The organism is Ruegeria sp. BF10, from assembly GCF_056538725.1.
This window is the reverse complement of record NZ_JBQFTR010000001.1, coordinates 388,486-444,044: the sequence shown is the minus strand read 5'-3', so window position 1 is coordinate 444,044 and position 55,559 is coordinate 388,486. Positions and strand designations below refer to the sequence as shown.

Here is a 55,559-nt window from a genome sequence, read left to right as displayed (position 1 = left end):
CGTTGATGTCGAGGGCACCCGCAAGGTGGTGAACGCAGCCCTTGCCAACGGGGTGCGCCGGTTGGTCGTCACATCCTCGGGTGCGGCCTACGGCTATCACGCGGACAACCCCGTGCCCCTGCGCGAGGATGATCCGCTGCGCGGCAACCCCGAGTTCCCGTATTCCGATCACAAAAGGCAGGTCGAAGAGATGCTGGCCGAGGTTCGCAGAGCCGCCCCCGATCTGGAACAGGTCGTGCTGCGCGTGGGTACGGTTCTGGGGGCCCGGTCCGAAAACCAGATCACCGCCCTGTTTCACAAACCCCGCCTGCTGGCCGTGGTCGGCAGCGAAAGCCCGTTTGTGTTCATTTGGACGCATGATCTGGCACGCATCCTTCAGCGCGCGGCAACCGACGGGCCGGTTGGCGTTTACAATGTCGCCGGGGACGGCGCGATGGGTGTGACCGATCTGGCCCGCGCCATGAGGAAACCGGTTCTGCGCCTGCCCGCTTGGGCGCTGAAATCGGCTTTGGCCGCTGCGCGTCCGCTGGGTCTGTCCCGTTATGGGCCGGAACAGGTGCGATTTCTGCAATATCGACCGGTTCTGGACAACACTGCCCTGAAATCCGACTTCGGTTACACACCCGAAAAAACCAGCGCCCAGGTATTCGCGCTCTGGCAAAAGCAGGCGGGGCTATGAAGACGGCTGTCATATCAGGCGGGGCGGGCGGTTTGGGGCAGGCCCTCAGCCGGGCTCTGCAAAGTCGCGGGTGGCGGGTGGTGCTGCTGGATCTCGATGTTTCAGGTCTGGACGCCGGGTCGAACCAGCTTCCAATAGCGTGTGATCTGACGGACCCCGCGCAGCTTGCCAGCGCGTGCCAAAGGGCGATCACGACCTGCGACAGTATAGATCTGGTCATCTACAACGCCGGTGTCACGCAAATCCGGGGCTTTGAAAAGTCAGACGCGGCCAGTCACCGAACACTGTTTGACATCAACTATTTTGCGGCCGTTGAAATGGCCCGCGCGTTTTTGCACCCGGTTCGGGCGTCAAAGGGGACACATCTGGCCATCTCATCGGTGGCCGGGTTTGCTCCGCTTTACCATCGGACGGCCTATGCTGCCTCGAAACACGCGTTGGAAGGGTTCTTCAAATCGCTGCGCTCGGAAGAAGCCCCTCATGGCGTTCAGGTCCAGATCGCTGCGCCGTCCTTTGTGGCAACCAACCCCGGCAATGCGCAAGAGCAAGCGGATGGCACAGCCCGGCCCGGATCGGCGAAGGACGGGATGGACGAGATGAGCCCCGAGGCCGCCGCTGAAACGATCCTGCGCGGGCTGGAAAAATCGCTGCCCATGATCCCGGTTGGCCGCGTGGCGCGCCTGTCCTGGTGGCTCAACCGCCTTTCGCCACGCCTGTATCAGCGCATGATGGAGCGCAACATGCGCGGCGCGGGGCACTAAAAAACTGCCCCAGGCCCTTGACCTTCCCGTCACTGGAACCCCCATCTGGTGAGCAAGGAAATTTCAGGGGCGAGTCGCATGGCGCAAAAAGCACTGACAGAGCTGAAAATCACGGGCATGGGATGCGCATCCTGTGTGGGCCGCGTTGAAGAGGCGCTGCGTGATGTGCCCGGGGTTGAAACGGCCTCGGTCAACTTTGCAACCAAGTCCGCACAGGTGGCTTTTGACGGGCCGGTTTCGGCGCTGACCAAAGCATTGGACGCGGCAGGGTATCCGGCCGAGACCAGCCGGGTGGATCTGAGCATTGAAGGCATGAACTGCGCCTCGTGCGTGGCCAAGATCGAGCGCGCGCTGACGGCCAGCCCCGGTGTGATCGAAGCACAGGTCAATCTGGCGACTCAAACTGCCGCGGTGACTTACGCTGCCGGGGCAACAACGCCAGAGGCACTGGCACAGGTGGTCACCGGCACCGGATACCCGGCGCGGCTACAAGGCGCTTCGAAACCTGAAAACCGCGAAGATGCCGAAATTCAAAGGTTGACCCGGACCACTATATTGGCCGCCGTACTCGCCTTGCCTGTGTTCGTTCTTGAGATGGGCGGGCACATGATTCCCGCTTTCCATCACTGGGTTCACGCCACCTTCGGCGCGCAGAACAGCCAGTTGATTCAGTTCGCTCTGACATCGGCCCTGCTGCTGGGGCCCGGTCGCGTGTTCTATCGCAAGGGCATCCCGTCGTTGCTGCGGGGCACGCCGGATATGAACGCGCTGGTCGCGCTGGGAACCGGGGCGGCCTATCTGTATTCGGTTGTGGCCACATTCGCCCCCGGTGCATTGCCGATCGGAACTGCCAACGTCTACTACGAGGCGGCGGCCGTGATTGTCGTTCTGATCCTTCTGGGCCGGCTGATGGAGGCGCGCGCCAAGGGCAAAACCGGGGCCGCGATCCGTAAACTGGCGGGCCTTCAGCCCAAAAGCGCGCGGATCGAAGTCGATGGCCGGATGGAAGACCGTCCTATCGCCGAGATTGCGGTGGGCGACATCCTGCACATCCGCCCGGGCGAACGTGTACCGGTGGATGCCGAAGTGCTCGAGGGCACCTCGTACGTGGATGAAAGCATGATCACGGGCGAACCGATACCGGTCGGCAAATCAGCCGGTGCAGCGGTTGTCGGGGGAACCGTGAATGGCACCGGCGCCTTGCGGGTTCGTGCGACGCGCGTCGGGGGTGACACCATGCTGGCGCAGGTCATCCGCATGGTACAGCAGGCGCAGGGGGCAAAGCTGCCGATCCAGGGCCTGGTCGATCGGATTACATATCGCTTTGTCCCGGCGGTCATCCTGGTCGCCATGATCACCGTCGCAGCCTGGCTGATTTTCGGCCCAAGACCGGCCCTGCCGCTGGCGCTTGTCGCTGGTGTTTCGGTGCTGATCATAGCCTGCCCTTGTGCCATGGGGCTGGCCACGCCGACCTCGATCATGGTCGGCACCGGGCGAGCGGCCGAACTGGGGGTTCTGTTCCGCAAGGGCGATGCCCTGCAACAGCTTCAGCAGGCACGCGTCATCGCGCTGGACAAGACCGGGACCCTGACTCTGGGCCGTCCGGAACTGGTCAGTGTTTTGACGGCGAACGGATTTGACAGGGATGAGGTTGTGCGGCTGGCCGCCGCCTTCGAGGCGCGGTCGGAACACCCGATAGCTTCGGCGATCACCCGGGCCGGGCCTGCGACGCTGCCAGAGGCGACGGACGTCCTGTCGATTACCGGGCTTGGCATGCAGGGGCTGGTTGAAGGCCGGAACGTGTTGATCGGGTCGCACCGGCTTATGCAACAACGCGGGATCGACCTTGGACCCCTGGCAAGCGAGGCAGAGGCCCGCGCCGCCGAAGGGGCAACACCATTGTTCGTCGCATTGGATGGACAGGCCGCAGCCACGTTGTCGGTGTCCGACCCGGTCAAACCCGGCACCGAAGAAGCGCTGGAGCGGCTCCACCAAATGGGTCTGACCGTGGCCATGGTCACCGGAGACAACGCGCGCACCGCGCAGGCCTTGGCTGATCGGCTGGGGATCGATCACGTCACCGCCGAAGTGCTGCCCGACGGCAAGGTGGATGCGGTCACCGCCTTGCGGGACCAGTTCGGAACGCTGGCTTTCGTCGGCGACGGCATAAACGACGCCCCGGCGCTGGCAACGGCTGATATCGGCATCGCCATCGGGACGGGCACGGATGTAGCCATAGAAACGGCCGATGTCGTCCTGATGTCCGGTGATCTGCGCGGGGTTGCAAATGCGACCGAGATCAGCCGCCGGACAATGCGGAACATTCGCCAGAACCTGGGATGGGCGTTTGGTTACAACGTCCTGCTGATCCCCGTCGCTGCTGGCGCCCTCTACCCGTTCGGCGGCCATCTGTTGTCTCCGGCACTGGCGGCTGGCGCGATGGCGCTGTCCAGTGTCTTTGTCGTCTCGAACGCGCTGCGCCTGCGTCGCGTCCGAGCCAGCGTACCGGAAACCCCGATCCCGCCCGCCAAGGAGGTGCATGCATGAATATCGGAGATGTGTCCGCCCGCACCGGCCTGCCTGCCAAGACAATCCGGTATTATGAAGATATCAACCTCATCAAACCGCTGCGCGATGACAACGGCTATCGCCGGTTTCGCGATCAGGACGTGCACAAGCTGAACTTTCTGGGCCGCGCCCGGGCGCTTGGGTTCACCATCGAGGATTGCCGGACATTGCTGGCGCTTTACGAGGATGAAACCCGCGCCAGCGCAGATGTGAAACAGGTCGCGCGGGATCATCTGGCGCAGATCGAAGCCAAGATCGCCGACCTGAACGCGATGCGCGAGACGCTGAGCCACCTGATCGACGCCTGCGCCGGGGATGACCGGCCTGATTGCCCGATCCTGCGGGATCTGGGCGGGAAAGGCTGACTTGGGGTTGCCCTTTGGGCGCAGCTTTGCTTTGTCTTCGCCAAACATTTCGGCCAGGCATCCACCGCTGAAGCCGACCGAACAGCGGAGAGGATCACAAAATGGCAAAAGTCGCGTTCCTTGGTCTGGGCGTCATGGGCTATCCCATGGCTGGGCATCTTCAGGCCGCGGGTCATGACGTCACCGTCTACAACCGCACGGCCGCCAAGGCCGAAGCCTGGGTAAAGCAGCATGGCGGGTCGATGGCGGCCACCCCGAAAGACGCGGCTGAAGGTGCCGAGTTCGTGATGGCCTGCGTCGGCAATGACGACGATCTGCGCATGGTTTGCACCGGCGGCGACGGCGCATTTCACGGCATGTCCAGCGGGGCTGTTTTCGTCGACCACACGACGGTGTCAGCAAAGGTCACGCGGGAATTGTACGCTGCCGGCCAATCACGGGGTATAGCCTTTGTGGACGCGCCGATCTCGGGCGGTCAGGCAGGCGCTGAAAACGGTGTTCTGTCAATCATGTGCGGCGGAGATCAGGCGGCCTATGATGCGGCTGAACCGGTGATGCAGGTCTATGCAAAGATCTGCCGCCGGATCGGGGACAGCGGCGCGGGCCAGATGACCAAGATGTGCAACCAGATCGCCATCGCTGGGTTGGTTCAGGGTCTCAGCGAAGCGTTGCACTTTGCCGAAAAGGCAGGGCTGGACGGACGCGCGGTGGTCGAGGTGATCAGCCAGGGAGCGGCGGGGAGCTGGCAGATGGCAAACCGGTATGAGACCATGCTGGATGATCAGTTTGAACATGGCTTTGCCGTCGACTGGATGCGCAAGGATCTGGGTATCTGTCTGGATACCGCCGATGAAACCGGCGCGTCCCTGCCCGTCACCGCTCTGGTCGATCAGTTTTACAAGGATGTACAGAAACTGGGTGGTGGCCGCTGGGACACCTCGTCGTTGATCAAGCGCCTGCGGGCCATGGGGTAAGGCGGGGGGCTGTCTGCCCCCCATCGCGCCAAGGCGCGATTCCCCCCGAGGATATTTTGGCCAGATGAAGAGGGCTCCGGCGCGATCGGGGCGGAGACGGGATGGACGATTTGAATGCTTTTTGGACGGCCGCGCTGCGGCAGCTCTGGGGGCTGGACGCCCGTTTGACGCGGTTGGATGGTGAATATGACCTGAACTTTCTGGTGCAGGCCACCAATGGTCAGGATTATGTGCTGAAAGCCATGCGGGCCGGATGCGATGCCGATCTGGTTGATCTTCAGATCAAGGCGCTGGCGCATATCTCTTCAGAGGCACCGGGGTTGCCGTTTCCCAAGGTGTTCCCCGATTTGGCCGGCGCAACGCTGCCCGAGATCGCCGATTCTGAAGGGCAGCGCAGGCTGGTTTGGCTGTTGGAGTGCCTTCCGGGGCAATGTTACGCGAAGGCCGCCCCAAAATCCGAAGAGCTGATCCTGAAACTGGGGCGCGTATTGGGGGCGACCGACCGGGCCCTGGAAGGGTTTGAGCATGCGGGACTGCACCGGGCCGGTTTCAAATGGGATCTGATGCAGGCGGGCTGGATTGCTGACAAGTTAAACGCGATCCCTGACCCCGCGCGACGGGCACTGCTGACGGAAATCTGTGAGGGGTTCGCTGCAATCGCGGATGTCCTTGCGGACCTGCCGAAACAGGCCATCCACAATGACGCCAATGACTACAACATTCTGGTCGAAGGGGAACTGAGCGAGCGGCGGCGTATCTCGGGCCTGATCGATCTGGGTGACATGTGCGCCGCGCCGCGCATCTGCGATCTGGCGATTGCCGGCGCGTATGTCGTGCTGGATCACCCCAAGCCGGAACGGGCACTGGCTGCTCTGGTAAAGGGCTATCACGCGGCCAACCGGCTGCGGGCGGATGAGGTTGACCTGATCTGGCCGTTGCTGAGGATGCGGCTTGCCGTGTCGGTCGTCAACTCGACCCTGATGGCGGCCGAGAACCCGGATGATCCCTATGTGACGATCTCTCAGGCGCCTGCCTGGCGGTTCCTTGAGAACACATCCGTCAATGGCGGGCTGATGTCGGCGCGGTTGCGGGCAGCTTGCGGCTTGCCGGTTGTCGATGGGGCTGAACACATCCACGCCTATCTTCAGGAACACCGTGGACATTTTGCCGACATGTTCGGCCAGGATCTGAGCGATGTGCCCATGGGCTCGCTTTCGGTCGAAAACTGCGTCTGGCCCCAAGACCCGTTCCACATGCCTTTGGCCGAGGCTGCGCGGGTTGGCGAGGAATATGGTGAGGGGTTGTGGCTGGGTTACTATAACGAGCCCCGCCTGATCTATGCCGAGCCGGGGTTCCGCAAGGGCCCCTGGAAAGCCTCGGACAGGCGGACGGTGCATTTGGCGGTGGATGTGTTTGCGCGTGCCGGGACGGTTCTGCATGCACCGATGAGCGGGCGGGTCGAAGTGGTCGAGAACCGCGACCAGCACCTTGATTACGGCGGCGTGATCATCCTGCATCACGAAACGCCCGAAGGCGACCCGTTCTATACGCTCTATGGCCATCTGGACCCGGAATGCTGCGACCGGCTGAAACCTGGGGACCCGGTGGCACAGGGGGCCGCGTTTGCCAGGTTGGGAGATGCCAGCCAGAATGGTGGATGGGCTCCGCATGTGCATTTCCAACTGGCGCTCACCACTGATGGCATGAAAGCGGACTGGCCCGGCGTCGGCGATCCGGACGAGATGGAGCTGTGGCACGCGGTCTGCCCGAACCCGGCGGCGTTGCTGAACCTGCCGGATGACAAGGTGTTCTATCACCCTACGGACAAAGCGGAAATCCTGAACAAACGGCGGGTGCATTTCGGGGGCAACCTGTCCCTGACCTATGACGATCCGGTCATGCTGGTGCGCGGCTGGAAGCATCACCTGTTCGACGAATGGGGACGCCCCTATCTGGACGCCTACAACAACGTCCCGCATGTGGGGCACGCGCATCCGCGCATTCGGGCCGTGGCTGCGGATCAGCTAAGGCGCATGAACTCGAACACCCGCTATCTGCATCCGGCACAGGTGGAATTTGCCGACAAGATTCTGTCGAAGCTGCCGGATCACCTACAGGTCTGCTTTTTCGTTAACTCGGGAACCGAGGCCAACGAACTGGCCCTGCGGCTGGCCCGCGCCCATACCGGCGCGAAGGGGATCGTGACGCCGGATCACGGCTATCACGGCAACACGAACGCTGCGGTGGCGATCTCGGCCTACAAGTTCAACAAACCGGGCGGCATCGGGAAAGCCAACTGGGTTGAACTGGTCGAGGTTGCCGATGACTATCGCGGGTCATTCAAGCGTGATGATGCGGACCGGGCGCAAAGATTTGCTGATCTTGTCGATCCGGCGATTGCGGCCCTTCGGGACCGGGGACAGGGCGTGGCCGGTTTCATCGCGGAAACCTTCCCGTCTGTCGGCGGACAGATCATTCCGCCCAAGGGCTATCTGCCTGCGGTTTACGAAAAAATCCGTGCTGCCGGCGGCGTTTGCATCGCCGATGAGGTGCAGACAGGTCTGGGACGACTGGGCGAATACTATTTTGGCTTCGAGCACCAGGGCGCGGTTCCGGATATCGTGGTGATGGGCAAGCCAATCGGCAACGGGCACCCACTGGGCGTGCTGGTGACGACCACAGAGATCGCGGACAGCTTCAACAACGGGATCGAGTTCTTTTCGACCTTTGGCGGCTCGACCCTGTCCTGCCGGATCGGCAAAGAGGTGCTGGATATCGTTGACGACGAAGGCTTGCAGGACAATGCCCGCCGGATGGGCGAGCGCCTGATGGCGGGGCTGCGCCAGATCGAAACCGACTTTGGTTGCGTTGGCGACGTGCGGGGTATGGGGCTGTTTCTCGGCGTGGAACTGATCAACCCCGACGGAAGCGAAGGCACCGAGATTTGCAGCTATGTCAAAAACCGGATGCGCGATCATCGCATCCTGATCGGCAGCGAGGGACCCAAGGACAACATCCTGAAGATCCGCCCGCCCCTGACCATCGAAGCCGAGGATGTTGACATGATCCTGTGGGCGCTGCGGGATGTGTTGTCCGAAGTGGGTGACTTCACCCCTGCCCTTGTGTGCGATCATGACCATCACCATGCCGGATGCGGGTGCTGCTGAACGAAAAAACCCCGGCGCATCGCCGAGGTTTGGCCGTTCAACACTCAGGGTCAGTGGAGCATGGCCGAGGGGGTCTGGTGGCCGGTGATCGGCATTTCGAAACCAGCCGTCATACGTCTGAGAGTCAGTCCCAGTTCTTCCGACAGGGATGCCAAGGCGGGGGCAAAATCCGGACGCACGATCAAGGACGCCAGCATCATCGCGTCTTCACGCGCCCCTTCGGACGCTGCCGCGATCATCTGGGCAAAGCAATTCTCATCCGCGCCAAGGCATGCACATCCAAGACCATGCCGGATCAAAGGACGGCGGCCATGGGTGGCGCATAGCGAACACAAGCGATCCAGGGTCAGCATTGCCGCACGCCCGCATTCCGCGCCCAGCGCGACTTGGAAATCGCTGGCAGCGTCGGCGCGCCCGCCCTCACCGTCGCTCCACATCCGCAGATACATCACGGCGCCCGCTTCGATGGGATCGAGATCGGCAAGGCGGCCCACTGCTGCGCCGCCGCGCTTGAAAGGCGCGCTCATTTCGTCAGGATCAGTTTGCCTGCGCGGGTGATGCGCAGGGTATAGAGCTGATCGCCCAGTTCTATGTGGGCCAGGTTTCCGCCCTTGGTCAGATCCTCGGCCTTGTGCGCGGGAAGCATCGAGACAGCGTAACCTTGGGTTGGGGTCGGGTTCTGTACGTTCATCGGGACATCTCCAGAGCGTTTCGGCATGGTGCCATATCTATCGCGTTTCAATTGATTTGGCTGACCCCGAAAGGGCTGGCTTTCTGTTCCTGCTGCTTAATCTGATTATTTTAGTAAGGATTGTCAAGCATCGTTTTGAAACAGGCGATTGCCCCCCGGAACAGGGCGGGTTAGGTCTTGGGTCGGGCGATGAAGGGCAAGCAAACATGACCGCAGCAGTTGTATTCGATCTGGACGGAACGCTGGTGGACAGCCTGGGCGATCTGGCGGCGGCGGCCAACCGCACGCTGAACGACGTTGGGCATGATCCTCTGCCGACGGACATCATCAAAGGATTCGTCGGCAACGGTTTGCCCAAACTGGTTGAACGCGTGATCCTGCATTGCGGCCTGCCGCTGGACCGCCATGCGGAACTGACGCAACTGACCCTGAAGCATTACAATGCCGCTGCAAGCGAAACGACTGTTCCTTACCCAGGCATCCCCGAAGCGCTGGTTGCCTTGCGACAGATGGGGTGCGCTTTGGGTGTCTGCACCAACAAACCAGAAGCGCCCGCACGGCATGTGCTTGAGGCGCTGAACCTGTCGCAATTCTTCGACGTTGTTATTGGTGGCGACAGCCTTTCGACGCGAAAACCGGACCCCAACCATCTGTTCGCAAGCTTCGATGCGCTTCAGGCTTCTGGCCCACGTTTGTTCGTCGGCGACAGCGAAGTTGACGCGGAAACGGCCGCTCGGGCGAAAATCCCGTTTTTGCTGTTTACCGAAGGGTATCGGAAGACGCCGGTCGCGGAGATTCCACACACCGTGGCCTATTGCGCATCGCAAGACTTGCCCGCGCTCGTCGCCGAGTTGATCAAAAGCTGACACCGCTCGGGAAGATCATCACACCCTTCGACATTGGCAACGATCCGCATTGCCACTGACCCCAAAAGTTAAGAGGGGCCGGCCGAGGGGGTGTGACCAGCCCCTCATCGGGGAAAGTTAATACCGTGTGTGTGTGTGGTAAGTACGGTAGGTCATGTTTACCCCTGTTTGTCGCGGCGCGAAATTGGGGGTTTCCCGTAGTTCTCCAAAAAACGTGAAAAATAAGGGAAAATTGGCGATTTCCCGGCTCTCTTCATCTGCAATTTTTCGCATGCAAAAACGGGCTTCTGGCCCGCAGTTTCGGAGGGTTGATCTGCACATCGATTGCAGATCAAGGGTAACCCTAGGAAAACCCGTCAGAAATCATGCAACCCCGAATTTACCTGAACAGAAAGGTGCTCAGCCAATGGACCGTCCGAACCCGCCGGTTCAGATCTTTAACGGCCTGACAAACACGTGTGTTTGACACTCAAAACCGAACGATCTGCACCAATCGCGGCTGAATTCCGCGCCTCAACGCGAAATTCCTTGCCGATTCCGACTGCGCTGTCCGAATCTTCCCTACGGCTGACAAGCGACGCCCATTCGGTTTTGGCCGCCTTCTGCGCGGCAGATGCTTGCGGGGGTGCGCTCAGGAAATCAGGCAATCGGGTACCAACACCCTTCTCATCAGAACCCGACGTATCTGTCGGCCGTTTTCACAGCACCCCGCCGCGCCGGAAAACCGGTTATTGGTAATTCTTAGCCTTGGACATTTTGCCGATACCCGGATTGAACGAGTTGGTCGGGTCACAGCATTTGTAATGTGCCGCCAGGTCGGGCTTGGCCTTGTAAAGGTGCCCCACGTTATGTTCAGCAGGGTATTCCGCGCCGCGTTCGTCAAACAGTTTCAACATTGCGGCCTTGAGCGCTTTTGGGTCGGCCCCTTTTTTGACTATGTAATCCTGATGCATCACGTGGCACATGAAGTGCCCGTAATAGAGTTTGTGAACCAACTGGTCTTCGATCTCAGGCGGCAGCTTCTCCAGCCAGTCCTGATCGTTGCGGCGCAGTGCGACGTCCAGTGCGATGATGTCTGCGACGTCGTCCGAATGGATCGCCATGTAACGCACCGCCGCGCCCGCCGCCGCAAAACGATGGAGGCCTGCAATCTTGGCCTCGCGCGGATCACATTCGAAAAATCCGCCATCGCGGTCCCTCAGAAATCGCGGCAGCCACTCGGCGGCCTCGGACACACCTTCATCCTTCATTTTCAGGATAAGGTGATGCTCGTACTTGTCGCGAAAATCCATCATCCGTTTAGGCAGGACACGTGGCCACAAAGCTATTGCTGCCTGCATGAAACGATCAGTGAAATTTCGCAAAAACGGAATGCGCCGCAGGCGGGCATCCACGGCGCCTTTCATCGCAAAGAACATCGGCAGACGGTCCGTGCCAAGCTTGTCGATCATCACGACCGTGTCCTTGCCATAGCGTGCTGCAATGTCGAACGCTTCGCGCTGCATGTATTCGGCCGAAACCGGCAGCGATTTGAACTCTGACAAAATGTGGCGCCGCAGGTCTGCCAGATCGTCGGGATTGTTGGTGCCCACATAGAACACCTTCTCGACTTCGTTCTTGGGAAAGGTGTCAAGGCGTACGGCAAAAACGGCCAGCTTCCCGGCCGAGCCCGAAGATTCGAAAAGCCTGGCCTTGTCCGCATTGAACCGCGCAGGCGTTTCCGCATTCACGTCCCGCACGATCTGTGCGTAGTCGCTGGCCGATGCGCGTTTGTTGGTTGCCCCGGGATTGCGTTCAAATTTCCCTGCATCGAGGTTGGCAAGGATCTCTTCCGGCGTGTTGCCCAGATCGATGCCGAGGTGGTTGACCAGTTCCAATTCACCCTGTTCGGTGATTTGCGCATAGACGGAAAGTTCCGTGTAAACCGGACCGCGCTCTACCAGAGAACCGCCGGAATTGTTGCATACCCCACCCACAATCGACGCGCCGATGCAGGACGAACCAATCACCGAATGCGGCTCGCGCCCCAAAGGGGCCAACAGTTTTTCCAGCGCAAAAAGCGTGGCGCCCGGAAAGCTGACGACCTGCTCTGCGTCGTTCAAGGGCACCAGAGTATCCATCCGGCGCGTGTTGATCAGAACCACGTCACGGTCATAGGTGCCGGACGGCGTAGACCCTTCGGTCAGGCCAGTATTAGCCGCTTGCATGATGACAATCTTGTCGGCTGCGACGCAGGCTTGCAGGATTTTCCATTGCTCCAGCAGGGTCCCCGGCTGAACGACGCACAGCGCCTCGCCCTCGCCCGAGCGGAAACCGCGCCGAAAACGCTCTGTCGCGCGCGCTCCGACCAGCACGTGACGCGCACCGACGATGGAGCGGAAATGTTTGATCAACGCGTCATTGGTCATATCGGCCCCTGTTTGGGTTAGGGATTACGGAAACGAATATTCTCGCGGCTGAGCTGGCCAACACTGGTGACACCCATCAGTTTCATGTCGCGCTCGATCTCGGCACGCATCAACCCAAGCGCCCGTTCGACACCCGCCTGCCCCGCGGCAGCCAAAGGATAAAGGTAGTGCCGCCCGACACCCACGGCTTTGGCCCCGATCGAAAGCGCCTTGAGCACATGGGTGCCACGCTGAATGCCGCTGTCCATCATCACGTCCAGCTTGTCGCCGACGGCATCGACAATCTCGGCCAGTTGGTCAAACGGTGTGCGCGAGCCATCCAGTTGGCGGCCACCGTGGTTCGACAGAATGATGCCGGTACACCCGATCTCTGCCGCGCGTTTCGCGTCACCGACGGTCATGATCCCCTTCAGGCAGAACTGACCATCCCAGTCGCGCACCATCTGCGCCACGTCATCCCAGTTCATCGACGGATCGAGCATATCGGTGAAATACCCGCCGATCGAGCTGGCCCCACCGCCCATATCCACATGTTCTTCCAGCTGAGGCAGCCGGAACTTTTCATGGGTGACATAGTTGATGCCCCACATCGGCTTGATCGCAAATTGGATCATGCCGCCCAGCGTCAACCGGAACGGGATCGAGAACCCCGTGCGCAGGTCACGCTCGCGGTTGCCACCGGTGATGCTGTCGACGGTCAGCATCATGACCTCGACACCCGCCTCTTTGGCGCGCTGCATCATCGCGGCATTCAATCCGCGATCCTTGTGGAAGTAGAATTGATAGACCTGTGGGTTCTTGTGTTTCTGGCGCAGTTCCTCCAGCGAGACAGTACCCAGAGAGGAAACTCCGAACATGGTGCCGTATTTCTCGGCCGCCGCTGCAACGGCGCGTTCACCCTGATGGTGGAACAGGCGCTGCAACGCGGTGGGCGAGCAATAGACCGGCATGTCCAGTTTCTGCCCCATCACCGTGACGGACATGTCCACGTCCGAAACCCCGCGCAGGACCGAAGGCAACAGATCGCATCGGTCGAACGCCTTGGTGTTTTCCCGATACGTCACCTCATCATCCGCGCCACCGTCGATATAGTTGAAGATCGGCCCCGGCAGCCGCTGCTTGGCCAGCCGCCGGAAGTCGTGGAAATTATGACATTGGCTCAGACGCATGGCGATAAGCTCCTTAGTAGGCGACCGAGGGCAACCAGGTGGCGAGGGTCGGCCACAGGAAGACCAGCGCCAATCCGGTCAATTGCAGCAGGACAAATGGGATGATGCCCTTGTAGATGTGGGTCAGCTTGATCTCTGGCGGGCAAACGCCTTTGAGATAGAACAAGGCAAAGCCAACGGGCGGCGTCAGAAAGCTGGTTTGCAGTGTCACAGCGACAAGGATCACGAACCAAACCAGTGCCGGTTCATCAAGAACGCCGAAGCCGGGGATGTCGATGCCCAGACCGTTCACGATGGGGCGCATCAGCGGAAGCACGATCAACGTGATCTCGATCCAGTCCAGCACAAATCCCAGCAGGAAAACGATGAACAGGATGAAAAGGATGGTGCCGTTCGCTCCAAAGCCGGTGGATTGCACCACATGTTCGATCAACTCATCCCCGCCCAGTTCCCGCAGGACATAAGAGAACACGGTCGCGCCGAGGAAGATCGCAAAGATGTAGGCGGTGGTGTTGAAGGTCGAAACCAGCACGTTCCACAGCTTGGCAAAGGTCAGCTTGCGATAAGCCAGTGCCAGCAGGGTCGCACCCAAGGCGCCGATGCCGGACGCTTCGGTCGGCGTAGTCAGACCCGCGAAGATCGAGCCCAGTACCGCAAGGATCAGCATCAGCGTCGGGATGACGGCGATAAGAACGTCCTTGACGGCGGCCCAATCGGGGGCTTTCGCGCCTTCGGGCACGGGGGCCGCGTCGCGTTTCACCAGCGCGAGGATGAAGATGTAGGTCAGGTACAGGGCGCCTATGATCACGCCCGGGAAAACGGCAGCCATGAACAGGTCACCGACAGACAGGGCCATCTGGTCGGCCATGATCACCAGCATGATCGAGGGCGGGATCAGAATGCCCAGCGTCCCCGAAGCCGAAACCACGCCCGCCGCCAGCGTCGGCTGGTATTTCTGCTGCATCATCGACGGCAACGACAGCACGCCCAGCAGAACAACCGAGGCACCGATGATGCCGGTCGAGGCCGCCAGAATGATCCCGATCAGGGTCACGGTGATGGCCAGACCTCCGCGCACCGTCCCGAACAGGCGCTGCATCGAGGACATCAGACGCTCTGCCACACCGGATTCGTCCAGCATCAGACCCATGAAGATGAACATCGGCAGGGCAACCAGAACCGCGTTGGACATGGTCGCGTAGACCCGGTTCACCACCGCCCCAAGGGTCAGGTAATCAAGCCCGGTAAATGTGCTTTCCAGACCTGTCCACAGCATCAGATCGTTGTCGAACAGATAGGCCAGACCGCAATAGGCGACACCGACACCGGCCAGAACCCAAGCCACCGGATAGCCAGTAAACAGCAGCGCGATGAAGGTCAGGAACATCGCGATGACCAGCTTTTCCTCGGTCGTTTCGACCAGGAAGGTCAGGCCCACACAGACGGCAGCAAAGACCGCGAGCACCAGCAGGATACGGCGCAGCGGTGCGCCCTCGCGCTCCGAGGCCGGTCCGTACATCAACGCGTGCCCGTCATGGATCAACCGTGCCAACGCGGCCAGCGCCAGCAGGACAAAGCTGATCGGAATGACCGCCTTGAAGGCCCAACGCGCAGGCAGGCCCGTGGGGCTGTCCGAGCGTTCGTTGACGCGGAAGCTTTCGTAGAAATAGTCATAGCCCTGATCGACCATCAGATAGATGAACGGGGTCAGCAGGGTCAGGATGCCGATCACCTCGATGATCCGCTGCGCGCGGCGCGAAAGCTGCATATGCAGGACATCCACACGCACATGGCTGTCGGTGATCAAGGCATACGAGATGCCGATCATCGTGACGATTCCATAAAAATGCCACTGGATCTCATCCAGTTTCGGGTAGTTCTGGCTGAACAGGTAACGCAACGAGACCTGTGCGAAGATCGCGCCCATCAGCAGGACATTGGCCCACATGACGACATGACCCACAGCCTTGACCCCGGCGTCGATCGCGACGGCGATTTTCTGGCGGTCGGATTCGGGGTGTTCCAGGATGCCTTCATAGGCTTCGACCGGATCGTTGGGGTTGTTTTGGGTGGTCATGGTCATTCCTCGCTCAGCAACCCGGAATACGGGTAGTGAAAGGTTAGAAAGTCCGAAGATCGAAAAGCAGGGGCCGGAGCGGCGGATCGGGCCGCCCCGGCAACGTCAGTGAGGGAGAGATTACTGACGTGGGAGGAAGGCGTTTGTCTTCCAGAGGTTATAGCCGTCACGGAATTCGTTCATGTCGGCCAGAACCTGTGCAAAGAAGGCATCATTGGCGGCCTCTTCAGCGGCAACCTCTTCCCAGGTTGCGCGGAAGGTATCCAGCATCTCGGGCGACCACTGCTTGATGGTAACGCCGTTGTTTTCAACGTTGTCGATCAAGGCCGCGTGCTGGATGGCTTCGCCTTCGGCAAAGCTGTCTGCCATCGAAGCCTTGCAGGCGTTTTCGATGATTGCCTTGTGCTGATCGCTGGCTTCGTTCCAGACGTCCTTGTTGATCAGCAGTTCAAATACGGTCGCCTGCTGATGCCAGCCGGGGAAATAGTTGAATTTGACCAGCTTGTGGAAGCCCAGGCGCGCGTCGATCGCAGGCATCGAAAACTCGGTCGCATCAATCGCACCTTTTTCCAATGCGGGGAAGATCTCACCACCTGGCAGCAGCGAGGTCGCCACACCCAGTTTCTGCATCACCTTGCCGCCCAGACCGAAGAAACGCATCTTCAGCCCGTTCAGGTCTTCGGGCGAGTTGATCTCGGAGGCGAACCAGCCCGAGGTTTCCGGCGCGATGATGGCGCAAGGCAGAACTTTGACGTTGAAACCGGCCTGATCATACATCTCCTGATACAGGGTCATGCCGTTGCCATAATACAGCCAAGCCATGTATTCGCCCGCCTCGGGGCCGAAGGGCACAGCCGAGAACAGCGGCGCGGCCGGGATTTTCCCGGCCCAGTAACCAGCCGTGGTGTAGCCCGAGTTGATCTTGCCGGTGGACACGGCGTCCAGAATTTCGAAGGGCGGAACCAGTTTTCCCGGCTCGTACACCTTCATCTTCAGCGTGCCGCCGGACATCAGTTCCAGCTGATCAGCCACACGTGGAATAGGCGAACCCAGGCCCGGCAGTTCGGTCGAAAAGGCAATCGGTGTTTTCAGCAGCAGCTTGTCCGCCGCAACCGCGGGTGCCGCCAGCAGGCTGGCGGCCACGGCCAGGCTCGTCAGGGTCTTCTTCATGAAATCTCCTCCAGGGTTGGTCGGGTTTGTCTCCGATCAGTGGCGCAGGCTCTTCCAGCGCCGCTCCGGTGGTAAACTAACTTTACCAGATTAAACCAGTCAATAACTTTATTTACCTCTGGCAATGAGCAGAAATGGGAAACCTGCATCCGACAAACCCGGAAAAACCCTGATGCGACCACATGAAAATCCTATACTTTCCTAAAAAACCCTTCGCAAACAAACATGTAATCCACGTCCGGAAAGAACATCCGCGCGCTTGAATTTAGAACGGATATGGTTATCTTTATTTACCAGTTATTCTGGTTATTTTAGCATCACACGGGGCAGCATCTCATGAACACCACGGCGATTTTTGAACCGGTCGGACACGAATCGCTGGCTGATGCGGTGGTTTCACAAATCGAGGACCTGATCGCGTCGGGCATCCTGAAACAGGGCCGGAAACTGCCGTCCGAGCGCGATCTGGCCGAGATGCTGCGCGTGTCGCGACCAAAGCTGCGCGAGGCCCTTCAGGTGCTGGAAGAACGCGGGCTGGTCACAACGCAACACGGTGAAGGGACATTCGTCGCGGCCCTGACCGGACAAGCCATGATGCCCGCGCTTCTTGCTTTGTACGAACGCCATGAGCCGGCTTTTTTCGACTATCTGGAGTATCGCCGCGAACAGGAAGGTTTCGCGGCCCGGCTTGCCGCCCGTCGTGCGACCAAGGCAGACAAGGAACGGATTTCAGAGATCCTTGATGAAAACGAGCGCGCCTGGCAGGAGCAGGACGCCAAGGCTTCGCAAGAGGCGGACTTTGCGCTGCATTCAGCGATTGTTGATGCCAGCCAGAACGCGACCCTGATCCACATGATGGCGTCGATCTACGAACTCACCCGCAAGGGCGTTTTCTACAATCGCGACTTCCTGCGCACGATCGATGGGACCGGCGAAAAGCTGTTGCAGCAACATCTCGAACTCGGCCGCGCAGTGATCGAAGGTGATGAGGAGCGGGCCGAAAAAGCGGCAACGGATCACATCGACTTTGTCGAAGAGTCCTTCAAACTCGGGATTGAACAGCGGCGACGCGAAGCCATGGCCGAAAAGCGCCGGATACTGTCGCGCTGACGGCTTTGTCACCCATTTGCCCTTCTGATTGCGGGGCCCAGTCCCCGTGGTGATCGTGAAACTCTCCTGTTTGGCGGTTTTCGACCGGTTTCAAAACTTACCCGAGCCGGCTGTCAGATATCCTCTCCGGGCGGTTCCAGAAGGCCGCCGGGTTCCAACAACGCCCGCTCGGACAGCCACGGGTTGAGTTCCAGCGCTTCGGACAGTGCTGTGCGCGCGTCTTCAAGACGTTTCAAACCCAGTAAAGACAACGCGCGTCCGCTGAGCGCGCCGATGTGGTTTGGCGACATTTCGATCGTGACATTCAGATCGCGCAGCGCCGCTTCAAAATCCTGCCTCAGGTAGTTTACGAAAGCCCGCTGATTGTAGCCTTCGGCGTAATCCGGGCAATATTCGACAAGCTGGTTGAAATCGTCCAACGCGCCCGACAAGTCCCAAGCCTCTCGTCGCGCCATTCCCCGGTCCAGCAGAGTCTGCGACCGGGCATCCGGCGCGTCCGTCCAGAGTTCCCACATTTGATTCGAGATGACCCGGGCGTCGCCTTGCGATTCCGCCTTTTGGACCTGCTTGATCAGCGCATTCACCCCTTCGGAATGATCCGGAGCCGTGGGGCATGTCTCGGCCATGGCCGAGCATGAAAACGCGATCATAAAAAACGTTGCAGCACAGGTTCGCATCACGCAACAAGGGTGGGCCAAAATTCCGCCGGGTCAAGACTGATGTTCAAAACCGCCCAGCATACCGGTTTCCTTCACGGCCTCCATCGCAACAAAAGTTGAGGTATTGGCGACATGCGGCAGAGACGAGATCTTCTCGGCCAATACACGGCGGTATTCCGACATGGTGGCGGTGCGCACTTTCAGAAGATAGTCAAAATTGGACGCGATCATATGCGCCTGCTCGACCTCGGCGGTTTTGCGGACGGCTGCGTTGAACTCGGCCAGAGCCTTTTCGCGGGTATCGGTCAAACGCACCTCGACAAACGCGACGTGATCCAGGCCCAACCGGATCGGATCCAGCATCGCCCGATACCCCTGGATTACTCCGCTTGCCTCAAGCCGTTTGAGCCGCGCTTGCGTCGGAGATTTCGACAGCCCGATCTCGCGCGCAAGATCAGCCACCGAGATACGACCATCCTCGGCCAGAATTTTTAGAATCGACCGGTCGAACCGATCCAGATCAGGAAAGCTCATTTGCGCTGTCTTTTGCCGAATCTTCAGAACACAGGCCTTCCAATAGCCAATATTCGGGCCGTTGTCCTGAATTTTCCGCATTATATTATCAAAAAGACCGGAGGACATATGTCACACAGCCTGCGAACCCTCATCGATAGCTCAACCTACGCCGATCAGTCGGCAGTTCTTGATACACTGATCTCTCAGGCGAACCTGACAGACACGGATCGCAGCGCCATCGGCACCGCCGCTGCGCAGCTTGTGCGCGACATCCGGTCCAGCACTTCTCCGGGGTTGATGGAGGTGTTTCTGGCCGAATATGGCCTGTCCACCGACGAAGGTATCGCCCTGATGTGTCTGGCCGAGGCGTTGTTGCGCGTGCCGGATGCCGACACAATCGATGCGCTGATCGAAGACAAGATCGCACCATCCGATTGGGGCAAGCATCTGGGGCAATCCTCGTCCTCGCTGGTGAACGCCTCGACCTGGGCGCTGATGCTGACGGGAAAGGTACTGGACGAAGGCAAGGCGTCTCCGGTCGGGGCGCTGCGCGGTGCAATCAAGCGGCTGGGCGAGCCGGTGATCCGCACGGCTGTCGCGCGCGCGATGAAAGAGATGGGGCGACAGTTCGTTCTGGGGGAAACCATTCAGTCCGCCATGGAGCGCGCGCGCGGGATGGAGGAAAAAGGCTATACCTATTCCTACGACATGCTGGGCGAAGCGGCCCGGACCGAAGCGGACGCGGCGCGCTATCACCTGTCCTATTCCCGCGCCATCTCGGCCATTGCCGAGGCCTGCACCCATGACGATATCCGCGCCAACCCGGGCATTTCGGTAAAACTGTCCGCCCTGCATCCCCGTTATGAGCTGGCACAGGAACAGCGTGTGATGGACGAGCTGGTGCCGCGGCTGCGGGCGCTGGCCCTGCTGGCCAAGGCGGCCGGAATGGGCCTGAACGTCGATGCAGAAGAGGCGGATCGTCTGTCGCTGTCGTTGCAGGTGATCGAGGCGGTGATGTCCGACCCGGCCCTTGCCGGATGGCACGGGTTTGGCATCGTGGTTCAGGCCTATGGCCCGCGTGCAGGTCTGGTACTGGATACGCTGTATGGCATGGCCGAACGTCATGATCGCCAGATTATGGTGCGATTGGTCAAAGGTGCCTATTGGGATACCGAGATCAAACGCGCGCAGGTCGAAGGGGTGGATGGCTTTCCGGTCTTCACGCACAAGGCCGCGACCGACGTCTCCTATATCGCCAATGCACGCAAACTGCTGGGCATGACCGACCGGATCTACCCACAATTTGCCACGCACAACGCCCACACGGTCAGCGCCATCCTTCACATGGCCGAAGATCAACCGTTCGAGTTCCAGCGCCTGCACGGCATGGGCGAGACCCTGCATCAGATCGTGATGGACAAGCAGAACACCCGGTGCCGCATTTATGCACCGGTCGGGGCGCATCGCGACTTGCTGGCTTATCTGGTTCGACGCTTGCTGGAGAACGGCGCAAACTCATCCTTCGTCAACCAGATTGTGGACGAAGATGTGCCGCCGGAAGAGGTCGCAGCCGATCCGTTTGTTGCGCTCCGGACTCCTCCGCCCGCACTGCCGACCGGGCCGGACCTGTTCCAGCCTGAAAGACCGAACTCCAAGGGTTTTGACCTGCATCACACACCAACGCTGGATCAGATTGATGCGGCACGGGATCAGTTCCGCGCCCATCACTGGTATGCGCAACCCTTGCTGGCCGGCGAGGCCAAGCCTGAAGCGGACGAGCCAGTGATCAACCCGGCGCAGCCTCAGGACAAGCCCGGCGCGGTGGCCGCAGCGAGTGCCGCGGACGTGGAGATGGCATTGGCTTCGGCCGACCCCTGGGACGCCCCTGCTGCCGAACGCGCCCGTGTCCTCAATGCCGCAGCCGATCTTTATGAAGCGCATTATGGCGAGTTGTTTGCGCTGCTGGCGCGTGAGGCAGGGAAGTCGCTGCCTGATGCGGTGGCGGAACTGCGCGAGGCGGTGGATTTCCTGCGCTATTATGCAGCCAACATCCCCGACGCCGATCCCGCGGGAATTTTCACCTGTATCAGCCCGTGGAACTTCCCGCTGGCGATTTTCTCAGGACAGATCTCCGCCGCGCTGGCCACCGGAAACGCAGTTCTGGCCAAGCCAGCGCCCCAGACGCCCCTGATCGCGCATCGTGCGATTCAACTCATGCATGAGGCAGGGGTGCCACGCGATGTGCTGCAACTGTTGCCCGGCGGGCCTGCCGTGGGCGCGGCGCTGACATCGGATCCGCGTGTCTCGGGTGTGGCCTTCACCGGGTCTACGGCCACCGCGCTGAAAATCCGTGCGGCGATGGCCGGATCCATGCGTCCCGGTACGCCTCTGATTGCAGAAACCGGTGGTCTGAATGCAATGATCGTCGACAGCACCGCCCTTCCCGAACAGGCCGTGCAATCGATCATCGAAAGCGCCTTTCAGTCGGCGGGCCAGCGCTGTTCCGCGCTGCGGTGTCTGTATCTGCAGGAGGATATCGCCGACGACGTTCTGACCATGCTCAAAGGGGCGATAGATGCGCTGAGTGTTGCAGATCCGTGGCTGATCTCGACGGATTGCGGCCCGGTCATCGACGCGCAAGCCCGACAGGGCATCGCCGAACATGTGACCAGGGCGCGCCACGAAGGGCGGGTGCTGAAGGAGCTTCCGTTGCCGCCCGAAGGCATCTTTGTTGCACCGGCACTGATCGAGATCCCCGGCATCGCCGCGCTGGAACGCGAGGTGTTCGGCCCGGTGCTGCACGTCGCCCGGTTCAAGTCGCAAGAGATCGACAAGATCATCGCCGATATCAACGCCACCGGATACGGCCTGACCTTCGGCCTGCATACCCGCATCGACGACCGCGTGCAGCATGTGACCGAGGCGATCCATGCGGGCAACATCTATGTGAACCGCAACCAGATCGGCGCAATCGTCGGGTCTCAGCCCTTCGGGGGCGAAGGATTGTCAGGCACCGGCCCCAAGGCGGGCGGGCCAAACTACATGATCCGGTTCTGCGCACCCGACCGTCAAAGCACGGCGGATACCTGGGGCGCCGTGGCTGATCTGCCTGCCGCACAAGGTCAACCTGCGCCGGTCACAACCCGATCCCTGCCCGGCCCGACCGGTGAATCGAACCGCCTGAGCGAGTATCCGCGTCCGCCCCTTCTGTGCATGGGGCCCGGAGAGGCCGCAGCGCGTGCGCAGGCCGATGCTGTATCTGCGTTGGGTGGCACCGCCATTCAGGCGACCGGAATGCTTGACCTGCACCGGCTGGAAAACCTGACCGGCATTTCGGGCGTGTTGTGGTGGGGAGACGACGAAACAGCGCGGCAGATCGAACAGCATCTGGCGCGCCGCGACGGCCCGATTCTGCCGCTTATCCCCGGCAAGCCCGACCGCGCGCGTGTTCTGGGTGAACGCCATGTCTGCGTCGACACGACCGCAGCGGGTGGAAACGCCGCGTTGTTGGGAGGTGCGGCATAAGCTTGCCTTGACGCTGGGCACACAAAAGCCCAGCGTCACACCATGTTTCCGATCCGCGACCACAACCCTTCGGGGCGCACACCTTATGTTGTCTATGCCTTGCTGGCGGCCAATATCCTGATTTTCCTCAGCTATGTGGGGATTTTGGGTGACGGGCCGCGGATCGGCAGGCTGTTTTTCGACTACGCCATTATTCCGGCGCGGGTCAGCGACGGGTTCGGGCTGGAAACCCTCGTGACATCCATGTTCCTGCACGGGGGGTGGATGCATCTGGCCGGGAACATGCTGTTTCTGTGGATCTTCGGTGACAATCTGGAAGACGAGATGGGCCATCTGCCTTTCCTGCTGTTCTATCTGGCAGCCGGAATTGGCGCGGGCCTGATTCACATCATCACCGGGCCCGAGTCCCAAGTCCCCACGGTTGGGGCCTCGGGCGCGATTGCTGGCGTTATGGGCGGGTATCTGCTGCTGTTCCCGAAAGCACGGGTGGATGTCCTGCTGATCCTGGTCGTCTATTTCAGGGTCTTTACCATTCCCGCCTTCATCATGCTGGGCGTCTGGCTGGCGATACAGTTCTTTGGCAGCGTCACGAGCAACCCGGACGAAGGCGGCATCGCCTATTGGGCCCATACCGGGGGGTTTGCCGTTGGCCTGATCCTGTGCATACCGCTGTGGCTGAGACGCGGCGGAATTCAGTTCTGGAACCGCACCCATGGGCACCCGCCCCACCCGGAAGCGAAGTACAAGCTGTCGCAATCCCGCATTCCGCGCGTTCCGCGCCGTTAAGGCCGGTAAACGGGCGCCTAGCCCCGGATCACCTTGGCGAACTGATCGAAGATCGGTTCGTTAGAACAGATCACTTCACCATCTTCCAGCACGTTGCCTTCAGGGTTCAGCGCCTGCACGAAACCGCCGGCCTCTTTGACGATGATCACGCCGGCGGCCAGATCCCACGCATTCAGGCGGCGTTCCCAAAAGCCCTCATACCGGCCGGCGGCCACATATGCCATGTCGAGCGCGGCAGCACCCCAACGACGGACACCGGCGCAGGCGGGCATCAGGCGCGCCAGATCCTGTAGGGTTGCTGGCAGATCCGAACGGCCACCAAAAGGCAGACCGGTCGCGAAGACCGATTCAATCATGCGATGACGGCCCGACACGCGAATACGCATGTCGTTCATCCAGGCGCCCTCACCCTTTTCGGCAAAGAACATCTCGTCCTTGGCGGCGTCATAAATCACGCCGGCAACGATCTTGCCCTTGTGTTCCAGCGCTATGGAAATCGCCCAATGCGGCAGGCCGTGCAGGAAATTGGTGGTGCCGTCCAGCGGATCGACGATCCAGCGGCGGGTTGGGTCTTCGCCGTCAATGACACCGCCCTCTTCGGCCAGCCAGCCATAGGTCGGCCGTGCGCCCAGCAGCTCTTCTTTCAGGATGGCTTCGGCGGCGATGTCAGCCTTCGAGACGAAATCACCGGCTCCTTTCATCGACACCTGCAGATTTTCGACTTCACGGAAATCCTTGACCAAAGAACGCCCCGCCTTGCGCGCGGCCTTGATCATGATGTTGAGATTTGCGCTGCCAACCATTGTCAAAAGGCTCCTGTCCGGTCAAACCGCGCGTATACTGCCGCAACGCGCCCTTGCCAAGAGGAATGATGCGCATAACAGACCCGCCGGAAACGCCGTTACTGGGATTGCAGCTTTCGCGCTTCTTCCCGGGCCAGTTTCACCAGTTCCTGCACATAGGGTTTCTCCAGATCTTCCGACCGGACCGCGGCATAGAGACGCCGTGTAATGCCCTCTTTCGTCAAGGGTCGGGTGACGTAGTCCGAGTTGTATTTGACCTCGCGCACGACCCAATCCGGCAGCACTGAAATGCCCCGGTTCGATGCGACCAGCAGCAGAATGACGGCAGTCAGTTCCACCTGCCGGATCGTGGCAGGTTCAACCCGCGCCGGGATCAACAACTGGCTGAACACATCCAGACGCGTGCGTTCCACCGGATAGGTGATCAGGGTTTGGCCGCGAAAATCCTCGGCCTCGATATAGTCTTTCTTGGCCAGGGGATGGGTCGAAGCGGCCACAAACACCGCGTTATAGTCGAAAAGTTCGACAAACTCGACACCCGGAAGGTCTTCGGGATCGGACGAGACCACCAGATCAACCTCTTCCTTCTGCAAGGCCGGAAGCGCGTCGAAGGCCAGGCCGGGGCGGATATCGACATCCACATCGCCCCAGGATTTCCTGAAGGCTTCAAGAACAGGAAACAGCCATTCGAAACAGGCATGGCATTCGATGGCTATATGCATCCGCCCCGCTCGCCCGTCCCGCAGCGATGAAAATTCATTCTGGGCGGCTTCGACCTGCGGCAGAATCTGCTCGGCCAATCGCAACAGGCGCAAACCGGCAGCCGACAGTTTCATGGGTTTGGAGCGGCGCAGAAACAGTTCAACCCCGGCCTGATCCTCCAACCCTTTGATTTGATGACTTAATGCGGACTGGGTGATATTCAGCTGATCCGCAGCACGGGCCAGCCCGCCGCATTCATGGATCGCCTTGATGGTGCGCAGGTGCCGGAATTCAATATGCATTTCAAACAGTATTCATGTTGTTGTTGAGTAATATGAGTTTGTTTCACAATGCTCGCCATGGCACAAGGGGCTCAGTTGATCCAGTGAGGCCACGATGTCCAAACCTGAAATTTCCTTCGAGTTCTTTCCGCCCAAAACTCTGGAAGCCTCTTTCCGCCTTTGGGACACGGTCCAGACATTGGCCCCTTTGGATCCCCGCTTTGTTTCCGTCACCTACGGCGCTGGCGGCACGACGCGTGAACTGACACGCGACGCGGTTTCAACCCTGCACAAGTCATCGGGCCTGAACGTGGCCGCTCATCTGACCTGCGTCGATGCTTCGCGGCAGGAAACGCTGGAGATCGCAGACGCCTTTGCACGCGCCGGCGTGCAGGACATCGTCGCCCTGCGCGGCGATCCGCCAAAGGGTCAGGACAAGTTTGTACCGCACCCCGACGGGTTTTCCAGTTCTGTCGAACTGATCGAGGCACTGGCCGAAACCGAAATGTTCAGCATCCGTGTCGGGGCCTATCCTGACACCCACCCCGAGGCCGCAGACATGGCTGCGGATGTGGACTGGTTGAAGGCCAAGCTGGACGCAGGCGCAGACGAAGCGCTGACACAGTTCTTCTTCGAAGCCGAGACCTTTTTCCGGTTCCGCGATGCGTGCGCCAAGGCCGGTATCGACAAACCGATCGTTCCGGGCATCCTGCCGATCGAGAACTGGTCGGGTGCCCGCAATTTCGCCAAGCGCTGTGGCACGCATATTCCGGTTTGGGTCGAACAGGCCTTTGAAAAAGCGGTGCGCGACGAGCGCGAGGATCTGTTGGCCACGGCGATCTGCACTGAACTGTGTTCGGACCTGATCGAAGGCGGCGTGGACAAGCTGCATTTCTATACGCTCAACCGTCCCGAACTGACGCGCGATGTCTGCTTTGCACTGGGCATTACACCACGCGTTGAACTGGAAAACGTCGCCTGACTTGCAAAAAATCCAATGATTCGCCCGGGTTACGTTTCCACCCGGGCGTTTGTCGTTTCGGAAGATGTGTACTGTTTACCAGCACCACCCCTAAAACGGTGCCTTTGAGGGACAATTGAATCTCAACACCGCGATTGTTGTCACCAGCCCCGCAAATCATCCCTGAAATTTGACAAAACCATGACGCTGGCGACACTGGAAAAGTGTAGTTTGTAATGAGTGTTTTGAGTATGGAACCTGTCGATAAAGTGCGGGCGCGCGCGGATGCGTTGGCGGATCTGGGGTTAAGCCCCTGCGCCGGTTCCCAAGAGATCAGGGACGCCTGGAGGCAGATCGCCTTCCATTCACATCCCGATCACAAGGATGGGGACAGTTCCGGTTTTTCGCGCGCCAAGGCGGCCTATGATTATCTGCGCAAGGAAGGGTTGGTTACAAAAGGTGGTGCCAGTTCCGGCCCTCCGCAACCGCGCCGACCCCGTTTGAAAAAGCGCATCATCGAACTTCCGCTGGAAGATATCGCTGCCTGCAAGGCGATGCTGAATCCCGACCAGAGGTTGCCGAAAATGCACGATGAAGCGGATGTTCAGGACACATCTGATGCATGCGTCTCGGATCACGTTCCTGACGCGGTCGGGTGTTACGGGCGGCATCTGACCTATTTTGTCACCACGCCCGTGCATCATGGGGCAAATCGCGTGGCCTTGCCGACGACCGTCCTGACCAGCGCACGCCACACCGAGGCTGAAATTCTGAGCTTTCAGTCAAAAGATACCGGTGCCGGAGAAGTCATCATCCCCGATACGATCCGCGAACGGAAGTTTCCGGGGGCCAAGAGTGTGCGGATCAGGTTTGACGCTGATCAGGATATTCGGGATCAATTCTGGCTTGCGGGGTAAGGGCCTGAGCCCGGCTGAGCTTGCCGGGCATTGATCTTGTGGCGCCGGATCAGTTCGAAACCGGGCCTTCTGACGTGAATTTCGGAATCACGTTGGTCGAGGCGTCGCTTGGTTCGATACCGGGCCAGTTTCCTTCGGCAAGATTGATATTGCCCGGAATGTCTTCCTCGAAAAATCCGACAACCACATCGGTGATGTTGAGATACAGCTTGTCATCCACAATCCGCCACAGGTTCGGGTTTGCCGGAACCTTGCCGCCGCGCGACACGCCATAGGCGCAGTGCCCATCATATTGCGGCGCGTAGTATGCCGGGTTTTCCAGGAATTTGTCTCGGTTTTCCTCGGTCGCAAAAGCCCAGGTCGCACCGTTGTACTCGGCGGTGATGTTGGCATTTCCGCGCACACCCTCGGGCTGCGGCTGGCCCACCGGCACCTGATCCAGGCTGCGATAGGCAACGACATCGTAACCCGAAACAGCAAAACCTGTGCCGTCAATATATTGAGGGCCGGCAAAAGCCGGAACCGCCAGCACTATGGCCGCAGCGAGTGTCAATGCAAAGCGTTTCATGTCGTCCATCCTTTTCGGGTCAACTAAATCCGTGATGCCTTGGGCAGGTCTGAATGGACAATATGCGATTCCCGTGCGGTGCGTAGTCCCCCTAACGCCGCTGTGACCCGGCACGAGAAAACGTGAGAGTTTGGCGGCGGATTGTTACAGAATACGCCAGTTGGGTGGGGTTGGACTCGGCGGTTTGCAATATTAGCTGTATGGCAGCCCCGACATAGGCAAGAAAGGCAAGTGATGAGCGACCAATCCTCGTATACCCCTCCAGCGGTCTGGACTTGGGACAGTAAAAGTGGCGGACAATTCGCCAACATCAACCGGCCGATCGCCGGAGCGACCCATGACAAGGACCTGCCGGTCGGACAGCATCCTCTTCAGCTGTACTCGCTCGCGACACCCAATGGCGTGAAAGTCACGGTGATGCTGGAAGAGCTGCTGGCACTTGGTCATGAAGGCGCTGAATACAACGCCTGGCTGATCAACATCGGAGAAGGCGATCAATTCAGCTCGGGCTTTGTCGAGGTCAACCCGAACTCGAAAATCCCCGCGCTTTGGGATCGGTCGGGCGACAAACCTGTTCGGGTTTTTGAAAGCGCCTCGATCCTGTTCCATCTGGCCGAAAAGTTCGGCGCGTTTCTGCCGGCTTCCGGCCCCGAGCGGACCGAGGTGATGAACTGGGTGTTCTGGCAGATGGGCAGCGCGCCGTATCTGGGCGGTGGGTTCGGGCATTTCTACGCCTATGCACCCGAGAAATGGGAATACCCGATCAACCGTTTCGCCATGGAGACCAAGCGCCAACTGGACGTTCTGGATCGTGAACTGGCGGAAAAAACCTTCATCGCGGGCGAAAACTATTCGATCGCCGACATGGCGATTTGGCCCTGGTATGGTCAGTTGGTTCTGGGCCGCCTTTACAGCGCGGCAGAGTTCCTGGACGTGGAGTCCTACAAGAACGTCATGCGATGGGCAAAGGCGATCGACGCGCGCCCTGCGGTTCAGCGCGGCCGCATGGTCAACCGCACCTTTGGCGAGCCGCACACGCAGCTTCACGAACGCCACGACGCCACCGACTTCGAAACCCGCACGCAGGACAAGTTGGAAGCGGCAGCGGAATAAACAAACCCCAATGCAACAACACGCGGTGCAGCTTGCGCCGCGTGTTTGCCTTTGGATGGTTATTTCAGAATGGGTGGGTTGTCCGGGTTGCTGCCGGGGGCTTCACGGACCGTATCGGCAATTTGCGGCTGGGGCAGATCAAACCGAAGGCCCACCTTGGCCAACAGCGCGGCGGCGGCCTCGCTTGCGGTGAAAAACCCGACATCCATCGCGCCTGCCTCGATCCCGGAAAAGGTCAGCGCCTCGGACGCGGCCTTGGCCAAAGCGGGCTCGGCCCCCTCGATCGCATCGACAAACCCCAACAGATGGCCCTGCGCGCCCGATTTGGACTTGGTGGCGACCAGATAAGCCGCGCTGGCAAGTCCGCCTGCCGTCGCCAGTTTTGCATCCAGCGCGGTCAGCAGGTTCTGCGGCAGGCCAGCGGGCGGCAAAAACTCGGCAAGCTCTTCCTCGACCTCTTGCGGGCTGTGCTGCAACGTTTCAGCCAACCATTCCAGTGCTTCCACCGGAATCAGCATGGAAGATGGCGCCGTCTCAAGGTTCAGACCAAGCCCGATGCCCTGTCCCGACAGCATCCCCGAAAGCACCCGCCCGGACAGCGCCACATAAGGCACGGGCCGCCCGGCAAACTGCGCCAGCCGGTCCTCACGATCAAAGGCCAGAACAAAGCGCCCGTCAGCCACATCGAACACTTCGGGCGAGATATTCTGGTCCCGCGCTTCTTCGGTCAGCATCAGAAACAGCTCGCTATCCGCAAGCCGTTCAAAGAAACGCAGACGGGCGGCATCACTTGTCGGGTCCGCCTGCATCGCGGCATGCGCGGTGTCCAACGCCGTGGAGTCAGTCATTCAGCACCTCTTGGACCCGTGCACGCAAAACAGGCAGCAGTTCAGCCTCGAACCACGGGTTTTTCTTCAACCATGCCGTATTGCGCCAGGACGGGTGAGGCAAGGCAAAGACCCGCGGCGCATGGTCCCGCCAGTTGCGGACGGTGTCCGTCACCGACCCGTGCGCGCCAAGATGAAACTTGTGCGCGTGACCTCCGACCAACACGGTCAGCGGCACACGCCCCAGTTCCTGCATCACTCGGTCATGCCAGGTCTTGCGGCACATCGCAGGTGGAGGAAGATCAGCATTGCGCGCATCATACCCCGGAAAGCAGAACGCCATCGGCACGATCGAAACACAGTCGCGGTCGTAAAAAACCGACTCATCAATCCCCAGCCAGTGCCGCAGCCTGTCGCCGGACGGGTCGGTGAAGGGCCGCCCCGACTCGTGCACACGGGCGCCCGGTGCCTGCCCCGCGACAAGGATTGGCGTTCCGGGGCGGAACCAGACCACCGGGCGCGGCTCGTGTGCGGTTTCTGTTTGCGCGAACCTGTCGGCACACAAGCGGCAAGCGCGGATTTCCTGACGTAAAGCGTTCATCTGATCGTGACGGTCCCTGTCCATCCAGTCTGTTGTTGGCTGCCAAAACAGATAATAACGACCGAACGCAGCACCAAGTGAATGGCATCCCTTGCTGCACCCGACCAGACATTCATGCGCGCAACCGGGACGCATTGATCATTTGTTTCATAATTCGACATAATGTAGCCAACATGGGCCGGTAAAAAATACCCTTTCTGGCCGCCCGCAAGTGCGACAAACGACCAAAACGAGCAGCAGACCGCGAATGCTAGAATTCGACAACGTCAGCAAATCCTTCTGGACCGGAACGCGCCGCAAGGTGATTCTGGATCGGGTCTCGTTTCGGGTCGAACTGGGCACCTCACTGGGCGTTCTGGCCCCAAACGGAACCGGAAAAACCACGCTGATCAACATGATGGCCGGTCTGGAAAAACCCGACGAGGGCGTGGTCCGCCGCGAATGCCGGGTGTCCTTTCCCATGGGGTTCACCGGTGGCGTGTCGGGAAAACTGTCAGCGCTTGAGAACGCGCGCTACATCGCCAAGATCTACGGTATGGACCCCGATTACATCGAGGCCTACTGCAAATGGCTCTGCGGTCTGGGCGAATATTTCGACCAGCCCCTTGCCACTTACTCCTCTGGGATGAGGGCGCGCTTCACCTTTTCTTTGATGCTGGCGCTGGACTTTGACATGTATCTCATCGACGAAGGGATGCCGGCGACAACAGATGTCGAATTCAACGAAAAGGCTGGGGCGATCCTGAAGGAAAGATTGCGCACGACGACTTTGGTGATCGTATCGCACAGCCCGTCCGTGTTGGAGAAATTCGCCCAGAAAGCGGCCGTACTTCTGGACGGGCAATTGTATATATTTGACTCCTTGGAAGAGGCGAAGCAGCTGTATGACTACGAAACCCAAGGTTAGAAAATACAACTGGCGCCGCGGACGTCAGACGGAAAGCTCGGCCGAGGCGCGATCGGACGCCATCTCGCGTATTCGCAACGCGACGCAAGGCCCTGCGGCCGCCGGCGAAGCACAGCCCGGGACGCAGCTGGATGACATCAAGCGCGAAGGCCTGACGGGCCGTCAATTGCGTATCGCACGACGTCTGGCGCAGAAACACGGTCTGGCCGCGACGTCGGATTATGACGCGGTGCGGTTGCTGCGCAAAAAGGGCATCGACCCCTTCCAGCGCACCAATCTGCTGGACCTTGCTGCGGCAAAACCATCGAACGGGGGTGACAAACCCAAGGACAGGATCAACGTTCAACTGCCGCAGCCCATGGGCGCCGAGAAAACGAACCTACCCGGGCCCGAGCTCAGCCCGGCTGAGCGGCGCAATTATGAAATCAGCCAAATCCAAAAAGACATCGCACGCCGTCGCAAGCGTAAACTGTTTGGACTGTTTGCGCGTCTGGCGGCCTTTGTGTTCCTGCCGACCTTCATTGTCGGCTTCTATTTCTACCGCATCGCCACGCCGATGTATGCCAGCGATTCCGAATTCCTGATCCTGCAAGCTGATGGTGGACCGGGCAGTGTCGGCGGTCTGCTCGCCGGCACGCAATTCGCCACCACGCAGGACTCGATCTCGGTTCAGTCTTTTTTGGAATCGAAAGAAGCTTTGCTGTTGCTGGATCGGGATGCCGGGTTTTCCGATGTCTTCAAGCAGGAATGGATCGACCCGATTCAAAGACTGGCGCCAGACGCCTCGCTTGAAGACGCCTATAAGCTGTTCAAACGCATGATCACCATCGGCTATGACCCGACCGAAGGGGTCATTCGGATGGAGGTTGCCGCCCCCGACGCGCAGACATCGACCGAGTTTTCCGAGCGCCTGATCTCTTACGCAGAAGACAGGGTGAACGCCTTGTCCGGAAAAAAACGCGAAGACCAGATGCGCGACGCGCTGCAAAGTTTCGAAGCGGCGCAGGAAGCGCGCAGGCAGGCTCAGGAAGAGTTGATCGAGCTTCAGCTTCAGGGCGCGGTTCTTGACCCCGAAAACGTCATTGCCAGCCTGCGTGCCCGCATCAACGAAATCGAAATACTGGTTCAGGACAAAGAGCTTGAGCTCGCCGCGCTTCAGGACAACCTGCGCCCGAACAAGGCAAAGGTTGATGGCGTCAAGGCAGATATCGCCCGTCTGGAAAAGGTTCTCAAAGAACTGAATGCCGAGATGCAGGATGCCTCGGACGGCGAAAACTCGCTGGCGCGGTTGAGCGTGCGTATCCAGATCGCGCAGGCGGACCTGGCGGCGCGTGACATGATGCTGCAAACGGCAATGCAGCAAATGGAAGCGACCCGGTCCGAAGCCAACCGGCAGGTGCGCTATCTGACTGTGTCGGTCAACCCGGTTCCCAGTCAGGAACCCAGCTATCCGCGCAAGTTCGAAAATACGATTTTGGCATTCCTGTTGTTTGCTGGTATCTACCTGATGATCTCGCTTACCGCGTCGGTCCTTCGTGAACAGGTATCCTCATAAAACTCATGAAACATGTTAAAATCTCCGACCTGACAGTCGGCAACGACCTTCCGCTGACCATCATAGCTGGGCCATGTCAGCTTGAAACCGCAGACCACGCGCAGATGATTGCAGGCAAGATGAAAGAAGCCTGCGACGCCGCCGGGGCGCAATACGTCTTCAAGGCGTCTTATGACAAGGCGAACCGGACATCCCTGTCGGGCAAGCGTGGCATGGGCATCGATGCGGGGCTGAAGGTGCTAAGCGACATCCGCAAGACGATGGGCATCCCGGTTCTGACCGATGTTCATACCGAAGCGCAATGCGCCATCGCCGCCGAGGCGGTGGACGTTCTGCAAATTCCGGCATTCCTGTGCCGTCAGACCGACATGCTGCTGGCGGCCGGCAACACCGGCAAAGCGGTCAATGTGAAAAAGGGGCAATTCCTTGCACCTTGGGAAATGACCAACATCGTCGATAAAATCGAAAGCACCGGAAATCAGAATATCCTGCTGACCGAGCGTGGCACCTCATTTGGCTACAACACGCTGGTTGCCGACATGCGCGCGCTGCCCCAAATGGCGAAAACCGGGTATCCGGTGGTGATGGACGCCACCCATTCCGTGCAGCAACCCGGAGGCAAGGGCGGGTCTTCGGGCGGGCAGCGCGAATTTGCACCGGTAATGGCCCGCGCCGCGGTTTCTCTGGGTGTTGGGGCCGTGTTCATTGAAACCCATCAGGACCCGGACTCGGCCCCATCGGACGGGCCAAATATGATCCCCCTCGACCAGATGCCCCAACTTGTTGACACATTGATGCGATTTGATGCGCTTGCTAAAGCGAATCCGATACAGATTTAACGATTGAGACTTGTTATGACCAAACCCCTCACCGAGGTAACGCCCAACAGCTGGAACTTTCTGCGCGACGCGATGATCACGCCCACCGGGTTCCGTGAATACGACGCCCGCTGGAAATATCCCGAAGAGATCAACCTGCCCGGCATGACCGCGCTTGGGCTGGGGCTTGGCACGCAGATGCACAGGCGCGGGATCGAGCCTGTAATTGCTGTCGGCAACGATTATCGCGATTATTCATTGGCGATCAAAAATGCCCTGATGCTGGGCCTGATACAGGCTGGTATCCGTGTCAAAGACATCGGCCCTGCGCTCAGCCCCATGGCATACTTCGCACAGTTCCATCTGGATGTGCCGGCGGTGGCGATGGTCACCGCCAGCCACAATCCCAACGGCTGGACCGGGGTCAAAATGGGTTTTGAGCGTCCGCTGACCCATGGCCCGGATGAGATGTCGGAACTGCGTGACATCGTACTGAACGGCGAAAGCGTCACGCGCGAAGGCGGCTCGTACGAGTTCGTCGATGGCGTCAAAGAGGCCTATATCGACGACCTGGTCGGCGATTTCAAAATGTCCCGCCCGCTCAAAGTGGTCTGCGCAACGGGCAACGGCACGGCTTCGGCCTTTGCGCCCGAGATTTTCGAGCGGATCGGGGTTGAGGTCGTACCCAGCCATAACCGTCTGGACTATACGTTCCCCAACTACAACCCGAACCCAGAAGCCATGGAGATGCTGCACGACATGGCCGCCACCGTGAAATCCAGCGGTGCCGATCTGGCGCTGGGGTTTGACGGTGACGGAGACCGCTGCGGCGTCGTCGATGATGAGGGCGAGGAGATCTTTGCCGACAAGGTTGGCGTGATCATGGCGCGTGATCTGGCCAAGCTTCACCCCGGATCGACCTTTGTCGCGGATGTGAAATCCACCGGTCTGTTCGCCAGCGATCCCGAGTTGCAGGCCCTGGGCGCCAAAGCCGATTACTGGAAGACCGGCCACAGCCACATGAAGCGTCGGGTCAAGGAAATCGGTGCACTGGCCGGGTTCGAAAAATCAGGCCACTACTTTTTGGCCGAACCGATCGGGCGTGGATACGACTGCGGGATGCGTGTCGCAGTCGAAATCTGCAAACTGATGGACCGCAACCCGGATCAGAGCATGTCGGACCTGCGCAAGGCCCTGCCCAAGACCTGGTCCACACCCACGATGTCACCCCACGCCGCTGATACCGAGAAATATGATATCCTTCAGCGGCTGGTCGACAAGTTGGTCGCCAAGGGAGATGCGGGCGAAACACTCGCTGGCCGCGCAATCAAGGAAGTGGTCACGGTGAACGGCGCACGTGTGATTCTGGACAACGGCAGCTGGGGTCTGGTGCGGGCTTCGTCCAATACCCCCAATCTGGTCGTTGTCTGTGAAAGCAGCGAAAGCGAGGCTGAGATGCGCGCCATCTTCGCGGACATTGATGCCGTCATCCGAACCGAGCCCGGTGTCGGCGATTACGACCAGACGATCTGAACACAACTGCTTGGGGCATATCCCGATGCCCCAAGCACGATGGTTGCTCAGTCGCCGCCGAATAATTTGAGCAGACCTTTCTTGGCCTCTTCTTCAAGCTTGTTCTTGATGGCGTCTTCGATCTGATCACTGTCGGTGATCGTCGTATCCAATTCGTTGCCGACCTTATCAAAAACCTTCTGTTTGGCGTCGTCTTCCAGTTCTTTGACCTTCACATCCGCGGCCGCCTCGATCACCTTGGTCAGGTCCGGCTTGATCGACGGGTCGCTCCAGGGGCCTTTGATGTGAACGGGAACCGATATCCCCTGCCCGGAATTGGCACGCAACGCCACGGGCGTGAACAGATAGTCGATGTTGCGAGCCCCCAGATCCACGGTGCCGGTGCCATCTGCACGGAAATTCTTCAGTGACATGAGCAGATCACTGTTCGTCAACACGCCCTGATCGATGGTGAAACTGGCCGTCAGGCTGTTGAACACGGTGGTTCCGCCTGATCCGGTGCCCTGCCCCATCAATCGGTCCAGATCGAGCCCGGAAATCACTCCGGGACCGACATCCAGGTTTCCCTTGCCGCTGAGGGACCGCATGATCTGATCCTCGGACTGACCAACGCCCAGAAACTCAAATGCTCCCGCAGCGGTTCCCGACAGGCGTTTGACCCCGGCCATCGTGGTCAGTGCCTGTTCCAGATCGATCCCGGTGGCGGTCACGTTGCCGCCGACAGACAGGCCGTTGCGGTTGTTGGCAACCACCTGACCCTTCAGTTGCCCCGAAAACAGCGTGGCCGGGTGCATGTCCAGAACGGCCCGCGACCGATCCAGCGACAGGGTCAGGTCACTTTTGCCGAACGTCATTCCGGGCACGGCGATCGAGTTGGCCGTCAAGCGAATCTTACCGTTCGCCAAGGCCAGAGCGGACGCGTCGATAGGGTCCTTCGACCACCCCTCAGGTGCAGGAGCGTTTGCCTGAGACGTGCTGCTTGGGGCAGAACCCGTTTCGGAAATCCGCGACAGATCCAGATCACCGGCATCCAGACGGGCCACGATACGCGGCGGGTCCGAGATGGTGATATCCGCCTCACCCACGAACCGGTTGTCATCCAATTGCGCAACCATGTTCCGCATGGAAATCCGCCCGTCCTGCGTATATGTCATCTGCGCTGAAATGTCGGCGATTTTGCCCAATCCGGGCGGTACAGATGTGCCAGCCTGACCGAAGGCGGCAAGCATTCTTTCAGTGTCCCGCGTCACGACCTTGATGGTTCCATCCATTTCACCCGTAAGATTGACGCGTCCTTCAAATCCGATCTCGCCGCCCGGAGCCGTCAACGCCAGTTCCAGATCAGTCACTGACCCGGCCGCAAAAGCCGGTAAATCCGGGATTTTCAGATCAACCTGAACCGCACCTCCGGGCACTGGCATGGCGGCCTCCATCACCAACGGGGCCGTCACCTCGGGCCAGCTTGCAGATAGTGTCACGCCCGAGAAGTCCATCTGCGTGACGCCATTTTCCACGTAAATCAGCCGTGCATTTGTCAGCTCCAGTTGATCCAGCGTGACCTGCCCCGAGGGCTCAGCGGGCGTGGTGCCCCCGGTCGTGGCCGCAGTTGTCGCTGTTGTTGGGGTGCTCAATTCCCAATTGCCGCGCCCATCGGATCGTTCCAACCGCAACACGGGATTGTCTGCAAAAACACGTTTGATCCGCAGATCCCCGTTCAACAGCCCGGCAGCGTCCACCCCGACGGCCAGGCTATCCGCGCTGAGCATCGGCTCCGGTCCGGCCCAGCTTGCGTTGCCGAAACGCACCGGCCCGGTCTCCATCCCGACCACCGGCCAGAAGGATATGCGCACATCGCCGGTCAGTGTCAGATCCCTCCCGGTCTGCGCCTTGACCTGCTCGGCCAGAATCGCGGCAAGCTTCTCCCCCGGCATCAGCAACAGCGCGCCGATGATCAACGCGACCACGGCTACAACAATAAACAGGATGCGCATCAGCCATTTCATAGTCTGCTCTCCGCCTTTTGGCTTGTCATTGCCGTGATCATTCAAATCACACGTCACATTTGCAAGGGGAAGCTTTCCCCACTATATGCCGCGCATGACGACGAACCCGCCAAACCTCCGCCCCGACCTGGCGCCTGCTGCCCGGATCACCGAGACGCCCCAATCAAACCAGCCGACCATCGGTATGGTGTCCTTGGGCTGCCCAAAGGCGTTGGTCGACAGTGAACGCATTCTGACCCGGCTGCGTGCCGAAGGATACGGCATTTCGCCAGATTATGCCGGGGCCGATGCCGTCATTGTGAACACCTGCGGGTTCCTTGACAGCGCCAAGGCGGAATCGCTGGACGCGATCGGAGAGGCGCTGGTGGAAAACGGCAAGGTCATCGTAACCGGCTGTCTGGGCGCAGAACCGGATTACATTCGCGAGCATCACCCCCGCATCATGGCTGTCACCGGCCCGCACCAATACGAGCAGGTGCTGGATGCGGTGCACGCCGCCGTGCCACCCGACCCTGATCCGTTCGTGGACCTGTTACCCGCCAGCAGCGTTCAGTTGACGCCGCGCCACTACAGCTATCTGAAAATTTCCGAGGGCTGCAACCACAAGTGCAAGTTCTGCATCATCCCCGACATGCGCGGAAAGCTGGCCAGCCGCCCGGCGCATGCGGTTCTGCGCGAGGCGGAAAAGCTGGTCGACAATGGCGTGCGTGAATTGCTGGTGATTTCGCAGGACACCTCGGCCTACGGGCTGGACCGCAAATACGATGTGAACCCTTGGAAAGACGGTGAAGTACGCAGCCATATCACCGATCTGGCGCGTGAACTGGGGCAGTTGGATGCCTGGGTGCGGCTGCACTATGTGTATCCCTATCCGCATGTGCGGGACCTGATTCCGCTGATGGCGGATGCCGGGTGCAACGTGCTGCCTTATCTGGATATCCCGTTTCAACACGCCCACCCGGACGTTCTGAAACGCATGGCACGCCCGGCCGCGTCGGCCAGAACGCTGGATGAAATCAAGGCCTGGCGCGCGATCTGCCCGGGTATCACCCTGCGATCAACCTTTATCGTCGGCTATCCGGGCGAGACCGAAGCCGAATTCCAGACCCTGCTGGACTGGATTGACGAGGCACAACTGGATCGTGTCGGGTGTTTTCAGTATGAAAACGTGGATGGCGCGCGCTCGAACGACCTGCCCGATCACGTCCCGGCCGAAATCAAGCAGGAGCGCTGGGATCGCTTCATGGAAAAGGCTCAAGCGATCTCGGAGGCCAAGTTGCAGGCGAAGGTCGGACAGACGCTTGAGGTGATCGTGGACGAGGTCGACGACGAGGCCGCCACCTGCCGCACCAAGGCAGACGCGCCCGAGATCGACGGCAACCTGTTCATCGATGAAGGGTTCGAAAACCTCAGGCCCGGTGACATCGTCACGGTCGAAGTGGACGAGGCCGGAGAATACGATTTGTGGGGTAAGCCCGTCTAAGGTCTGACACCGCGGTCGAGCACACGGCATATGGGCAAAGCGTGAACCGAGTTTACTGGCCGAACACGCGGTCAGACCCGATCTTGGACTGAAAGCCAATCACGGGGGTTTTCATGTCTTATATCTTCAAGCTTGGCCGGAAGGGTGTGATATTCCTGATCGCTGCGCATTTCGTGGCCACCCCCGGTTACGCCCAGCCCACACAGGTCGGCTCTGCCGGATTTATTGTGGTCGGCGGCAAAAATCTGAGCTTTCACAAAAACGGCCGTCACAAGATAAACCGGTATTACGTGGCCCCGAAAGCCAAGTCACACGCCAAGCACCCCAAGGCGCATATCAAAAAACCGACCACGGTTTATCGATACACCGCCCCCAAACGGCGTGTCCTCGGGCATATCCCCTATGGGGCGGTCAAGCGTCACAAATACAAATCATTCAAATTCAAGCATTCCTACGGCTTCAAAAGGCACTAAACAGGGGTCGCATACCGCGACAAAGCACTTGCCGACAGCCGCAAAAACGCAGGCAAGAAAAAACCGCCACGAATGGCGGCGGTCGTTCCCGAAAGGGTGCAGACGGTCCGCGTCCGGGCCGCCTGCGAATGGCTTACTGAGTAACCGGATTACAGACCGTCTGGCCTGCTTCGGTTGTGGCAAGTTCATAGCCACCCGGGCAGCTGGGCGTGCCGGCTTTGTCATAGCTGGGCTGAACGTAAACAGGTGTCGGTTCTTCCTGCTGTGCACAGGCAGTCAGGATCAGTGCAAATGCGCCAACGGCGGCGAGTTTCAGTTTCATGTCCGTCAATCCTTTATTACTTTTCTGATATTGCCCAGCTTTTCGGGGCCGGGTTCAGAATACGGGTTGAACGACTATCTGGCAACTGAATCGATCACGACTTCGTGAGTCACAGCGAATCCATGCCAATCCAATGGCGCAATGACGTTCCTTGCGGCGTCAAACCTATCCTTCTGACTACGACGCCCTAAACTGTTTCAGCACATTCAGCCAAAAGACGGAGAAGCCACATGTCAAACGCACCCATCATTGCCCGGAAATCGCCCTTTCCGGTCGAGGTCGTTCAGGGAAAAACCTATTTCTGGTGTGCGTGCGGAAAATCCGGCCGCCAGCCGTTTTGCGACGGCTCGCACAAAGGCACCGGATTTGAGCCTGTGAAATATACAGCGGAAGACAGTAAGAAGGTTTTCTTCTGTGGGTGCAAACACAGTTCGAAACCGCCTTTGTGCGACGGAACGCACAACGGGCTTTGATCAGGTTTTCAACCCATTCAATACCTCGGCATTCGGGCAAAAATCCGGGGCCGTGGCCGCTGTGCCCTGTTGCCGGGCAAGCCAATACTCGCATTGCAAATCACATCCGGCAGCGCGACACCGCGTGACAAGCTCGGCGTATTGTTCCGGCGAAAGGCGTCCTTCGGCCATCACTTCGGTCATGGAAATGCCCATACAGCGCGAAACCGAGCGTGTAAGCCAGAAATGCTTTTCGATTTCCCCCAACGCGACCTGAGACATCAAGCGTGCTCCTTCTGCTTGGTTTTGAGGGCGGCAAAAAACGTGCGATTCGGGCATGTCGACGGTGCCTGTTCAACCTGTTCGCGCCGTTCCAACCATTCCGGGCAGTCCTTGGCCCAGGAACAGCCGCGGCACTGCTGCACGATTTCAGCCCATTCTTCCTGTTTCAGATGACCGCTCCGATAGGCCGCGGCCAAATCGGCTCCGGTTGCCTGCCCCATGCGCAACACCAAACGCAGATGGGTCATGATTTCGCCCAGACGTGTCATGGCACACCCGTATGTCAAGGCAGGAGATTGTCGAGCAATTCCTGGTTTCGGCAGTATTCGGGCGTACGCCGAGCAGAACCGGGATTGTTCAGCAAACTCTTGCAGTGATCCGGGTTCGGGCAGTCGGTACAGCGCAAAACAGCGTCAGAGATCTGGTCCACGGAAACGGAGCCATCAATGGCGGCTTCCTCAAGATCAATGTCCAGCATTCTGGCCATATCGTCCACCAATCCGGCATGCAGCCGCAGGGTCTCTTGGGTAGGCATGCTGTTTCCTCTCGCTTTCACGCTGTGTCCAAAGGGTAGCGCATCCGCGAGGGCAAACATTGACTCAGGTCAAGATTGGATGCCGATGTGATCCAGATAGGCCCGCGTGGCATCCTGAACACGGCGAAAGCGATCCCCGCCCAGTTTCTTGCCGCCATACCAGCGCGTCACGATAATTACATGATCCTTTAACCCGGCGCGTTCGATCATCCGAAGGATCACCATGCCCGCGCCGCTTTCCCCGTCATCGGCCTTCAAGGCGCCGGTCGGCAAAGCCGCAGCCCAGGTGTTATGGGTGGCCTTGGCATAGCTCTTGTCGGATTTCAAATCCTCCAGAACGGCGTCGATTTCAGCCCGCGTCGTGACCTGCGCGCCTGACACCGCGTATTTCGAGCCGCGATCCGTCAGGACGACACCCAGACACGTAAGCGCGGTCATTGGGACAGACCCAGTTGCTCTGCTGTCTCCAGCACGATCTGAACGCGTTGAGCATTTGGCGGGTGGGTTCCCAAAAACCTGTCACCGGGATCCGGGATGCGATCAAAGAATTTTGCCCCAACCAACGGATTGTATCCAGCGTTATAGGTGATGATGGTTCCCAACTGGTCTGCCTCCAGCTCAAAGTCTTTCACATAAGCCTGAACGCCGACCTGCGCGCCCAGCTTTTGCGCCTCTTCAATGGCGGCGGCGTCCCCGCCGCGCAACTCTGCCACCCGCCCGAACTCGGCCGCGCTGGCGCTGGCGATTTCACTCTGCCTGGCGATGTGCCCCAACACGTGGTGGGCTGCTTCATGCCCCATGACAAACGCCAGTTCATCCGCGTTCTTGGTGGATTCGATCATCGAGCGGGTGAATATGATCACCGGCTGCTTGTTTTCATCCAGCGTCTGGAATGCATTGACCGAAGCCCGAGGGTTCAGGTCGACAAGAATCCGAAAGTCGCAATTCTGCCCGGTCGTCTGTTTCAGACACTGTCTGCGGGCTTCTGCCCCGACCGCCCGGCTGACCTCGCGAAAGGTCTGCACCATCGGTTCTGCCTCTGGCTCATCCCCCAGCCATTCCTCGGCGGGCTGGACGCGCAGGGCCCCCTCTCCACACGCCGCAAGCAGCAGGGACAGCAATAAAACAAACCAAATGCGCATGTCATATCCTTTGAGACCGAATGGCCGTGATTTCAACATAGTACGCCCGTGCCGGCGAAACCACACCGGCGGTTCAACGAACGGCTTGCATTGCGCCTCGGCGGCTTGCACTCTGGCCTCATGTTTACGATTGAGCATGAATTCGACTCGACGGTCATTACGCTTGTGGACGAAGGTGAACAACCTTTGCAGGAAGATGTGGTGATCAACAATTTCGCGGAATGCGTCACGCTGGAACAACTTGATCCCCGCACCGATCAAATACAGAAGATCACTTTGTCACCCGAGCAGGTGCGGGATCTGGCGGCCGCGCTGGATCTGCCCGAAGGTGTTTATCAAATTCGCGAAACCGGGCCTCAGGGGTCATAGGCAAACAGCTTGATCCGTGCGGATTGCCCCTGCTTCAGCGTCAGGGTCGAGGGCGCGACGCCAAGGCATTCTGCAAGCAGCAACTGCACGGCCCTGTTGGCCTTGCCGCTTTCCGGCGGGGCCGTAACGAATACCTTGATCTGCCCGTCTTCGACGCTCACCCGATCGCGGGCCGCCTTGGGCGTCACCTTCAATTGGAACACGGCCCCGGCCTGCGCCATCGCGCTGAGATCCGGCAGATCACGCAGCTTGGATTTCGCCATTGTCTCCTCTTCTTTCTCAAAGTCTTGCACGAAGCTCGTCGTAATGAAATTGATCCACGCAATCCATTGGCGTGCCCTTGAAACGGGCAGGATACCGACCAAGATACAGAGTCGTGATGTAAAGGAAGTTAACATATGTCCCTGAAAAACCCCGCCGCTCTGGAGTTTTTGCAGTCGCGCCGGTCCCGGCCGGCCAAGACACTGGTTGCTCCGGCCCCAACCCGGGAGGAGTTGCTGCCATTGCTGACGGCCGCCGCCCGCAGCCCCGATCACGGCAAACTGGAGCCCTGGCGATTCATCGTTCTGGAAAAGGGCGCGATGCCACGTCTGGCGACCCTGACCGAGGCCTGCGGGCAAAGGCTGAACAAAAGCCCGGAAGACATCGCCAAGGCGCGCAGCCAGTTCGATATGGGGCATCTGGCCGTCGCGGTCATCGAGGTTCGCAAGCAATTCGAAAAGATCCCAGCGATCGAACAATCCTACTCTGCTGGCGCGGTCTGTCTGGCGCTGCTGAATGCCGCGCTGGCTGCGGGCTGGGGCGCCAATTGGCTGTCGGGTTGGCAAACACATGATCGCGAATTCTGTGTCGATGCTTTCGGGCTTGCCGAAAACGAACGCGTGGCCGGTTTGATTCATATCGCCACCGAGGGAGCGACCCCTCCGGAACGCCCCCGGCCCGACGTGGCCGCGTTGACAGAGTGGGTTACGGAATGATCATCCTGAACGCCTTTTTCAGCGCACTTGGCCAGACCGGAGACCCCAGGTTTCGCGCCGTATTGCTGCGCGGCGTGGGTCTGACCATTCTGCTGCTGGTTCTGGCCTGTGCAGGTGCGATCTGGTTGATCAACTGGCTGTCAGGCAGCGAAATCTCACTGCCGTTCGTGGGGGCTGTGCCGTGGCTGAACGACGTTCTGAACTATTCCGGTATCGTGCTCGTCCTGATCCTGCCCGTTTTTCTGATGGTGCCGGTCGCGTCGGCCATCACCTCGATCTTTCTGGACGAGGTGGCACAGGCGGTTGAGGACAAGCATTTTCCGGCGTTGCCGCCCGCACGGCGCATCCCGGCCTCAGAGGCGCTTATGGACGGTCTCAGCTTCCTTGGCGTTCTGATTGTGGCAAACCTGCTGGCGCTGATCCTCTATGCGATTTTCACCCCGCTTGCGCCTTTCATCTTCTGGGCGATGAACGGATTTTTGCTGGGGCGTGAATACTTTACCCTTGCCGCGATGCGAAGGATCGGGCGCGACGGCGCGCGCAAGCTGCGGGCCAAACATTCAACGACGATCTGGGTGGCTGGCACATTGATGGCCATTCCGCTTTCAGTGCCGCTGGTGAACCTGGTGATCCCGATCCTCGGGGCCGCCACGTTCACCCATATCTATCACGCCGTGTCGGGCCAAAAGGCCTGACGGGGATTATCTTGGCTCCAGTTGGTTCAGCCAGTCGAAATCCCGCACCGAGATCACGCCCGACAGGATGATCCCGGCGATGATCGCCCACAGAACCACAGAGATACCGGTGGTGATCCACATCTTTCTTTTCATGTGATGCACTTCCGGCGCGCCCGCATGCGTGCCGGGAACGATGTCACCCAGATCGCCCTGGGTTTTGATGCGAATGGGCAGCACCACCAACAACGTCATGAACCAGATGACGGCGAACAACACCAGCGCGGCAGTAATGGTCATTTCGGGCCCTCCGGGGCTGGGGGTTATACCTGCTCCAGCTCGACCAGGCAGCCGTTGAAATCCTTGGGGTGCAGAAACAGAACCGGTTTTCCATGCGCACCGATCTTGGGCTCACCTGATCCCAGAACACGGGCTCCGGTCGCTTTCAGATGATCACGGGCCGCGATGATATCCTCGACCTCGTAACATACATGGTGGATGCCGCCGGCCGGGTTCTTTTCCAAAAACCCGTTGATCGGGCTTTCGTCACCCAGCGGATACAGAAGTTCGATCTTGGTGTTGGGCAGTTCGATGAACACGACCGTGACACCGTGATCCGGCTCGTCCTGCGGCGCGCCGACTTTGGCGCCCAGCGCGTTGCGGTATTGCTCGGACGCCGCCTCAAGATCCGGTACGGCGATGGCGACGTGGTTCAGACGTCCAATCATGTCTTACTCCTGCTGTCCTGCGTTGCATGGGTTATGGGGGCTGACCCGCCAAAGGACAAGTGCGCCAAATCGCGCGTTAACGTCGTGTTAGCCAGAAGTTCCTAGCGTGAAGCATCTGCTGCATAGGAGAGCTGCCATGGACGATTCGGGCCTACTTGCCACCACCACCGCCGCGCCCACCGCGACTCGACCCTTGCTGGGTCAGACCATACTGGTTGTCGAAGACAGCCGGTACGCTTGCGATGCCATCCGCCTGATGTGCCTGCACAGCGGCGCGCGCATTCGCCGTGCGGATTGCCTGAAATCGGCCCGAAGGCATCTACAGATCTATCGGCCTTCGGTCATCCTGGTCGATATGGGCCTGCCGGACGGATCCGGTGCCGACCTGATCGCCGAATTGGCCGAGGCCACGCCCCGTATCAGTGTCATCATGGGCCTGTCGGGCGATGACGGCAGTGAAGACATGGCTCTTGCGGCCGGAGCGGATGGGTTTTTGTCCAAGCCGCTAAAATCAATGTCTCATTTTCAGAAATCCATTCTGGAACGCCTGCCGGAGGATCGGCGGCCCAGCGGGCTTCATGCCGTGCGCGATGAAATCATCCGCCCGGACCCTCTGGCCTATCAGGACGACATGGCCCATATCGCCGATGTGCTCGCAGGTCCCAACGATCATCGTACCTTGGACTACGCCGCTCAGTTCCTGCACGGCGTCGCGCGCGAGGCAAATGACAGGCCCCTGGCGGAAGCCGCGCGAAAGCTGGCATTGTCACGCGCAAACGGGACGCCGATCATGGCGCAGGCAGCGCAGGTTGCCGGGATGGTGCAGAACCGACTGGAACAGCGAGAGGCGATTTGAAATGGTGACAGCCTATTTCATCACTGCGACCCTTCTGTGCATCTGGCTGTACCGCCAAACACGGCATGCCGCGCGTTCCATACGCGTCAATCGAGACAATCTGAAAAACCCACTGGACTGACACACGCAGCCTGCGTGAAAAAAACCGCCCGCGACAAGCGGGCGGTTTTTTTTACTGGTCCTGAGGGATAATGCGAAGACCCAACTCCATCAACTGATCCGAGGTCGGATCCGAAGGTGCGTCCATCATCAAGTCTTCGGCACGCTGGTTCATCGGGAACATCATGACTTCGCGGATATTGGCCTCATCTGCCAACAGCATCACGATCCGGTCGATACCAGCCGCACATCCACCGTGTGGCGGGGCGCCGTAGTGGAAGGCATTGAACAGGGCACCAAAGCGGGATTTTACTTCATCCTCGCCATAGCCTGCCAGTTCAAAGGCCTTCAGCATGATTTCCGGCTTGTGGTTCCGGATCGCGCCTGAAACCAGCTCGTACCCGTTACACGCCAGATCATACTGGTAGCCGCGCACATCCAGCGGGTTGCCCTGCAACGCTTCCATGCCGCCCTGCGGCATCGAGAACGGGTTGTGTTCAAAGTCGATGGCGCCGGTTTCTTCGTCCTGTTCATAGATCGGGAAGTCCACGATCCAGGCAAAGGCAAAACGGTCTTTTTCGGTCAGATTCAATTCCTCACCGATCACGTCACGCGCCTTACCGGCAACCTTTTCAAAGGCTTTTGGCTTGCCGCCCAGGAAGAAGGCTGCATCGCCAACGCCCAGACCCAGTTGCTGACGGATTGCCTCGGTGCGTTCGGGGCCGATGTTCTTGGCCAGCGGTCCCGCAGCCTCCATCCCCTCACCCTGATCGCGCCAGAAGATATAGCCCATCCCCGGCAGACCCTCTTTCTGGGCAAAGGCGTTCATGCGGTCGCAGAACTTGCGGCTGCCGCCGCCTGGCGCGGGAATCGCCCGAATCTCGGTGCCTTCCTGTTCAAGCAGCTTCGCGAAGATTGCGAAACCGGAACCGCGGAAATGCTCGGAAACCACCTGCATCTTGATGGGGTTCCGCAGATCCGGCTTGTCGGTGCCATACCACAGCGCCGCGTCCTTGTAGGAAATTTGCGGCCAGTCCTGATCAACCTTGCGCCCGCCGCCAAATTCTTCGAACACGCCGGTCAGAACGGGTTGAATGACGTCGAACACGTCCTGCTGTTCGACAAAGGACATCTCGAGGTCCAGCTGGTAGAAATCGGTGGGCGAGCGGTCGGCGCGCGGGTCTTCGTCGCGAAAGCAGGGCGCGATCTGGAAATACTTGTCGAAGCCCGACACCATGATCAGCTGCTTGAACTGCTGCGGGGCTTGCGGCAACGCATAGAATTTGCCCGGATGCAGGCGCGAAGGCACCAGGAAGTCGCGCGCGCCTTCGGGCGACGAGGCGGTGATGATCGGCGTCTGGTATTCGCGAAAGCCCTGATCCCACATACGTTTGCGCATGGACGCAACCACGTCCGAGCGCAGGGTCATGTTCCGCTGCATCGCCTCGCGGCGCAGGTCCAGATAACGATAACGCAGGCGGGTTTCCTCGGGGTATTCCTGATCGCCGAAGACCATCAGCGGCAATTCGTCGGCGGCCCCCAGAACTTCCAGCTCGCGTACATAAACTTCGATCTCGCCGGTGGGCAGTTTCGGGTTCACCAGGTCCGGGTCACGGGCTTTGACGGTGCCATCGATGCGGATGCACCATTCGGACCGCACTTTTTCAAGCTCGGCAAAAGCGGCGCTGTCGCCGTCGCACAGGATCTGGGTTACGCCGAAATGGTCGCGCAGGTCGATGAACAGCACGCCCCCATGATCTCGAACCCGATGCACCCAACCGGACAGGCGAACGGTTTCTCCAACATTGGCGGCGGTCAAGGCGGCGCAGGTGTGGCTGCGATAGGCGTGCATGGAATATCCCTTCGGGCGCAGAATTCGTCGCGCCGATACACCCTGTCAGACCCGGAAAGTCAAGGCGGGTCGCCCTTTCAAAACGGCCTTTGCACATTGCCTGAGTAGAAATAGACACCCAGCCCCACCGCAAAGATGATATTGCCGGCAATCGCGTGCAGCAGTACCGCATAGAAGAATGACCCGCGCTGCCGGTAGGCCCAGGTGAACAGTAGCCCGCCGACAAATGTCATCAGGGCGACGATCCAGCTCCAGTACATAAGGTGTGCGAACGAGAATATGGCCGCGTTCAGCAGATAGGCCGCACGCCCATCCGGCAGGATCGCGTGATAGCGGCGAAAGAACAAAGGGCGGAACAGCAGTTCTTGTGGCAGCGCTGACAACAGTGGGTAGCCGACCCAGATGAGCGCCAGCATTTCGGGGCGGTGCGTCAGCAGGAAGAACGCGGCTTCCGGGCGCGTGATCTGAATCAGCCCAACGCAAAAGGCAGAAACGGTGGCAGAGAACAGAGCCAACTCGCGCAGGGTCCAGTTGGCCCAGCCGTAACGAAGCTCGGCCCATTGAAACCCGGGCGTCCGGTGCAGCAGCACGATACCAAGCCCGGTCAGTGCAAACAGGGCCGGAAACATCCAGTTCGGTGGAAAGAGAACCGCGATCAGCAACGGCAATCCAATATAGAACATGCCAAATTCCAGCCGCAGCCGTCGCAATGCAACCGGCGGTCCGACCATCGTGCTGTTTTTTGTCACCCGTCTATCAGCTCCACCTCGATCAGTCCGCGCAGTGAGTTTCCGATCCGCACAGTTTGCGCATTTTTCAGGTCGGTCAAGGTCAGCACGGCTTCGGCGACCGCTTTGTTTTCCAGCAGTTCTTCGCGCAGTATCCCCGGCAAGAGCCCACAGGACAAAGCGGGCGTCAGAACCCGACCATCAGGCATTTCCAGAAACAGGTTCGTGATGGTACCCTCACAAAGTTCATCCAGTTCATTCAGAAACAACAGCTCGTCCACCCCCTCGGGCAGTGCGGCGCGCGCGGAATCATAGAGCGCACGGCGCGTGGTCTTGTGACGCAACCAAAGGTCATTCGAAGCCAGACGCTGATCTGACAGAGCGACGCGCCAGATCCCGGGATTGTCCACCAGGTCGCCGGTTGTCAGATCGATCGAGCCCGACACATCCAGCGTAAGGCGGCAACGCAGCGGGGTGTCACACGCGGCGCTTTTCAGCCGGGCGGTCGCTTCATCCGGATTGAAAGGAATCTCGAACACCCGCGCAGTGCGGGCCATTCTTGCAAGATGGCGGTCCAGCCTGACAAAGCCCTGATCCGGCCGGAAGGCCAGTGTCTCGATCAGGCTGAAATCAGGTTCAGCTGGCGGGCGAAGCGGGCTTTCCATAACGCCTCCTCATACTCTGACGGGGCGGTGCTGTCCCAAACGACACCGCCGCCTACGTTCAGAGTGGCCTGATCATCCTCAAGCATCAAGGTGCGGATGGCCACGTTGAACTCGGACCGACCATCAGGCGCGGCCCAACCAATCGTTCCGCAATAGATGTCGCGCGCCCATGGCTCCAGTTCCGCCAGAATTTCCATCGCGCGGATCTTGGGGGCTCCGGTGATCGATCCACAGGGAAACAGTGCGGTCAGTATTTCACCCAACCCAACGCATTTGTGCAGCTGCGCCCGCACCAGCGAGACCATCTGATGTACGGTGGCATAGGTTTCCACCCGGAACAGGTCAGGCACATGAACAGATCCGGGCAGCGCGACGCGGCTGATATCGTTGCGCAGCAAATCAACAATCATCAGGTTCTCGGCCCGGTTCTTTTCGTCCGCACTCAGAAAAGCCCGGCGGCGCGCGTCCTCATCCGGGTCTTCACTGCGCGGTTGCGTGCCCTTCATCGGTCGGGTTTCGATCTTTCCCGCCTCATCCGTTCGGAAAAACAATTCCGGCGAGCGGCTGAGCAGATCGGGCAGCCCATCCTGTTGCACCAGTGCTCCGTGGCCCACTGGCTGCCCCGCCGCCAGCGCGGCATAGAGCGTTTCGCTGATGCCCGAGACGGTCAGGTCAATCGGAAAGGTCAGGTTGGCCTGATAGATGTCGCCGGCACCGATGGCGTCATGCACGGCCCTGAAGGCCTTGCCATACCGCGCTTCATCCCAGCGGGGCCGGAATGCGCCCACCTCACCCGCAGGCGACGGAAGGGCGACCCGATCCGGCGCATCGTAAACCCCAAAGCACAACAAAGGCAGGCGGCGGTCTTCCGGCAAAAGACCGTTGAGCCGGGGCTCGAGCGCATAGCCCAGTTCGTAGCTGGCATACCCTGCCAGCCAGGCACCGTCTGCGCGCGCCTCATCCAGCGCCGCCAGAGCCTGGGGCACGTCCTCCGCCACATCCGCGCGGATCACCTGAGACGGACGCTGAAACCGGGTTCCTCGCCCGGCCGGTCCCTGATCGAAACGAATACGCACTTGCATCCTCATTTGCCGTGAGGGGCCATATAGAGAATACTCTGCCAAGTGAAAGAGGGGAAAGCGGCAATTTCGCCCCTGTTTCCGATACCTCTTGCACCTTTTCGCGCGGTCCCTATAACGCAGGACAATTTGGGCGCTGGGGCGGTGCCCCGACTCGCTGAAATGCCTCGCGGACAATCGAAGGAACAAGGCCATGCCGAGAAGAACCGACATCCAGTCGATCATGATCATTGGGGCGGGCCCCATTGTTATCGGTCAGGCCTGTGAATTCGACTATTCCGGTGCTCAGGCCTGCAAGGCCCTGCGAGAGGAAGGATACCGGGTCATTCTGGTGAACTCGAACCCGGCGACGATCATGACCGACCCCGGTCTGGCAGACGCCACCTATATCGAGCCGATTACACCCGAAGTGGTCGCCAAGATCATCGAGAAAGAACGCCCTGACGCCCTGTTGCCCACCATGGGCGGACAGACCGGCCTGAACACCTCGCTGGCACTGGAAGAGATGGGCGTGCTGGAGAAATTCGGGGTCGAGATGATCGGCGCCAAGCGCGAGGCCATCGAAATGGCCGAGGACCGCAAGCTGTTCCGCGAGGCGATGGATCGGCTGGGGCTGGAAAACCCGAAAGCGACCATCGTAACCGCACCCAAGCGCGAGGACGGAACCACCGATCTGGATGCCGGTGTGCAGATGGCGCTTGATGAGCTGGAAGAAATAGGCCTGCCCGCCATCATCCGCCCCGCCTTTACGCTGGGCGGCACCGGTGGCGGTGTGGCCTATAACCGCGAGGATTACATCCATTTCTGCCGCTCGGGCATGGATGCCTCGCCGGTCAATCAGATCCTTGTCGATGAAAGCCTGCTGGGCTGGAAGGAATACGAGATGGAGGTGGTCCGCGACACCGCTGACAACGCCATCATCGTCTGTTCCATCGAAAACGTCGATCCGATGGGCGTGCACACAGGTGACTCGATCACCGTGGCCCCTGCCCTGACGCTGACCGACAAGGAATACCAGATCATGCGCAACGGATCGATTGCCGTTCTGCGCGAGATCGGCGTCGAAACCGGTGGTTCGAACGTGCAATGGGCGATCAACCCCGATGACGGCCGCATGGTCGTGATCGAGATGAACCCGCGCGTGTCCCGGTCTTCTGCATTGGCATCGAAAGCGACCGGTTTCCCGATTGCCAAGATCGCAGCCAAGCTGGCCGTTGGTTACACGCTGGACGAGCTGGACAACGACATCACCAAGGTCACGCCTGCATCCTTCGAGCCGACCATCGATTATGTCGTCACCAAGATTCCGAAATTCGCGTTCGAGAAATTCCCCGGTTCGGAACCCTACCTGACCACCGCGATGAAGTCGGTGGGCGAGGCGATGTCGATCGGCCGCACGATCCACGAATCGATGCAAAAGGCGCTGGCGTCGATGGAATCGGGCCTGACCGGATTTGATGAGATCGAAATCCCCGGCCTGAACGTGGGCCTGTGGGACGAAGCCGATGACAAGGCCGCCGTGATCAAGGCGATCAGCCAGCAGACACCGGACCGTTTGCGCACCATTGCGCAAGCGATGCGCCATGGCCTGACCGATGACGAGATATTCGGTGTCACCAAGTTCGACCCGTGGTTCCTGGCCCGCATCCGCGAGATCATCGAGGCCGAACGTCAGGTACGCAAAGACGGCCTGCCCGTCACCGAGGACGGTATCCGCAAGCTGAAAATGCTGGGCTTTACCGACGCGCGTCTGGGCAAGCTGACGGGCCGCGACGAAGACAACGTTCGCCGTGCGCGCCGCAATCTGGGCGTTTCAGCGGTGTTCAAACGCATCGACACCTGCGCAGCCGAGTTCGAGGCGCAGACGCCTTACATGTATTCAACCTACGAAGCGCCCATGATGGGCGAGGTCGAATGCGAGGCGCGCCCGAGCGACCGCAAAAAGGTCGTCATTCTTGGCGGCGGCCCAAACCGCATCGGTCAGGGCATCGAGTTCGACTATTGCTGCTGCCACGCCTGCTTCGCACTGACCGAAGCGGGGTATGAAACCATCATGATCAACTGCAACCCCGAGACGGTTTCGACCGATTATGACACCTCGGATCGCTTGTATTTCGAGCCGCTGACCTTTGAACACGTCATGGAAATCCTGACGAAGGAACAGGAAAACGGCACGCTTCACGGTGTGATCGTTCAGTTCGGTGGACAGACACCGCTGAAACTGGCCAATGCGCTCGAGGCCGAGGGCATCCCGATCCTGGGCACCACGCCCGACGCGATCGACCTGGCCGAAGACCGCGAACGTTTTCAGGCGCTGGTCAATGAACTGGGGCTGAAACAGCCCAAGAACGGCATCGCCTCGACCGACGCTCAGGCGCTGGAGATTGCAGAAGAGATCGGCTTTCCGCTGGTGATCCGCCCCTCCTACGTTCTGGGTGGCCGCGCGATGGAGATCGTGCGCGATATGGATCAGTTGCGACGCTACATCAACGAAGCCGTGGTGGTCTCGGGCGACAGCCCCGTTCTGCTGGACAGCTATCTGGCCGGCGCGGTCGAGCTGGACGTGGACGCGCTGTGCGATGGCACCGACGTGCATGTGGCCGGTATCATGCAGCATATCGAAGAGGCCGGCGTGCATTCGGGCGACTCGGCCTGTTCGCTGCCGCCCTATTCGCTGTCGAAAGAGATCATCGCGCAGATCAAGGATCAGACGTTCAAGCTGGCCAAGGCATTGAACGTTGTCGGCCTGATGAATGTCCAGTTCGCGATCAAGGATGACGAGATCTACCTGATCGAGGTGAACCCGCGCGCCTCGCGCACCGTGCCGTTCGTGGCAAAGGCCACCGACAGCGCGATTGCGTCCATCGCCGCGCGCGTCATGGCGGGCGAAAAGCTGGCAAGTTTTCCGCAGCGCCCGCCATACAAGACCGTGGACGACACCAAGATCGCCGATCAGATGACGCTGGCCGACCCTGATATGCCATGGTTCTCGGTGAAAGAGGCGGTTCTGCCCTTCGCCCGTTTCCCGGGCGTCGATACCATCCTGGGTCCGGAAATGCGCTCGACCGGCGAGGTCATGGGCTGGGACCGCGATTTCCCGCGCGCTTTCCTCAAGGCGCAGATGGGCGCGGGCATGGTCCTGCCGACCTCGGGCCGGGCCTTCATTTCGATCAAGGATGCCGACAAGGGCGCGGCGATGCTCGAGGCCGCACAGGTTCTGGTCGAACAAGGCTTCACGCTGGTCGCCACCCGCGGCACGCAAAGCTGGCTGGCGGAACAGGGTGTGCCCTGCGACGTGGTCAACAAGGTCTATGAGGGCCGCCCGGACGTGGTCGACATGCTGAAAGACGGTCAGGTGCAGCTTTTGATGAACACCACCGAAGGCGCGCAGGCGGTCGAGGACAGCAAGGCCATCCGGTCCATCGCGCTTTATGACAAGATCCCATACTACACCACCGCCGCTGCAAGCCACGCTGCCGCGCTGGCGATCAAGGCGCAGGCCGAAGAGGATGTCGAGGTGAAGTCGCTACAGGGATAACCCGCCTGAGCCACAATTGGCTCATCAATGAACGAAAAGATGCGCGCCCGTTGACCTGAACTCAACGGGCGCGCATTTCGTTCAGGCATAAGGAGAATGAAACAATGCGCACATTTCTGGTTCTCGCAATCTTCACCGCACTGGCTGCCTGTGACGTTCCGTTTGTCCCATTGATCTGATCCAACCGGGTCCGTCCGATCAAGCCCGGACCCGGTCACAGACCGTTTTCAGACTGCCTGTGCCTCGCGTTTTTCATCGCCTGCAAAGAAGAGCAGGTAGAACACCGGCGCGGCGACCATGGTCAGAACGGTCGCAAAAGCCAGCCCGCCCATGATCGTCACCGCCATCGAGACGAAGAACGCGTCCGTCAGCAAAGGCGCCATACCCAGAATGGTCGTGATGGCCGCCAGCATAACAGGACGCAAACGTGAGACGGAGGCTTCGACGATGGACTCGCGCAGGGGTTTGCCCGTGGCGCGAACAAGGTCAATCTCTTCGACCAGAACAATACCGTTCTTGATCAGCATGCCCGACAGGCTGAGCAGACCCAGAAGGGCCGTAAAGGTGAAGGGCAAACCTGTTCCCAGCAGGCCGATGACCACGCCGTTGACCGACATCGGAACCAGCAGCCAGATGATGATCGGCTGACGGATCGCGTTGAACAGCAGAACCGAGATCAGCACCATGATCAGCAGGCTCAGCGGCAGTTGCTTGCCCAGACTTTCCTGCGCGTCGCGCGAGTTTTCGAACTCGCCACCCCACTCCATCTTGTAGCCCGGTGGCAGTTCGATTGCCTCGATGGCGTCCCGCACTTCGGCATGCACCTGCGCAGCCGTCAGGTCGGGCGGGATGTCCGCGCCGACGGTGATGGTCAGAACACGGTCGCGACGGTGAACCAGCGTATTGAGGGATTTGTACTCGAATCCATCGACCATCTGTTCGATTGGTACAAATTTCCCGGACTGATCCGAGTACACCACCTGATCGACAATCGAGTAATCTCCATCAGCCGGTCGGCGCAGGATGATCGGAATCAAACGATCCCGTTCGCGGAACACGCCGCCGGTGATGCCGTCGGTCGAAAATTGCAGCGTGGCCGCAATATCCTCGCGCGTGACACCCGCGGTCTGCGCCCGTTCCGTGGCATAGATCGGTTGCACCGCCAGTTCCTGTTCGCGCCAGTCATGATGGACAAGCAGCGCGTTGGGTGACGCCGCCGACATGCGCTGCACGGCCTGGTCCGCAAGCTGGCGCAGAACCACCGGATCGCTGCCCGAGAACCGGGCCTGGATCGGATCGCCGCCGCCGGGGCCAAAGACCAGACGCTTGGTTCCGAACTCTCCTTCGGGGAACTGGACGGACCCGAACGCTTCCAGATCCGCCTGCAAGGCCGGGATATCCTCCAGGTATTCCGTGCGGATGATCATGTGACCATAGCTCGGGTTCGGTTTTTCCGCCGAATAGGTCAGCATGAACCGGGTTGCCCCCTGACCGACGAAGGTCGTGACTGAAACCACGTCATCGCGTTGGGTCAGCCAATCTTCGAACACCGCCATATCCTGTGCCGTGCGGGCAATCGGCGTGCCCTGAGGCAGCTTGTAATGCACAAAGAACAAAGGCGTGTTCGAATTGGGGAAGAACTGCTGTTTCATCAGCCCGAACCCGGCATAACACGCTGCGGTTACGCCGATGAGACCCGCAACAACCAGCCACCGGAAGCGCAGCGCAAAACGCAGGATCGCGCCATATGCGCGGAACAGGATGCCCCCGTAGGCGTCGATCTCACCTTCCTTGCCCTGCTTGAAGAAGTAATGCCCAAGCAAGGGCGTGACCGTGATGGCCAATATCCAGCTGAGCAGCAGCGAAATGCCGATCACCGCAAACAGAGAAAACAGAAACTCGCCCGTCGCATCCGGGCTGAGCCCGATCCCGGCAAAGGCCATGATGCCGATCACGGTGGCCCCAAGCAGGGGGATCTGGGTTTTTGAAGCCACATCTTCAGCCGCATCCCGCGAAGGTTTTCCACGCAGCATCGCGATCTGCATCCCTTCGGCCACCACGATGGCATTGTCCACAAGCATACCCATGGCAATGATCAGCGCACCCAGGGAAATCCGTTCCATCTCGATCGAGAACAGCGCCATGAACAGAAGCGTGCCAACCACGGTCAGCAACAGGGTCGAACCAACGACGATGGCCGCGCGCCACCCCATGAAGATACCCAG

53 protein-coding genes (2 of these 53 only partly in view) are annotated in these 55,559 nt (G+C 59.8%); 25 read left to right on the top strand and 28 right to left on the bottom strand.

Features of this window, described 5'->3' with window-relative positions:
• The 6 genes from ACR0DJ_RS02305 to ACR0DJ_RS02280 all read left to right on the top strand — a co-directional run.
• Window positions 1-679, top strand: partial view of an SDR family oxidoreductase gene (locus tag ACR0DJ_RS02305; protein ID WP_480683732.1) — the 3' portion only. 254 nt of this gene lie to the left of the window's left edge; the window shows 679 of its 933 coding nt (coding positions 255-933); the start codon falls outside the window, past its left edge; the stop codon is at window positions 677-679.
• Window positions 676-1,440 (top strand): SDR family NAD(P)-dependent oxidoreductase, encoded by a 765-nt coding sequence (locus tag ACR0DJ_RS02300; RefSeq protein ID WP_480683731.1) that lies wholly within the window; start codon window positions 676-678, stop codon window positions 1,438-1,440. The genes ACR0DJ_RS02305 and ACR0DJ_RS02300 overlap by 4 nt, the downstream gene beginning before the upstream one ends.
• A gap of 78 nt (window positions 1,441-1,518) precedes the next feature.
• Window positions 1,519-3,987, top strand: coding sequence for a heavy metal translocating P-type ATPase (locus ACR0DJ_RS02295; RefSeq protein WP_480683730.1), 2,469 nt, complete (start codon window positions 1,519-1,521; stop codon window positions 3,985-3,987).
• Window positions 3,984-4,373, top strand: a complete 390-nt coding sequence (gene cueR / locus ACR0DJ_RS02290) for a Cu(I)-responsive transcriptional regulator (RefSeq protein WP_170346124.1) — start codon at window positions 3,984-3,986, stop codon at window positions 4,371-4,373. Before ACR0DJ_RS02295 ends, cueR begins: the two co-directional genes overlap by 4 nt.
• Before the next feature lie 101 nt (window positions 4,374-4,474).
• The gene (locus ACR0DJ_RS02285; RefSeq protein ID WP_480683728.1) at window positions 4,475-5,347 is read left to right on the top strand and encodes an NAD(P)-dependent oxidoreductase; all 873 of its coding nucleotides are present in this window, start codon (window positions 4,475-4,477) and stop codon (window positions 5,345-5,347) included.
• 101 nt (window positions 5,348-5,448) lie between these two features.
• Entirely contained in the window at window positions 5,449-8,514 is a 3,066-nt protein-coding gene (locus tag ACR0DJ_RS02280; protein ID WP_480683727.1) for an aminotransferase class III-fold pyridoxal phosphate-dependent enzyme, read from the top strand.
• Between the two features lie 50 nt (window positions 8,515-8,564).
• On the opposite strand, the gene ACR0DJ_RS02275 is transcribed toward ACR0DJ_RS02280, so the two are convergent.
• Both ACR0DJ_RS02275 and hemP read right to left on the bottom strand, forming a co-directional pair.
• A complete protein-coding gene (locus tag ACR0DJ_RS02275; protein ID WP_480683726.1) occupies window positions 8,565-9,041 on the bottom strand; it encodes a hypothetical protein in 477 nt (158 codons plus the stop codon).
• Window positions 9,038-9,205, bottom strand: coding sequence for a hemin uptake protein HemP (hemP, locus tag ACR0DJ_RS02270; protein ID WP_083445319.1), 168 nt, complete (start codon window positions 9,203-9,205; stop codon window positions 9,038-9,040). The genes ACR0DJ_RS02275 and hemP overlap by 4 nt, the downstream gene beginning before the upstream one ends.
• A 206-nt stretch (window positions 9,206-9,411) precedes the next feature.
• Between hemP and gph the strand changes: the two genes are divergently transcribed.
• Window positions 9,412-10,071 (top strand): phosphoglycolate phosphatase, encoded by a 660-nt coding sequence (gph, locus tag ACR0DJ_RS02265; protein WP_425078802.1) that lies wholly within the window; start codon window positions 9,412-9,414, stop codon window positions 10,069-10,071.
• Window positions 10,072-10,799: 728 nt separating this feature from the next.
• On the opposite strand, the gene dld is transcribed toward gph, so the two are convergent.
• The 4 genes from dld to ACR0DJ_RS02245 all read right to left on the bottom strand — a co-directional run bounded on the left by dld (window position 10,800) and on the right by ACR0DJ_RS02245 (window position 16,895).
• Window positions 10,800-12,479, bottom strand: a complete 1,680-nt coding sequence (gene dld, locus ACR0DJ_RS02260; RefSeq protein ID WP_480683725.1) for a D-lactate dehydrogenase — start codon at window positions 12,477-12,479, stop codon at window positions 10,800-10,802.
• 17 nt (window positions 12,480-12,496) lie between these two features.
• Window positions 12,497-13,648, bottom strand: a complete 1,152-nt coding sequence (locus ACR0DJ_RS02255) for an alpha-hydroxy acid oxidase (RefSeq protein WP_170346118.1) — start codon at window positions 13,646-13,648, stop codon at window positions 12,497-12,499.
• 13 nt (window positions 13,649-13,661) lie between these two features.
• On the bottom strand, window positions 13,662-15,731 hold the full coding sequence (locus tag ACR0DJ_RS02250) for a TRAP transporter large permease subunit (RefSeq protein WP_480686222.1): 2,070 nt from the start codon (window positions 15,729-15,731) through the stop codon (window positions 13,662-13,664).
• A gap of 114 nt (window positions 15,732-15,845) precedes the next feature.
• Window positions 15,846-16,895 carry a TRAP transporter substrate-binding protein gene (locus ACR0DJ_RS02245; protein ID WP_170346116.1) on the bottom strand — a complete coding sequence of 350 codons (1,050 nt, stop codon included), beginning with the start codon at window positions 16,893-16,895 and terminating at the stop codon, window positions 15,846-15,848.
• A gap of 336 nt (window positions 16,896-17,231) precedes the next feature.
• Here ACR0DJ_RS02245 and ACR0DJ_RS02240 point away from each other — a divergent pair, with 336 nt between their 5' ends.
• Window positions 17,232-18,005 carry a FadR/GntR family transcriptional regulator gene (locus ACR0DJ_RS02240; RefSeq protein ID WP_170346115.1) on the top strand — a complete coding sequence of 258 codons (774 nt, stop codon included), beginning with the start codon at window positions 17,232-17,234 and terminating at the stop codon, window positions 18,003-18,005.
• A gap of 113 nt (window positions 18,006-18,118) precedes the next feature.
• Here the strand turns inward: ACR0DJ_RS02240 and ACR0DJ_RS02235 are convergent, their stop codons facing one another.
• The gene (locus tag ACR0DJ_RS02235; protein WP_425078804.1) at window positions 18,119-18,655 is read right to left on the bottom strand and encodes a tetratricopeptide repeat protein; all 537 of its coding nucleotides are present in this window, start codon (window positions 18,653-18,655) and stop codon (window positions 18,119-18,121) included.
• A gap of 60 nt (window positions 18,656-18,715) precedes the next feature.
• Window positions 18,716-19,198, bottom strand: coding sequence for an Lrp/AsnC family transcriptional regulator (locus ACR0DJ_RS02230; RefSeq protein ID WP_170346113.1), 483 nt, complete (start codon window positions 19,196-19,198; stop codon window positions 18,716-18,718).
• 108 nt (window positions 19,199-19,306) lie between these two features.
• On the opposite strand from ACR0DJ_RS02230, the gene putA reads away from it, so the two are divergent.
• Window positions 19,307-22,705, top strand: a complete 3,399-nt coding sequence (gene putA / locus ACR0DJ_RS02225) for a bifunctional proline dehydrogenase/L-glutamate gamma-semialdehyde dehydrogenase PutA (RefSeq protein ID WP_480683722.1) — start codon at window positions 19,307-19,309, stop codon at window positions 22,703-22,705.
• A 42-nt stretch (window positions 22,706-22,747) separates the two neighbouring features.
• Complete coding sequence (locus ACR0DJ_RS02220) at window positions 22,748-23,491, top strand: rhomboid family intramembrane serine protease (protein ID WP_170346111.1); 744 nt, start codon at window positions 22,748-22,750, stop codon at window positions 23,489-23,491.
• Window positions 23,492-23,508: 17 nt separating this feature from the next.
• On the opposite strand, the gene ACR0DJ_RS02215 is transcribed toward ACR0DJ_RS02220, so the two are convergent.
• A complete protein-coding gene (locus tag ACR0DJ_RS02215) occupies window positions 23,509-24,294 on the bottom strand; it encodes an inositol monophosphatase family protein (protein ID WP_170346110.1) in 786 nt (261 codons plus the stop codon).
• Window positions 24,295-24,392: 98 nt separating this feature from the next.
• Window positions 24,393-25,298: a LysR family transcriptional regulator gene (locus tag ACR0DJ_RS02210; RefSeq protein WP_480683720.1), complete on the bottom strand. Its 906-nt coding sequence runs from the start codon at window positions 25,296-25,298 to the stop codon at window positions 24,393-24,395.
• 94 nt (window positions 25,299-25,392) lie between these two features.
• Here ACR0DJ_RS02210 and metF point away from each other — a divergent pair, with 94 nt between their 5' ends.
• Entirely contained in the window at window positions 25,393-26,259 is an 867-nt protein-coding gene (metF, locus tag ACR0DJ_RS02205; RefSeq protein WP_170346108.1) for a methylenetetrahydrofolate reductase [NAD(P)H], read from the top strand.
• 230 nt (window positions 26,260-26,489) lie between these two features.
• Entirely contained in the window at window positions 26,490-27,155 is a 666-nt protein-coding gene (locus tag ACR0DJ_RS02200) for a J domain-containing protein (protein WP_425078808.1), read from the top strand.
• 49 nt (window positions 27,156-27,204) lie between these two features.
• Here ACR0DJ_RS02200 and ACR0DJ_RS02195 read toward each other — a convergent pair whose 3' ends face one another.
• Window positions 27,205-27,723, bottom strand: a complete 519-nt coding sequence (locus ACR0DJ_RS02195) for a YHS domain-containing (seleno)protein (protein WP_480683719.1) — start codon at window positions 27,721-27,723, stop codon at window positions 27,205-27,207.
• Between the two features lie 234 nt (window positions 27,724-27,957).
• Here ACR0DJ_RS02195 and yghU point away from each other — a divergent pair, with 234 nt between their 5' ends.
• Window positions 27,958-28,836 carry a glutathione-dependent disulfide-bond oxidoreductase gene (gene yghU, locus ACR0DJ_RS02190; protein ID WP_170346105.1) on the top strand — a complete coding sequence of 293 codons (879 nt, stop codon included), beginning with the start codon at window positions 27,958-27,960 and terminating at the stop codon, window positions 28,834-28,836.
• A 59-nt stretch (window positions 28,837-28,895) separates the two neighbouring features.
• Here the strand turns inward: yghU and ACR0DJ_RS02185 are convergent, their stop codons facing one another.
• Both ACR0DJ_RS02185 and ACR0DJ_RS02180 read right to left on the bottom strand, forming a co-directional pair.
• On the bottom strand, window positions 28,896-29,684 hold the full coding sequence (locus ACR0DJ_RS02185; RefSeq protein WP_480683717.1) for an SseB family protein: 789 nt from the start codon (window positions 29,682-29,684) through the stop codon (window positions 28,896-28,898).
• Complete coding sequence (locus ACR0DJ_RS02180; RefSeq protein ID WP_425078810.1) at window positions 29,677-30,288, bottom strand: uracil-DNA glycosylase family protein; 612 nt, start codon at window positions 30,286-30,288, stop codon at window positions 29,677-29,679. The genes ACR0DJ_RS02185 and ACR0DJ_RS02180 overlap by 8 nt, the downstream gene beginning before the upstream one ends.
• 223 nt (window positions 30,289-30,511) lie before the next feature.
• On the opposite strand from ACR0DJ_RS02180, the gene ACR0DJ_RS02175 reads away from it, so the two are divergent.
• From ACR0DJ_RS02175 to ACR0DJ_RS02160, 4 genes are read left to right on the top strand one after another with little or no spacing between them, the layout of a single operon-like run.
• Complete coding sequence (locus ACR0DJ_RS02175) at window positions 30,512-31,171, top strand: ABC transporter ATP-binding protein (RefSeq protein WP_170346103.1); 660 nt, start codon at window positions 30,512-30,514, stop codon at window positions 31,169-31,171.
• A complete protein-coding gene (locus ACR0DJ_RS02170; protein WP_170346102.1) occupies window positions 31,149-32,726 on the top strand; it encodes a KpsE/RkpR family capsule polysaccharide export protein in 1,578 nt (525 codons plus the stop codon). Before ACR0DJ_RS02175 ends, ACR0DJ_RS02170 begins: the two co-directional genes overlap by 23 nt.
• 5 nt (window positions 32,727-32,731) lie before the next feature.
• Window positions 32,732-33,565 carry a 3-deoxy-8-phosphooctulonate synthase gene (gene kdsA, locus ACR0DJ_RS02165; RefSeq protein WP_257599251.1) on the top strand — a complete coding sequence of 278 codons (834 nt, stop codon included), beginning with the start codon at window positions 32,732-32,734 and terminating at the stop codon, window positions 33,563-33,565.
• 15 nt (window positions 33,566-33,580) lie between these two features.
• The gene (locus tag ACR0DJ_RS02160; RefSeq protein ID WP_480683716.1) at window positions 33,581-35,077 is read left to right on the top strand and encodes a phosphomannomutase/phosphoglucomutase; all 1,497 of its coding nucleotides are present in this window, start codon (window positions 33,581-33,583) and stop codon (window positions 35,075-35,077) included.
• Window positions 35,078-35,124: 47 nt separating this feature from the next.
• Here ACR0DJ_RS02160 and ACR0DJ_RS02155 read toward each other — a convergent pair whose 3' ends face one another.
• Complete coding sequence (locus ACR0DJ_RS02155) at window positions 35,125-37,080, bottom strand: AsmA family protein (protein ID WP_480683714.1); 1,956 nt, start codon at window positions 37,078-37,080, stop codon at window positions 35,125-35,127.
• 94 nt (window positions 37,081-37,174) lie between these two features.
• Here ACR0DJ_RS02155 and rimO point away from each other — a divergent pair, with 94 nt between their 5' ends.
• Both rimO and ACR0DJ_RS02145 read left to right on the top strand, forming a co-directional pair.
• Window positions 37,175-38,563 (top strand): 30S ribosomal protein S12 methylthiotransferase RimO, encoded by a 1,389-nt coding sequence (rimO, locus tag ACR0DJ_RS02150; RefSeq protein WP_480683713.1) that lies wholly within the window; start codon window positions 37,175-37,177, stop codon window positions 38,561-38,563.
• Window positions 38,564-38,676: 113 nt separating this feature from the next.
• A complete protein-coding gene (locus tag ACR0DJ_RS02145; RefSeq protein WP_480683712.1) occupies window positions 38,677-39,036 on the top strand; it encodes a hypothetical protein in 360 nt (119 codons plus the stop codon).
• Window positions 39,037-39,169: 133 nt separating this feature from the next.
• On the opposite strand, the gene ACR0DJ_RS02140 is transcribed toward ACR0DJ_RS02145, so the two are convergent.
• Window positions 39,170-39,358 carry a hypothetical protein gene (locus ACR0DJ_RS02140; protein WP_170346096.1) on the bottom strand — a complete coding sequence of 63 codons (189 nt, stop codon included), beginning with the start codon at window positions 39,356-39,358 and terminating at the stop codon, window positions 39,170-39,172.
• 230 nt (window positions 39,359-39,588) lie between these two features.
• On the opposite strand from ACR0DJ_RS02140, the gene ACR0DJ_RS02135 reads away from it, so the two are divergent.
• Complete coding sequence (locus tag ACR0DJ_RS02135; protein WP_170346095.1) at window positions 39,589-39,831, top strand: CDGSH iron-sulfur domain-containing protein; 243 nt, start codon at window positions 39,589-39,591, stop codon at window positions 39,829-39,831.
• On the opposite strand, the gene ACR0DJ_RS02130 is transcribed toward ACR0DJ_RS02135, so the two are convergent.
• From ACR0DJ_RS02130 to ACR0DJ_RS02110, 5 genes are all read right to left on the bottom strand, one after another.
• A complete protein-coding gene (locus ACR0DJ_RS02130; protein WP_480683711.1) occupies window positions 39,832-40,092 on the bottom strand; it encodes a DUF6455 family protein in 261 nt (86 codons plus the stop codon).
• Entirely contained in the window at window positions 40,092-40,361 is a 270-nt protein-coding gene (locus tag ACR0DJ_RS02125) for a DUF6455 family protein (RefSeq protein WP_170346093.1), read from the bottom strand. Before ACR0DJ_RS02125 ends, ACR0DJ_RS02130 begins: the two co-directional genes overlap by 1 nt.
• A gap of 14 nt (window positions 40,362-40,375) precedes the next feature.
• A complete protein-coding gene (locus tag ACR0DJ_RS02120) occupies window positions 40,376-40,627 on the bottom strand; it encodes a DUF6455 family protein (RefSeq protein WP_117867945.1) in 252 nt (83 codons plus the stop codon).
• A gap of 69 nt (window positions 40,628-40,696) precedes the next feature.
• Window positions 40,697-41,065: a YigZ family protein gene (locus tag ACR0DJ_RS02115; RefSeq protein WP_480683709.1), complete on the bottom strand. Its 369-nt coding sequence runs from the start codon at window positions 41,063-41,065 to the stop codon at window positions 40,697-40,699.
• Window positions 41,062-41,769 carry a M48 family metallopeptidase gene (locus tag ACR0DJ_RS02110; protein WP_170346091.1) on the bottom strand — a complete coding sequence of 236 codons (708 nt, stop codon included), beginning with the start codon at window positions 41,767-41,769 and terminating at the stop codon, window positions 41,062-41,064. Before ACR0DJ_RS02110 ends, ACR0DJ_RS02115 begins: the two co-directional genes overlap by 4 nt.
• Window positions 41,770-41,889: 120 nt before the next feature.
• Between ACR0DJ_RS02110 and ACR0DJ_RS02105 the strand changes: the two genes are divergently transcribed.
• Window positions 41,890-42,138, top strand: coding sequence for a hypothetical protein (locus ACR0DJ_RS02105; protein ID WP_170346090.1), 249 nt, complete (start codon window positions 41,890-41,892; stop codon window positions 42,136-42,138).
• Here ACR0DJ_RS02105 and ACR0DJ_RS02100 read toward each other — a convergent pair.
• Window positions 42,126-42,401, bottom strand: a complete 276-nt coding sequence (locus ACR0DJ_RS02100) for a DUF167 domain-containing protein (protein ID WP_171638940.1) — start codon at window positions 42,399-42,401, stop codon at window positions 42,126-42,128. The two genes, ACR0DJ_RS02105 and ACR0DJ_RS02100, sit on opposite strands and share 13 nt — an antisense overlap.
• Window positions 42,402-42,536: 135 nt before the next feature.
• On the opposite strand from ACR0DJ_RS02100, the gene ACR0DJ_RS02095 reads away from it, so the two are divergent.
• Both ACR0DJ_RS02095 and ACR0DJ_RS02090 read left to right on the top strand, forming a co-directional pair.
• Window positions 42,537-43,115, top strand: coding sequence for a nitroreductase family protein (locus tag ACR0DJ_RS02095; protein WP_480683707.1), 579 nt, complete (start codon window positions 42,537-42,539; stop codon window positions 43,113-43,115).
• Window positions 43,112-43,810 carry an EI24 domain-containing protein gene (locus tag ACR0DJ_RS02090; protein ID WP_480683706.1) on the top strand — a complete coding sequence of 233 codons (699 nt, stop codon included), beginning with the start codon at window positions 43,112-43,114 and terminating at the stop codon, window positions 43,808-43,810. The genes ACR0DJ_RS02095 and ACR0DJ_RS02090 overlap by 4 nt, the downstream gene beginning before the upstream one ends.
• A 6-nt stretch (window positions 43,811-43,816) precedes the next feature.
• Here ACR0DJ_RS02090 and ACR0DJ_RS02085 read toward each other — a convergent pair whose 3' ends face one another.
• Together ACR0DJ_RS02085 and mce are read right to left on the bottom strand one after the other, a co-directional pair.
• Window positions 43,817-44,089 carry a DUF1467 family protein gene (locus ACR0DJ_RS02085; RefSeq protein ID WP_117867937.1) on the bottom strand — a complete coding sequence of 91 codons (273 nt, stop codon included), beginning with the start codon at window positions 44,087-44,089 and terminating at the stop codon, window positions 43,817-43,819.
• Between the two features lie 23 nt (window positions 44,090-44,112).
• Window positions 44,113-44,517, bottom strand: coding sequence for a methylmalonyl-CoA epimerase (mce, locus tag ACR0DJ_RS02080; RefSeq protein WP_480683704.1), 405 nt, complete (start codon window positions 44,515-44,517; stop codon window positions 44,113-44,115).
• A gap of 136 nt (window positions 44,518-44,653) precedes the next feature.
• Between mce and ACR0DJ_RS02075 the strand changes: the two genes are divergently transcribed.
• Window positions 44,654-45,373 (top strand): response regulator, encoded by a 720-nt coding sequence (locus tag ACR0DJ_RS02075; protein WP_170346085.1) that lies wholly within the window; start codon window positions 44,654-44,656, stop codon window positions 45,371-45,373.
• Window positions 45,374-45,545: 172 nt separating this feature from the next.
• On the opposite strand, the gene aspS is transcribed toward ACR0DJ_RS02075, so the two are convergent.
• The 4 genes from aspS to ACR0DJ_RS02055 all read right to left on the bottom strand — a co-directional run bounded on the left by aspS (window position 45,546) and on the right by ACR0DJ_RS02055 (window position 49,799).
• Window positions 45,546-47,324 carry an aspartate--tRNA ligase gene (gene aspS / locus ACR0DJ_RS02070; RefSeq protein WP_170346084.1) on the bottom strand — a complete coding sequence of 593 codons (1,779 nt, stop codon included), beginning with the start codon at window positions 47,322-47,324 and terminating at the stop codon, window positions 45,546-45,548.
• Window positions 47,325-47,401: 77 nt separating this feature from the next.
• Window positions 47,402-48,073, bottom strand: coding sequence for a CPBP family intramembrane glutamic endopeptidase (locus tag ACR0DJ_RS02065; protein WP_480683703.1), 672 nt, complete (start codon window positions 48,071-48,073; stop codon window positions 47,402-47,404).
• Window positions 48,070-48,717, bottom strand: a complete 648-nt coding sequence (locus tag ACR0DJ_RS02060; protein WP_480683702.1) for an aminotransferase class IV family protein — start codon at window positions 48,715-48,717, stop codon at window positions 48,070-48,072. Before ACR0DJ_RS02060 ends, ACR0DJ_RS02065 begins: the two co-directional genes overlap by 4 nt.
• Window positions 48,672-49,799, bottom strand: coding sequence for an aminodeoxychorismate synthase component I (locus ACR0DJ_RS02055; RefSeq protein WP_480683701.1), 1,128 nt, complete (start codon window positions 49,797-49,799; stop codon window positions 48,672-48,674). Before ACR0DJ_RS02055 ends, ACR0DJ_RS02060 begins: the two co-directional genes overlap by 46 nt.
• Before the next feature lie 190 nt (window positions 49,800-49,989).
• Here ACR0DJ_RS02055 and carB point away from each other — a divergent pair, with 190 nt between their 5' ends.
• A complete protein-coding gene (gene carB / locus ACR0DJ_RS02050) occupies window positions 49,990-53,334 on the top strand; it encodes a carbamoyl-phosphate synthase large subunit (protein ID WP_425078820.1) in 3,345 nt (1,114 codons plus the stop codon).
• Between the two features lie 227 nt (window positions 53,335-53,561).
• Here carB and ACR0DJ_RS02045 read toward each other — a convergent pair whose 3' ends face one another.
• Window positions 53,562-55,559, bottom strand: the 3' portion of a protein-coding gene (locus ACR0DJ_RS02045; protein WP_480683700.1) for an efflux RND transporter permease subunit. It continues 1,044 nt past the right edge of the window; the window shows 1,998 of its 3,042 coding nt (coding positions 1,045-3,042); the start codon falls outside the window, past its right edge; it ends in the stop codon at window positions 53,562-53,564.

What these genes read in the sequence shown, in the direction of transcription:
- ACR0DJ_RS02300 (WP_480683731.1), top strand. Translation starts at nt 676, where the DNA reads ATGAAGACGGCTGTCATATCAGGCGGGGCGGGCGGTTTGGGGCAGGCC.
- ACR0DJ_RS02295 (WP_480683730.1), top strand. Translation starts at nt 1,519, where the DNA reads ATGGCGCAAAAAGCACTGACAGAGCTGAAAATCACGGGCATGGGATGC.
- cueR (WP_170346124.1), top strand. Translation starts at nt 3,984, where the DNA reads ATGAATATCGGAGATGTGTCCGCCCGCACCGGCCTGCCTGCCAAGACA.
- ACR0DJ_RS02285 (WP_480683728.1), top strand. Translation starts at nt 4,475, where the DNA reads ATGGCAAAAGTCGCGTTCCTTGGTCTGGGCGTCATGGGCTATCCCATG.
- ACR0DJ_RS02280 (WP_480683727.1), top strand. Translation starts at nt 5,449, where the DNA reads ATGGACGATTTGAATGCTTTTTGGACGGCCGCGCTGCGGCAGCTCTGG.
- ACR0DJ_RS02275 (WP_480683726.1), bottom strand. Translation starts at nt 9,041, where the DNA reads ATGAGCGCGCCTTTCAAGCGCGGCGGCGCAGCAGTGGGCCGCCTTGCC.
- hemP (WP_083445319.1), bottom strand. Translation starts at nt 9,205, where the DNA reads ATGAACGTACAGAACCCGACCCCAACCCAAGGTTACGCTGTCTCGATG.
- gph (WP_425078802.1), top strand. Translation starts at nt 9,412, where the DNA reads ATGACCGCAGCAGTTGTATTCGATCTGGACGGAACGCTGGTGGACAGC.
- dld (WP_480683725.1), bottom strand. Translation starts at nt 12,479, where the DNA reads ATGACCAATGACGCGTTGATCAAACATTTCCGCTCCATCGTCGGTGCG.
- ACR0DJ_RS02255 (WP_170346118.1), bottom strand. Translation starts at nt 13,648, where the DNA reads ATGCGTCTGAGCCAATGTCATAATTTCCACGACTTCCGGCGGCTGGCC.
- ACR0DJ_RS02250 (WP_480686222.1), bottom strand. Translation starts at nt 15,731, where the DNA reads ATGACCATGACCACCCAAAACAACCCCAACGATCCGGTCGAAGCCTAT.
- ACR0DJ_RS02245 (WP_170346116.1), bottom strand. Translation starts at nt 16,895, where the DNA reads ATGAAGAAGACCCTGACGAGCCTGGCCGTGGCCGCCAGCCTGCTGGCG.
- ACR0DJ_RS02240 (WP_170346115.1), top strand. Translation starts at nt 17,232, where the DNA reads ATGAACACCACGGCGATTTTTGAACCGGTCGGACACGAATCGCTGGCT.
- ACR0DJ_RS02235 (WP_425078804.1), bottom strand. Translation starts at nt 18,655, where the DNA reads ATGATCGCGTTTTCATGCTCGGCCATGGCCGAGACATGCCCCACGGCT.
- ACR0DJ_RS02230 (WP_170346113.1), bottom strand. Translation starts at nt 19,198, where the DNA reads ATGAGCTTTCCTGATCTGGATCGGTTCGACCGGTCGATTCTAAAAATT.
- putA (WP_480683722.1), top strand. Translation starts at nt 19,307, where the DNA reads ATGTCACACAGCCTGCGAACCCTCATCGATAGCTCAACCTACGCCGAT.
- ACR0DJ_RS02220 (WP_170346111.1), top strand. Translation starts at nt 22,748, where the DNA reads ATGTTTCCGATCCGCGACCACAACCCTTCGGGGCGCACACCTTATGTT.
- ACR0DJ_RS02215 (WP_170346110.1), bottom strand. Translation starts at nt 24,294, where the DNA reads ATGGTTGGCAGCGCAAATCTCAACATCATGATCAAGGCCGCGCGCAAG.
- ACR0DJ_RS02210 (WP_480683720.1), bottom strand. Translation starts at nt 25,298, where the DNA reads ATGCATATTGAATTCCGGCACCTGCGCACCATCAAGGCGATCCATGAA.
- metF (WP_170346108.1), top strand. Translation starts at nt 25,393, where the DNA reads ATGTCCAAACCTGAAATTTCCTTCGAGTTCTTTCCGCCCAAAACTCTG.
- ACR0DJ_RS02200 (WP_425078808.1), top strand. Translation starts at nt 26,490, where the DNA reads ATGGAACCTGTCGATAAAGTGCGGGCGCGCGCGGATGCGTTGGCGGAT.
- ACR0DJ_RS02195 (WP_480683719.1), bottom strand. Translation starts at nt 27,723, where the DNA reads ATGAAACGCTTTGCATTGACACTCGCTGCGGCCATAGTGCTGGCGGTT.
- yghU (WP_170346105.1), top strand. Translation starts at nt 27,958, where the DNA reads ATGAGCGACCAATCCTCGTATACCCCTCCAGCGGTCTGGACTTGGGAC.
- ACR0DJ_RS02185 (WP_480683717.1), bottom strand. Translation starts at nt 29,684, where the DNA reads ATGACTGACTCCACGGCGTTGGACACCGCGCATGCCGCGATGCAGGCG.
- ACR0DJ_RS02180 (WP_425078810.1), bottom strand. Translation starts at nt 30,288, where the DNA reads ATGGACAGGGACCGTCACGATCAGATGAACGCTTTACGTCAGGAAATC.
- ACR0DJ_RS02175 (WP_170346103.1), top strand. Translation starts at nt 30,512, where the DNA reads ATGCTAGAATTCGACAACGTCAGCAAATCCTTCTGGACCGGAACGCGC.
- ACR0DJ_RS02170 (WP_170346102.1), top strand. Translation starts at nt 31,149, where the DNA reads ATGACTACGAAACCCAAGGTTAGAAAATACAACTGGCGCCGCGGACGT.
- kdsA (WP_257599251.1), top strand. Translation starts at nt 32,732, where the DNA reads ATGAAACATGTTAAAATCTCCGACCTGACAGTCGGCAACGACCTTCCG.
- ACR0DJ_RS02160 (WP_480683716.1), top strand. Translation starts at nt 33,581, where the DNA reads ATGACCAAACCCCTCACCGAGGTAACGCCCAACAGCTGGAACTTTCTG.
- ACR0DJ_RS02155 (WP_480683714.1), bottom strand. Translation starts at nt 37,080, where the DNA reads ATGAAATGGCTGATGCGCATCCTGTTTATTGTTGTAGCCGTGGTCGCG.
- rimO (WP_480683713.1), top strand. Translation starts at nt 37,175, where the DNA reads ATGACGACGAACCCGCCAAACCTCCGCCCCGACCTGGCGCCTGCTGCC.
- ACR0DJ_RS02145 (WP_480683712.1), top strand. Translation starts at nt 38,677, where the DNA reads ATGTCTTATATCTTCAAGCTTGGCCGGAAGGGTGTGATATTCCTGATC.
- ACR0DJ_RS02140 (WP_170346096.1), bottom strand. Translation starts at nt 39,358, where the DNA reads ATGAAACTGAAACTCGCCGCCGTTGGCGCATTTGCACTGATCCTGACT.
- ACR0DJ_RS02135 (WP_170346095.1), top strand. Translation starts at nt 39,589, where the DNA reads ATGTCAAACGCACCCATCATTGCCCGGAAATCGCCCTTTCCGGTCGAG.
- ACR0DJ_RS02130 (WP_480683711.1), bottom strand. Translation starts at nt 40,092, where the DNA reads ATGTCTCAGGTCGCGTTGGGGGAAATCGAAAAGCATTTCTGGCTTACA.
- ACR0DJ_RS02125 (WP_170346093.1), bottom strand. Translation starts at nt 40,361, where the DNA reads ATGACACGTCTGGGCGAAATCATGACCCATCTGCGTTTGGTGTTGCGC.
- ACR0DJ_RS02120 (WP_117867945.1), bottom strand. Translation starts at nt 40,627, where the DNA reads ATGCCTACCCAAGAGACCCTGCGGCTGCATGCCGGATTGGTGGACGAT.
- ACR0DJ_RS02115 (WP_480683709.1), bottom strand. Translation starts at nt 41,065, where the DNA reads ATGACCGCGCTTACGTGTCTGGGTGTCGTCCTGACGGATCGCGGCTCG.
- ACR0DJ_RS02110 (WP_170346091.1), bottom strand. Translation starts at nt 41,769, where the DNA reads ATGCGCATTTGGTTTGTTTTATTGCTGTCCCTGCTGCTTGCGGCGTGT.
- ACR0DJ_RS02105 (WP_170346090.1), top strand. Translation starts at nt 41,890, where the DNA reads ATGTTTACGATTGAGCATGAATTCGACTCGACGGTCATTACGCTTGTG.
- ACR0DJ_RS02100 (WP_171638940.1), bottom strand. Translation starts at nt 42,401, where the DNA reads ATGGCGAAATCCAAGCTGCGTGATCTGCCGGATCTCAGCGCGATGGCG.
- ACR0DJ_RS02095 (WP_480683707.1), top strand. Translation starts at nt 42,537, where the DNA reads ATGTCCCTGAAAAACCCCGCCGCTCTGGAGTTTTTGCAGTCGCGCCGG.
- ACR0DJ_RS02090 (WP_480683706.1), top strand. Translation starts at nt 43,112, where the DNA reads ATGATCATCCTGAACGCCTTTTTCAGCGCACTTGGCCAGACCGGAGAC.
- ACR0DJ_RS02085 (WP_117867937.1), bottom strand. Translation starts at nt 44,089, where the DNA reads ATGACCATTACTGCCGCGCTGGTGTTGTTCGCCGTCATCTGGTTCATG.
- mce (WP_480683704.1), bottom strand. Translation starts at nt 44,517, where the DNA reads ATGATTGGACGTCTGAACCACGTCGCCATCGCCGTACCGGATCTTGAG.
- ACR0DJ_RS02075 (WP_170346085.1), top strand. Translation starts at nt 44,654, where the DNA reads ATGGACGATTCGGGCCTACTTGCCACCACCACCGCCGCGCCCACCGCG.
- aspS (WP_170346084.1), bottom strand. Translation starts at nt 47,324, where the DNA reads ATGCACGCCTATCGCAGCCACACCTGCGCCGCCTTGACCGCCGCCAAT.
- ACR0DJ_RS02060 (WP_480683702.1), bottom strand. Translation starts at nt 48,717, where the DNA reads ATGGAAAGCCCGCTTCGCCCGCCAGCTGAACCTGATTTCAGCCTGATC.
- ACR0DJ_RS02055 (WP_480683701.1), bottom strand. Translation starts at nt 49,799, where the DNA reads ATGCAAGTGCGTATTCGTTTCGATCAGGGACCGGCCGGGCGAGGAACC.
- carB (WP_425078820.1), top strand. Translation starts at nt 49,990, where the DNA reads ATGCCGAGAAGAACCGACATCCAGTCGATCATGATCATTGGGGCGGGC.